50 protein-coding genes, 1 pseudogene and 1 riboswitch (1 of these 52 running past the window's edge) are annotated in these 57,671 nt (G+C 27.6%); of the genes and pseudogenes, 12 read left to right on the top strand and 39 right to left on the bottom strand.

Annotated elements, in window-relative coordinates:
- Window positions 1–486: 486 nt before the first annotated feature.
- Together AYC61_RS09140 and AYC61_RS09145 are read right to left on the bottom strand one after the other, a co-directional pair.
- Window positions 487–1,623 carry an aldo/keto reductase gene (locus AYC61_RS09140; RefSeq protein WP_066500357.1) on the bottom strand — a complete coding sequence of 379 codons (1,137 nt, stop codon included), beginning with the start codon at window positions 1,621–1,623 and terminating at the stop codon, window positions 487–489.
- Window positions 1,624–1,947: 324 nt separating this feature from the next.
- On the bottom strand, window positions 1,948–3,636 hold the full coding sequence (locus tag AYC61_RS09145; RefSeq protein WP_066500360.1) for a sensor domain-containing diguanylate cyclase: 1,689 nt from the start codon (window positions 3,634–3,636) through the stop codon (window positions 1,948–1,950).
- A 268-nt stretch (window positions 3,637–3,904) separates the two neighbouring features.
- Here AYC61_RS09145 and AYC61_RS09150 point away from each other — a divergent pair, with 268 nt between their 5' ends.
- A complete protein-coding gene (locus tag AYC61_RS09150) occupies window positions 3,905–4,150 on the top strand; it encodes a FeoA family protein (RefSeq protein ID WP_066500367.1) in 246 nt (81 codons plus the stop codon).
- Window positions 4,151–4,161: 11 nt separating this feature from the next.
- Window positions 4,162–6,306 (top strand): annotated as a pseudogene (gene feoB / locus AYC61_RS21840) (ferrous iron transport protein B).
- A gap of 64 nt (window positions 6,307–6,370) precedes the next feature.
- On the opposite strand, the gene AYC61_RS09165 reads toward feoB, so the two are convergent.
- Window positions 6,371–6,790 (bottom strand): metal-dependent transcriptional regulator, encoded by a 420-nt coding sequence (locus tag AYC61_RS09165; protein ID WP_066500387.1) that lies wholly within the window; start codon window positions 6,788–6,790, stop codon window positions 6,371–6,373.
- A gap of 328 nt (window positions 6,791–7,118) precedes the next feature.
- Between AYC61_RS09165 and AYC61_RS09170 the strand changes: the two genes are divergently transcribed.
- Entirely contained in the window at window positions 7,119–7,667 is a 549-nt protein-coding gene (locus tag AYC61_RS09170) for a manganese efflux pump (protein ID WP_066500393.1), read from the top strand.
- A gap of 162 nt (window positions 7,668–7,829) precedes the next feature.
- Complete coding sequence (locus tag AYC61_RS09175; protein WP_066500396.1) at window positions 7,830–8,045, top strand: alpha/beta-type small acid-soluble spore protein; 216 nt, start codon at window positions 7,830–7,832, stop codon at window positions 8,043–8,045.
- A 149-nt stretch (window positions 8,046–8,194) separates the two neighbouring features.
- Here AYC61_RS09175 and AYC61_RS09180 read toward each other — a convergent pair whose 3' ends face one another.
- The 9 genes from AYC61_RS09180 to AYC61_RS09220 form a co-directional block, all read right to left on the bottom strand.
- The gene (locus AYC61_RS09180; protein WP_066500399.1) at window positions 8,195–8,701 is read right to left on the bottom strand and encodes a ferritin; all 507 of its coding nucleotides are present in this window, start codon (window positions 8,699–8,701) and stop codon (window positions 8,195–8,197) included.
- Window positions 8,702–8,944: 243 nt separating this feature from the next.
- Entirely contained in the window at window positions 8,945–9,697 is a 753-nt protein-coding gene (locus AYC61_RS09185) for a L,D-transpeptidase family protein (protein ID WP_202906823.1), read from the bottom strand.
- Between the two features lie 558 nt (window positions 9,698–10,255).
- Window positions 10,256–10,756 carry a hypothetical protein gene (locus AYC61_RS09190; RefSeq protein ID WP_066500403.1) on the bottom strand — a complete coding sequence of 167 codons (501 nt, stop codon included), beginning with the start codon at window positions 10,754–10,756 and terminating at the stop codon, window positions 10,256–10,258.
- A 12-nt stretch (window positions 10,757–10,768) separates the two neighbouring features.
- Window positions 10,769–11,359 (bottom strand): DNA-3-methyladenine glycosylase, encoded by a 591-nt coding sequence (locus AYC61_RS09195; RefSeq protein ID WP_066500405.1) that lies wholly within the window; start codon window positions 11,357–11,359, stop codon window positions 10,769–10,771.
- Between the two features lie 106 nt (window positions 11,360–11,465).
- A complete protein-coding gene (locus AYC61_RS09200) occupies window positions 11,466–12,029 on the bottom strand; it encodes a TlpA family protein disulfide reductase (protein ID WP_066500407.1) in 564 nt (187 codons plus the stop codon).
- 84 nt (window positions 12,030–12,113) lie between these two features.
- Complete coding sequence (locus tag AYC61_RS09205) at window positions 12,114–13,889, bottom strand: peptidoglycan D,D-transpeptidase FtsI family protein (protein WP_066500409.1); 1,776 nt, start codon at window positions 13,887–13,889, stop codon at window positions 12,114–12,116.
- A 102-nt stretch (window positions 13,890–13,991) separates the two neighbouring features.
- A complete protein-coding gene (gene thpR, locus AYC61_RS09210; RefSeq protein ID WP_066500412.1) occupies window positions 13,992–14,528 on the bottom strand; it encodes an RNA 2',3'-cyclic phosphodiesterase in 537 nt (178 codons plus the stop codon).
- 97 nt (window positions 14,529–14,625) lie between these two features.
- Window positions 14,626–15,162, bottom strand: a complete 537-nt coding sequence (locus AYC61_RS09215) for a hypothetical protein (protein ID WP_066500415.1) — start codon at window positions 15,160–15,162, stop codon at window positions 14,626–14,628.
- Between the two features lie 38 nt (window positions 15,163–15,200).
- Window positions 15,201–15,752 carry a hypothetical protein gene (locus AYC61_RS09220; protein ID WP_066500425.1) on the bottom strand — a complete coding sequence of 184 codons (552 nt, stop codon included), beginning with the start codon at window positions 15,750–15,752 and terminating at the stop codon, window positions 15,201–15,203.
- Window positions 15,753–16,058: 306 nt separating this feature from the next.
- On the opposite strand from AYC61_RS09220, the gene AYC61_RS09225 reads away from it, so the two are divergent.
- From AYC61_RS09225 to AYC61_RS09235, 3 genes are all read left to right on the top strand, one after another.
- Complete coding sequence (locus AYC61_RS09225) at window positions 16,059–16,754, top strand: AzlC family ABC transporter permease (protein ID WP_066500431.1); 696 nt, start codon at window positions 16,059–16,061, stop codon at window positions 16,752–16,754.
- Window positions 16,747–17,067, top strand: coding sequence for an AzlD domain-containing protein (locus tag AYC61_RS09230; protein ID WP_066500436.1), 321 nt, complete (start codon window positions 16,747–16,749; stop codon window positions 17,065–17,067). Before AYC61_RS09225 ends, AYC61_RS09230 begins: the two co-directional genes overlap by 8 nt.
- Before the next feature lie 77 nt (window positions 17,068–17,144).
- Complete coding sequence (locus AYC61_RS09235) at window positions 17,145–17,978, top strand: TrmB family transcriptional regulator (RefSeq protein WP_066500439.1); 834 nt, start codon at window positions 17,145–17,147, stop codon at window positions 17,976–17,978.
- Window positions 17,979–18,192: 214 nt separating this feature from the next.
- Here the strand turns inward: AYC61_RS09235 and AYC61_RS09240 are convergent, their stop codons facing one another.
- The 10 genes from AYC61_RS09240 to AYC61_RS09285 form a co-directional block, all read right to left on the bottom strand.
- Window positions 18,193–19,026, bottom strand: coding sequence for a YjjW family glycine radical enzyme activase (locus tag AYC61_RS09240; RefSeq protein ID WP_066500445.1), 834 nt, complete (start codon window positions 19,024–19,026; stop codon window positions 18,193–18,195).
- Window positions 19,019–20,506, bottom strand: a complete 1,488-nt coding sequence (locus AYC61_RS09245; RefSeq protein ID WP_066500448.1) for a YjjI family glycine radical enzyme — start codon at window positions 20,504–20,506, stop codon at window positions 19,019–19,021. Before AYC61_RS09245 ends, AYC61_RS09240 begins: the two co-directional genes overlap by 8 nt.
- Before the next feature lie 66 nt (window positions 20,507–20,572).
- The gene (locus AYC61_RS09250) at window positions 20,573–21,802 is read right to left on the bottom strand and encodes an NAD(P)/FAD-dependent oxidoreductase (RefSeq protein ID WP_066500451.1); all 1,230 of its coding nucleotides are present in this window, start codon (window positions 21,800–21,802) and stop codon (window positions 20,573–20,575) included.
- A gap of 179 nt (window positions 21,803–21,981) precedes the next feature.
- Complete coding sequence (locus tag AYC61_RS09255) at window positions 21,982–22,719, bottom strand: TIGR03915 family putative DNA repair protein (protein WP_066500456.1); 738 nt, start codon at window positions 22,717–22,719, stop codon at window positions 21,982–21,984.
- The gene (locus AYC61_RS09260; RefSeq protein ID WP_066500460.1) at window positions 22,716–24,008 is read right to left on the bottom strand and encodes a putative DNA modification/repair radical SAM protein; all 1,293 of its coding nucleotides are present in this window, start codon (window positions 24,006–24,008) and stop codon (window positions 22,716–22,718) included. The genes AYC61_RS09255 and AYC61_RS09260 overlap by 4 nt, the downstream gene beginning before the upstream one ends.
- A 173-nt stretch (window positions 24,009–24,181) precedes the next feature.
- On the bottom strand, window positions 24,182–26,305 hold the full coding sequence (locus AYC61_RS09265; RefSeq protein WP_066500468.1) for a methyl-accepting chemotaxis protein: 2,124 nt from the start codon (window positions 26,303–26,305) through the stop codon (window positions 24,182–24,184).
- 363 nt (window positions 26,306–26,668) lie between these two features.
- On the bottom strand, window positions 26,669–28,759 hold the full coding sequence (locus AYC61_RS09270; RefSeq protein WP_066500474.1) for a methyl-accepting chemotaxis protein: 2,091 nt from the start codon (window positions 28,757–28,759) through the stop codon (window positions 26,669–26,671).
- Window positions 28,760–29,419: 660 nt separating this feature from the next.
- Complete coding sequence (locus AYC61_RS09275) at window positions 29,420–31,513, bottom strand: methyl-accepting chemotaxis protein (protein ID WP_066500480.1); 2,094 nt, start codon at window positions 31,511–31,513, stop codon at window positions 29,420–29,422.
- 387 nt (window positions 31,514–31,900) lie between these two features.
- Window positions 31,901–33,505, bottom strand: coding sequence for a putative ABC exporter domain-containing protein (locus tag AYC61_RS09280; protein WP_066500484.1), 1,605 nt, complete (start codon window positions 33,503–33,505; stop codon window positions 31,901–31,903).
- Complete coding sequence (locus AYC61_RS09285) at window positions 33,498–34,214, bottom strand: ABC transporter ATP-binding protein (RefSeq protein ID WP_066500487.1); 717 nt, start codon at window positions 34,212–34,214, stop codon at window positions 33,498–33,500. The genes AYC61_RS09280 and AYC61_RS09285 overlap by 8 nt, the downstream gene beginning before the upstream one ends.
- Before the next feature lie 200 nt (window positions 34,215–34,414).
- Between AYC61_RS09285 and AYC61_RS22005 the strand changes: the two genes are divergently transcribed.
- Entirely contained in the window at window positions 34,415–34,537 is a 123-nt protein-coding gene (locus AYC61_RS22005; protein WP_275935227.1) for a hypothetical protein, read from the top strand.
- Window positions 34,538–35,164: 627 nt separating this feature from the next.
- Here the strand turns inward: AYC61_RS22005 and mnmA are convergent.
- Window positions 35,165–36,229, bottom strand: a complete 1,065-nt coding sequence (gene mnmA / locus AYC61_RS09290) for a tRNA 2-thiouridine(34) synthase MnmA (RefSeq protein ID WP_066500494.1) — start codon at window positions 36,227–36,229, stop codon at window positions 35,165–35,167.
- A gap of 574 nt (window positions 36,230–36,803) precedes the next feature.
- A riboswitch (glycine riboswitch) is annotated at window positions 36,804–36,891 on the top strand.
- A gap of 149 nt (window positions 36,892–37,040) precedes the next feature.
- Between mnmA and AYC61_RS09295 the strand changes: the two genes are divergently transcribed.
- The 3 genes from AYC61_RS09295 (at window position 37,041) to AYC61_RS09305 (ending at window position 40,241) form a co-directional block, all read left to right on the top strand.
- The gene (locus AYC61_RS09295) at window positions 37,041–37,313 is read left to right on the top strand and encodes an ACT domain-containing protein (protein WP_066500498.1); all 273 of its coding nucleotides are present in this window, start codon (window positions 37,041–37,043) and stop codon (window positions 37,311–37,313) included.
- Window positions 37,314–37,327: 14 nt separating this feature from the next.
- Window positions 37,328–38,683 (top strand): PFL family protein, encoded by a 1,356-nt coding sequence (locus tag AYC61_RS09300; RefSeq protein WP_066500506.1) that lies wholly within the window; start codon window positions 37,328–37,330, stop codon window positions 38,681–38,683.
- 94 nt (window positions 38,684–38,777) lie between these two features.
- Complete coding sequence (locus AYC61_RS09305; RefSeq protein ID WP_066500512.1) at window positions 38,778–40,241, top strand: chitinase; 1,464 nt, start codon at window positions 38,778–38,780, stop codon at window positions 40,239–40,241.
- Window positions 40,242–40,396: 155 nt separating this feature from the next.
- Here AYC61_RS09305 and AYC61_RS09310 read toward each other — a convergent pair whose 3' ends face one another.
- The 15 genes from AYC61_RS09310 to AYC61_RS21225 form a co-directional block, all read right to left on the bottom strand.
- On the bottom strand, window positions 40,397–41,398 hold the full coding sequence (locus tag AYC61_RS09310) for an ABC transporter permease (protein ID WP_066500517.1): 1,002 nt from the start codon (window positions 41,396–41,398) through the stop codon (window positions 40,397–40,399).
- Between the two features lie 4 nt (window positions 41,399–41,402).
- Window positions 41,403–42,410, bottom strand: coding sequence for an ABC transporter permease (locus AYC61_RS09315; RefSeq protein ID WP_066500518.1), 1,008 nt, complete (start codon window positions 42,408–42,410; stop codon window positions 41,403–41,405).
- Between the two features lies 1 nt (window position 42,411).
- The gene (locus AYC61_RS09320) at window positions 42,412–43,257 is read right to left on the bottom strand and encodes an ABC transporter ATP-binding protein (protein ID WP_066500519.1); all 846 of its coding nucleotides are present in this window, start codon (window positions 43,255–43,257) and stop codon (window positions 42,412–42,414) included.
- A gap of 136 nt (window positions 43,258–43,393) precedes the next feature.
- Entirely contained in the window at window positions 43,394–43,693 is a 300-nt protein-coding gene (locus AYC61_RS09325; protein WP_066500522.1) for a PqqD family protein, read from the bottom strand.
- 12 nt (window positions 43,694–43,705) lie between these two features.
- A complete protein-coding gene (locus tag AYC61_RS09330; protein WP_066500524.1) occupies window positions 43,706–44,767 on the bottom strand; it encodes a radical SAM protein in 1,062 nt (353 codons plus the stop codon).
- 121 nt (window positions 44,768–44,888) lie between these two features.
- On the bottom strand, window positions 44,889–45,662 hold the full coding sequence (locus AYC61_RS09335; RefSeq protein ID WP_066500528.1) for an alpha/beta fold hydrolase: 774 nt from the start codon (window positions 45,660–45,662) through the stop codon (window positions 44,889–44,891).
- Window positions 45,663–45,692: 30 nt separating this feature from the next.
- Window positions 45,693–46,967, bottom strand: coding sequence for a metallopeptidase TldD-related protein (locus tag AYC61_RS09340; RefSeq protein WP_066500531.1), 1,275 nt, complete (start codon window positions 46,965–46,967; stop codon window positions 45,693–45,695).
- Window positions 46,968–48,284 carry a metallopeptidase TldD-related protein gene (locus AYC61_RS09345; RefSeq protein WP_066500534.1) on the bottom strand — a complete coding sequence of 439 codons (1,317 nt, stop codon included), beginning with the start codon at window positions 48,282–48,284 and terminating at the stop codon, window positions 46,968–46,970.
- Window positions 48,285–48,366: 82 nt separating this feature from the next.
- Complete coding sequence (locus AYC61_RS09350) at window positions 48,367–49,677, bottom strand: B12-binding domain-containing radical SAM protein (protein WP_066500537.1); 1,311 nt, start codon at window positions 49,675–49,677, stop codon at window positions 48,367–48,369.
- A 106-nt stretch (window positions 49,678–49,783) separates the two neighbouring features.
- The gene (locus AYC61_RS09355) at window positions 49,784–51,097 is read right to left on the bottom strand and encodes a B12-binding domain-containing radical SAM protein (RefSeq protein ID WP_066500540.1); all 1,314 of its coding nucleotides are present in this window, start codon (window positions 51,095–51,097) and stop codon (window positions 49,784–49,786) included.
- Between the two features lie 2 nt (window positions 51,098–51,099).
- Window positions 51,100–51,681, bottom strand: a complete 582-nt coding sequence (locus AYC61_RS09360) for a hypothetical protein (protein ID WP_066500547.1) — start codon at window positions 51,679–51,681, stop codon at window positions 51,100–51,102.
- A gap of 21 nt (window positions 51,682–51,702) precedes the next feature.
- Window positions 51,703–53,040 (bottom strand): B12-binding domain-containing radical SAM protein, encoded by a 1,338-nt coding sequence (locus AYC61_RS09365; RefSeq protein ID WP_066500554.1) that lies wholly within the window; start codon window positions 53,038–53,040, stop codon window positions 51,703–51,705.
- A complete protein-coding gene (locus AYC61_RS09370; RefSeq protein ID WP_066500556.1) occupies window positions 53,041–53,337 on the bottom strand; it encodes a PqqD family protein in 297 nt (98 codons plus the stop codon). It lies immediately after the preceding gene.
- A 45-nt stretch (window positions 53,338–53,382) separates the two neighbouring features.
- Window positions 53,383–54,681: a B12-binding domain-containing radical SAM protein gene (locus tag AYC61_RS09375; RefSeq protein ID WP_066500559.1), complete on the bottom strand. Its 1,299-nt coding sequence runs from the start codon at window positions 54,679–54,681 to the stop codon at window positions 53,383–53,385.
- Window positions 54,682–54,842: 161 nt separating this feature from the next.
- Window positions 54,843–55,010 (bottom strand): hypothetical protein, encoded by a 168-nt coding sequence (locus AYC61_RS21225; protein ID WP_156456414.1) that lies wholly within the window; start codon window positions 55,008–55,010, stop codon window positions 54,843–54,845.
- A gap of 796 nt (window positions 55,011–55,806) precedes the next feature.
- Between AYC61_RS21225 and AYC61_RS22010 the strand changes: the two genes are divergently transcribed.
- A complete protein-coding gene (locus AYC61_RS22010; RefSeq protein ID WP_275935229.1) occupies window positions 55,807–55,941 on the top strand; it encodes a hypothetical protein in 135 nt (44 codons plus the stop codon).
- Between the two features lie 238 nt (window positions 55,942–56,179).
- On the opposite strand, the gene AYC61_RS09380 is transcribed toward AYC61_RS22010, so the two are convergent.
- Window positions 56,180–57,671: the 3' portion of a sulfatase-like hydrolase/transferase gene (locus tag AYC61_RS09380; protein WP_066500562.1), read on the bottom strand. Its footprint extends 1,058 nt past the window's final position; only the last 1,492 of its 2,550 coding nucleotides appear in the window; its start codon lies off the right edge, out of view; it ends in the stop codon at window positions 56,180–56,182.

Below are 57,671 nucleotides of genomic sequence, written 5' to 3' on the forward strand. Positions count from 1 at the left end.
ACTCAGAGGAAGAATGAGTCTAGTTTTATATTATAATATTTTTGTAGTAAAAAATATGCATTTTATTTCATATCATCGACTTCCTTATTTTGTATAACTCATACTAATTATTACCATATTTTTATTATTCTTTATAACTTCAATTATAACATAAAATAAAAACCTCTTTGCTTTTTCTTTCTTACAAAAAGGTTTTCTCATATATTTATAATACTTTATTAATACAGTTCTATAAAAGTTTAACCTTCCCATTGCTTCTACTTAGTTTGAAGGAAATTATCGGAGCCTTAAAATTATATACACCTAGCACCTTTATAATAACGTAATGTATTATTTTTCCTCAACTTAATCATTCGCCTCGAGCTTTATAACTAAGAAACCCTAGTAACTTGTTTGTTTTTATTGAATTATAAGAAGCATTTTACTCCCTCATATTACATCTATGCTTCTAGAAATTTGTATTTTATCCTTTCTTTCAAGTTAATGCTAGTTAGACATATAAAACTCATGAAGTTCTTTTAATTTGTCAACTATATTTATGTTTTGTGGACACATGCTCTCACATTTTCTACATTCCACACATGAATTAGCACTACAACCCTTGTCCATTAATTTTCTATACCTTTTTTTTCCTTTATTGTCATCATATAAAAAGATATTATTATAGTCTTCAAATAAAAACGGTATAGGTATATTATTAGGACAAGGCATACAATACTCACATCCTGTACAATTTATTCTAGTTTTATTATCAAATATTCCTTTTACTTTATCTATTATTTCAAGCTCTTTTTTGGTTAATGAGTTTTGTGTTGTCTCATCAGCTGCCTCTATGTTTTCTTTTACATGTTTCAATTCACTCATTCCACTCAACACTAGTGATACCTTTTCATTATTAAAAAGCCACTTTAACGCCCACTGTGCAGGACTTCTTTTTACTGGCATATCGTTCCATAGTTTGTTTATATCTTCATTAGAATTAGAAGCTAGCTTACCGCCCTTTACAGGTTCCATTATTATCACTGGTATATCCTTAGCCGCTGCATAATTTAAACCTTCTATACCAGCTTGATAATTTTGATCCATGTAATTTAATTGTATCTGACAAAAATCCCAATTATAGCTGTCAACTATTTCTTTAAATGCCTCTAACTTATCATGGAAAGAAAACCCCATATATTTTATCTTTCCTGATTCTTTAGCTTTCTTAATAAAATCGAATACTTTTAAATTTTTAATTTTATTCCATCTTGAAATGCCTAATGCATGTAGCAAATAAAAATCAATATAATCTGTTTTTAATCTCTCCAATTGTTCGTCAAGATACATTTCGAAATCTTCGTATTTTTCTACTTTCCATACTGGAAGCTTAGTTGCTAAGTAAATTTTTTGTCTATAACCATCTTTTAGCGCTCTCCCTAAAAACTCTTCACTTTTTCCTTCGTGGTAATTATAAGCTGTATCAATATAATTGATTCCGTTATTAATTGCATAATACAGCATTTCTTTGGATTTTTCTTCATCAATTTCAGAATTATTCTCATTCAATATTGGCATTCTCATACTACCAAAACCTAGTTTAGAAATGTTAAGACCTGTTTTACCAAACTTACTGTACTGCATTAGATCACACCTTTCTAAGTCTTATTTAGTTTATCCCCAGATTATTTATAGAGAAAATATGATTGCTAAAAATCCAAAACTGCTTGTATGTGTAATTGTATTAATCAGGGAATTATAGTACTTATTCCTAATAATTGTATACCAATTTTGTATATTTGTAAATATTTAAACCTAGATTATTAATAGAAATTTAAATAATATCTATAAATAAGCCTCCTTCTTCGAATGAGTAAGCGATTCACATAAAACCATAGATTTTAGTTCTCTGCTTATATCATAGATTTTAGTTTTCTGTTTAAAGGTATAATCATGCAAATACTTTAATTACTTCTTTCTATTTATCATCTTATTCTTATACATCATTTTATCAGCTTTATCAATTGAATCTAATATGTCAATACTTCCATCATATATGTCATAACCCGTACTTATACTCATTCTATAATCAAGCACATTACTAATTTTACTCCAATCGTCAATTTTGTTATTAACTCTTTCTATAAACTTAAATGCCGCCTCTTTTTTGCCGCTATTTAAAACTATTAAGAATTCATCTCCCCCATATCTTATAACGATATCGTCCTTCCTTGCTGAGTTTTTCAATATATTTGCTAATTCAACTAATACTATATCTCCAACGTTGTGACCATAAACATCATTTATATATTTGAAGCTGTTAACATCTAACATTATAAAAACAAACTTATTAGCACAATTGGATACTTCTTTATATATTTTTTTCACGAATTTATTAAAATAATGTCTGTTATACAAATTAGTTAAAGGGTCTTTTATAACCATTTTTTCAAGTTCTGTTTTTGCATCATTCAGTTCTTTAGTTCGTTCATCTACTATAGATTCCATATTTAAATACATTTTCTGTAGTTGACACGCCATTTCTGTTATCTCTATTGACAAAGAACATAACTCATTATTTCTATCTATATCAATATTAACATTAAAATTACCATTACCTATATCATTTACCGCATTCATTATTTTATATATCGGATTAGTAAACATCTTTGAAAAAAAATGTCCAATAATTATTAATGCTACTATTGCTATAAGCAATACAATGATAAATATATTTTTGAACCTATCTAATGGTTTTCTATATATGTCAATATCTATTGTATATAACATCCCTACACGCCTATTTCCTAGAATATGTAATGTTTCTGACTGCCATAAAAACATTTTATTGCCAATATACATAGTACCCTTTGAATCATCCGACATAACTTTCGATGCAATTTTAGGAATATCTGAATAAATATTAGTATTTAGCCCTTTATTATTACTAAAAAAAATTTCTTTCTCTTTAATCGGATGTAGAAGGTAATTTCCATTATGATCAACTAGTATAAGTTCTCCTTTCCCACTTCTAAACATTGTGTTTTCCAATTCTTTTAATACAGATTTTAAATTGACAGTTATGACAACATATCCATTAATTTCTTCATCAATATACACTGGACTAATTATATCTACTACCGGTTTGAAAAATCCTAAAAAATCTTTTTCATTTTCTACATAATTATTAGTAATATATACTTCTTTATCTTTTAATTTTAATAAATCCTGCATATTCATATTACTAAAAGTATATTGTTTATCTGAAATATATGAAATAGTTGTGTCTTTGTAAATATTTATTATTTCTTTACCCTCAGTATCTATAAATTTAATTTTGTCATAATCAATATGTTGTTTTGAAAATGAGTAATAGATTCTTTTCAAATGGTCTAATACTATATCATCTTGCTTAGCATTAAATGCAACTTGATACTCTGTAATGTCAGCTAATAATTGAGTATCCTTTCGAGCCCTTATAAAGAATTTGATTAATTGTTCCCTCGTTTCTTTGAACAAATTATGAATCTTATCTTGTTCATAACTTTCTAGAGTTGCTCTATTGCTTAAATATCCGAAGCTCCCAATTATTAAAAGAGGAATTAGAGATACTATTACAATATAAATAGCCAGTCTTTTTCTTATTCCAATACTCATAAAAACCTCCGTTTTAATATAATCAACAATCAATTTATTTACCATTTAATAAACATCTTTATTACATTATTCTACAATATTTTTTGTTTTTCTCCAAGTAATTACATGATTTTTATTTAAATATTCATAAATATCATTTGTCACAAATTCGATTATGTCTCATATAATGAAATTATAGTATTAAATGTTAATTATAGTCTGGGTTTTCTTCTTTAATAAAGTGCAATTGTTAGCCTAGGCTAACAATTTATTAATAGGAGGTAAAATAATGAAATCAAAAGAAATACCGCTATATAAGCTAGCTATAGGAAAAACTGCTATGGTTAAAAAAATTATATGTGATGGCTATTCCAGAAGAAGATTATTAGATTTAGGTATTACAAAAAATTCGACTATTAAAGCTGAAAGAAAAAGTCCGTCATCAAATCCTATTGCTTACAACATTCGTGGATCTATAATAGCTTTAAGAAATGAAGAGGCTAAGAATATCATAGTCATACCATTAAATCTATAAGGAGGAATCAAATGGGACTAACAAATAAATCAAGTGGTTTATCATTACTAAAGGATAAATTTAATATTGAACTAAAATATGAAAACCAACCTGTAATAGCTTTAGCTGGCAATCCAAATACTGGCAAAAGCACTCTCTTTAATTATCTTACGGGACTTAACCAACACACTGGTAACTGGCCTGGTAAAACTGTTAACAATGCTCAAGGATATTTTAAGTATAAAGAAACTGGATATTTACTAGTAGATCTCCCCGGAACTTACTCGTTACTTGCTAATTCAGTTGAAGAAGAAATTGCTCGAGATTTTATTTGCTTTGGCAATCCATCATTAACTATAGTGATAGCTGATTCCACATGTCTAGAGAGAAATTTAAATCTTATTTTACAAATTACAGAACTAACTGACAATGTAATAGCTTGTTTAAATTTATCTGATGAAGCTAATCGTAAGGGGATACACATTGATACTAATAAGCTTGAAGAATATTTAGGAATACCAGTAGTAAAAACAGTTGCTAGTAATGGTAAAGGAGTTGATCATCTCCTTAATATTATTGATAAAATGATAAATAAAAAAATTAAGACTACTCCCTATAGATTAAAATATAATGATAAAATTGAGGCTTTGGTTAATAAAATAAATGAACCTCTGAAGTTAACATTTGGCAATAAATATAATACTAGATGGTTAGCTTTAAGGCTTATAGATGGTGATAAATCTATACTTCGCTCTATAGAAGAAATTATTTCTTCTAATTATTAGAAAGGAGGTAATGAATTGTATAAACAAAACTCAATTTTAAATAATATACAAACAGTTCTAACAAATAATAATAATATCTCCCATGGAGATGAAATTGTAGCAACCATATATAATAAAGCTGAAGATATAGCTAAAAATACCGTAACCGTGAATGATAAAAGAAGAATTAAATGGGAGCAAAAGGTTGACGATATACTTACTTCTAAAATATTTGGTTACCCTATTATGTTACTCATGTTAGGTATAATTTTTTGGATTACTATTAAAGGGGCTAATGTACCATCTGCAATGCTAGCTGATTTTTTCTTTAGTATAGAACCAAAAATCACCTCCCTATTTTCATTAATTAATGCTCCATCATGGCTTCATGGAATACTAGTATTGGGAGCATACAGAACTTTAGCATGGGTTATATCAGTAATGTTACCACCAATGGCTATATTTTTTCCGCTATTTACGCTATTAGAAGACCTTGGTTATTTACCAAGAGTTGCTTTCAACTTAGATAATGCATTTCGAAAAGCTGGTACACATGGAAAGCAAGCTTTAACTATGAGTATGGGCTTTGGTTGCAATGCAGCAGGAGTTATTGCTTGTCGTATTATTAATTCACCTAGAGAAAGATTGATTGCTACTATAACTAATAACTTTGTTCCTTGCAATGGCAGATTCCCAACATTAATTACAATATCCATGATTTTTTTAGGTATGTACTCATCAAAATATAGTTCTACATTAGCAGCTCTCTGTTTAGTAGCAATGATTTTATTCGGTATAATAATTACACTGTTAATATCCAAATTTTTATCTATAACATTTTTAAAAGGTGTTCCTTCATCTTTTACATTAGAACTTCCTCCATATAGAAAACCTCAAATTGGTAAAATAATAGTAAGATCTATATTTGATAGAACTCTATTTGTATTAGGACGTGCAATTATAATAGCTGCTCCAGCAGGTGCTATTACTTGGATGGTTGCAAATATTACTATCGGAGGAATAAGTATACTTAATCATGTCGCTGCATTTTTGAATCCTTTTGCATTATTGTTGGGTCTTGATGGTTTTATTTTGATGGCTTTTATATTAGGTATGCCAGCTAATGAGATAGTACTGCCGATACTTATAATGTCATATATGTCACAGGGTGCTATGCTTGAACTTGAAAGCTTAGAGACACTTCAAAATCTATTGTTATCAAATGGATGGACATTTATTACAGGTTTAAACTTTATGCTATTTTCTTTGCTTCATTTTCCATGTGGAACAACTTTATTAACAATAAACAAAGAAACAGGAAGTAAAAAATGGACATTTTTCACTTTTGCGTTGACAACTTTAGTTGCCATTTTTGTAACATTTATTGTTAATGCTATATATAATATTTTTTAATAAGATGTTCTTTATATAAACTATAAAATATACTTTTTCAAGGGGTGTTTCACCTCTTTTTGTTTTAATCAAATCTGCTTTTAAATTCATATTGTTTAAAATAATTATAAATTTCGGGATACGCATGAAAAAATAATAATAATTTTTCTATACATTTAATCGTATCTATCGTTAAATAATGCTCCATTGCTTCAGCTTCTTTGTTTTCATCACTATTTGATCCTATAGTCACAATAAATTTGCGCAAAAGTTTATTTCTCTCAAATAAGAACTTCCCTTCTTTATTACCTTTATCCAATAATTTAATTTTTTCATAAGGAACATATAATATGTATTTACCCTCATGAAGTTTTTTTAATCCTTTAACTACTGAAGGATTTGAGACATTTAAGCATTTAGCAATGTCTTTAATTCTAATTTCTTTTTTCGTAAAAGACAACCTATATACTTCTTCTAAATAATCTTCAAGACTAGGTGATAGCATTTCTATACTCCTTTCTAAATAAATTTATATATAATCCCAAATTATTAATAGAAAATCATGATCAATGAACTCAAATCTTAATATGGTAAATTGCTTATTTCAATAAAGTAACTGAATAAAAGATTCATTAATAAAGTACTTCTATTTGTAAGAATCCATTAAATTCGATCTGCTTTGATTCACTAAAATATTCTTATTCAGAACCATACAACATTTTATACAAAATTATATGAATAATCAGAGATAATTATATATGTTAAAATATCATATAATATTATATAATACTGTTTGTATAGTCTATTATATCTAAAAAGGGAGGCATAATATTTTGACAAATTTAGAACTTCTATCAATTTCTATAGCTCTTGCTCTTGATGCTTCTGGAGTATCATTTTCTATAGGATTTGATAAAAAAATAAATAGAACTAATGCAAAATGGTATATTTTTAGTTTTGCTTTTTTCCAATTTTTATTTTCTTTTATTGGAGGTTTTTGCGGATCTGTTATTAATAAATTCTTTTTCAGAATACCAAATTATACTGGAGGAATAATACTTATTATTCTTGGAATTTTCATGATTTTAGGACTTTTTTCTAAAAACGAAAATATAAATGTAATGAAATGGTATATGATTATCGTTCTTGGAATATCGGTAAGTATTGATGCGTTATTAGTTGGTTTTTCTGTTTTTTATTCACTATCAATTACTTATTTATTTATTTACAGCAGCTTAATAGGATTAGTTACAGCCATCTTATCTGCTATATCATTCAATATATCACGATATATGAAAAGTTTTCCTTTAATTCAAAGCAAAAGTGACTTAATCAGTGGAAGCATATTAATTATTATTGGAGCTAAAATGATTATTTTCTAAAAAATTTCAAAGCTACATAATTTGTTTAAAAATTTTATATAATGTTTTTGTTACTAGCTAAACCAAGTATAAGATAATATTACTTGGTTTATCTTTTTGCATATATCACATAATAATACCGTAACACAAACAAAAAAAAATATTTGGAAAGGAGAATGAATCATGGCATATGGTAATTCAGGTAGAAATGGTATAGTTGTTCCAGAAGCTCGTCAAGCATTAAATCAAATGAAAACTGAGATAGCAACTGAGCTTGGCTTAACAAACTATGAAGCAATGGATAAAGGAAATTTAACTGCAAGAGAAAATGGTTATGTAGGTGGATACATGACTAAAAGATTAGTTGAGCAAGCACAAAGAAATTTAAGTGGTAAATAATCTCAACTACAATTCTATAGAAATTAATTTTCTATAGATTACAAAAACAAAGATAGGTGTTAAGCACCTATCTTTGTTTTTGCTTAACAAATTTATTTTCATAATAGTTATTTACATTATGTTATAAAACAAAAACTTAAGTAAATTTTTTATTCTGTAGGCGGTGTAAAAGTTCTTTGACTCATTTCAGAATCCAACATAAATATACCGTGACTATTATCTTTAAGTCTTTGAAGTTTTTTGATTATACCTGTCATGGTAGCTTCCTCTTCAACTTGCTCGTCTATAAACCACCTTAGCACACTTCCTGTTGCATATTCTTTTTCTTCATTAGCTATATCCATTAAATTATATATTCTCTTTGTAACAGATTTTTCGTGCTTTAAAGCTGTCTCAAAAACATCTAGTAATGATTCAAAATCATTTATGGGTCCTGTAAGAGCTCTTAAAGTAACTCTACCTCCCATTTCATTAACAAAGTTATAAAATTTCATTGCATGAAATCGCTCTTCTTCTGCTTGAACTATAAAGAAATTTGCAAATCCATCTAAATCTTGATCTGCACAATATGCTGCCATAGCTAAGTAGATATGTGCAGATTCAAATTCATAATTAATTTGTTCATTTAATGCATTAAATAATTTTTCCGAAATCATATTAAATATTCTCCCTTCTCTTTTCAAACTTGGTTATAATTTATATTTACCCATTTTCCATTTCTTTAAACTTCCTTTTTTAATAAATTTAGTAATTGTTTATTGTTCCAGCCTGAAAATTTAATGAACTCGTTTAGCTTATGCTAAGGACATCTTCTACACCTGATTAGAAGCATACTTACAAAAGTGGAAATCTTTACGCTAATAATCTGTTTAAAACAGTTAACTAACTAATATTTATTATTAGTCCATTATTTCAATTTCAAGCATTTTATATATGCTATGAACTATCCAATCAGATTCTTTCAAATTATTGTCTTTTAAAAATTTATGTAATGCTCTTTTTAAACCATCCCCATATACTCCATCTAATAAACCATTATAATAACCTTTGAGTTTCAGTCTTTTTTGTACTTCTAGTACATCTGAACCTTTATCACCCGGTTTAATTATTCGAAATCCATTACCAAAAGGTCCATATTGCCCTTTAAATAGAATAACGGGAGTATTATATACAACTATATCATACAACTCTTCTATATCATTATTTTTCATCCTCACACATCCATGAGAAGAGCTGTATCCTATTGAATATGGTTTATCCGTTCCATGTATTCCATATTGTCCCCAAGGTACATTTAATTTCATCCATCTAGTACCAAATCCAGCTCCCCATTTGCATTTTTGAATTATTTTAAATGTTCCAAGTGGAGTTGGTGTATTATATTTACCTGTAGCTACTGTATATTTTTTTATTAAAATATTATTATTTATATCCATTAGATACAAAATATTATAATCAACATCAACTAAAATACCTAAATCTTTTTGATTGATTCTTTTTTTTTCTATTTCATCTAGTACAATTTCTAAAAATTCATTACTATTAGTAGATGTTTTAGTTAAAGAGATATGCAATATTTTATTACCAATTATTATAACTGTTAAACTAAATATAAAACATAATAAAATTAAGCTTCTTCTTATACAAAACACCTCCTCCTTAGTATTAGTATTAAAAAAAACCCTAAAATAAAACTTGTCATTAAAATTAGTTTTATTTAGAGTTTATTTTTAAAAATTAATTTAATTCAACAAAAAGAACCAATTACTTAGTATGAGTTAAATATTCCTGTAAAACAATATGTAATTCATTTAATAATACACATCTAATATACACAATGATAGAAATGGTATATTATTACCCAGATTATTCATAGAAAATTAAATACTTCTTTTAAACGAAGCTCATTCTTCGAATGAGTAAGCGATTCACATAAAATCATAGATTTTAGTTCTCTGTCTATGTTTATAACAAGGCGCAAGATGCCCCTCACCTCTATAGTAGCGGGTATTGATTATATTTAACAGGCAGTGCACAATCTTGCGCCTTGTTGTAACGGTGTGTTGCAATTACTACGTAATTGCTTTCGTTGTTATAAAACATCCATTAAATTCTTGACATACCAACTCGGTATGCCTTCGAATTCACTGAAATCTTCTAATTCAGAAACTTACAGCATATTATCGGGAGTTATATGAATAATCAGGGTACTATTTAGTAGTATTTTTAATTATTATACCTATTCCAATTACTATTAAACTTATAGGTAATAAATAGTCAAAAATAATGTTCATAATATTAATAGATAAATATCTATTAGAAAACATTAATAATGCCATAAAATAAAAAGGAATGCTGACAATGGCTGGCCAAAATCGATGCCTGAAATTCAAATTACTAAACGAAATAGTATGAATAAGGCATACTAATAGAAATGCAGTACCAAAAAGTAAATAGAATAAAATGTCATGATATTCATATTCTACAAAGTGCATATCAGATAATTGAACAGCTAATAATATAAATGCAGGTATAAGAAATCCTTGATTACCATATCTATTTCTAGCTCCATTAATAATGTATAGTACTAATAATCCAAATGAAATTAAAATAAGTACATAATCTTCGATATTAAACATATTAAGCTTATTGAGTATTCCAAGAACACCTAAACAGATTAAAAAAATTCCTAAAAACCCTTTATTTTTCATATAATCCCTCCTTTATTTTTTAGATATGAATTTATTATCCTTTATATAAAACCGCCAAAGTTTATCTTTATATTCTTGTGCATAATCAATATTTATTCGTTTTGTTTCTACTATATTACATTCTTTATTAGAACTTAATATAAATAATTCGCCGCCTTTTATTAAGTCATATCCATTAAATGTTTTATCGATTTTTAATGCATTACATAGTTTACCCGGTCCATTTGTAAGTAAATAATTTTTATTTGTTTTTATTTTCCTATTTTCTCTTATTATATCAATATTATCTAAGGGTTCAACTGCCCTTATAAGAACAGCCTCTGGTTTACCTTCCTTATTTGCAACAATATTTAAACAATAATACATTCCATAAATCATGTATATATACACAATACCCCCATTTTTAAACATTACCTGTGTTCTATTGGTTCTTTTATTATTATAAGCATGGCAAGCTTTATCTTCTGGACCACAGTATGCTTCAGTTTCTACAATTCTACATTTTATATATGAATTCTCTATCTTTCTTACTAAAGTTTTACCTATTAATTGTCTAGCTAAAGTAACAGCATTTTGCTGATAAAAATCAACTCCTAATCTCACTTTATCACTCCCAAAAAATAATATACCCCTTGTTACATTGTTCACTTTATAACAACTAGGACATATTATTTGCAAAAAGCTTTTCAAATTAAATTTTTCATAATACTTAATAACCTTCAGAAATATCATCTATCAAATTTTTGTAAGCTTCGTATGTACCACTGCCTATTTTAAATTCTTTTAAAATTTTGCCATTTGAATCTACAAAAATAGTAACTGGAACATATTGATAATTTACAAGTACATCATCATAAATAACTTTATCAGGTAAAATATTTGTATATTTAACACCTGTTTTTTGTACAACATCTAATGCAGGTTCTGTATCTTGTCCTAAACCAATATCTCCAACTATACCAATCAAATTTATATCTTTATCTTTAGAATACTCGTATAATTTTTGTAAATCAGGCATCTCATTAATACATGGTCCACAGTATGTTCCCCATATATTAATCATAGTTACTTTATAATTTTTAAAAATATCATTTGTTACATCATTACCTTCTAAATTCTTAGTATTAAAAGACGCTATGACTTTCCCTGCAATTGGGTTCTCTTCTTCACTAACACTATTATCATTGACATTATTATTATCTTGACTAGATGAACATGCTGATAAAACAGCTATACTTGTGATAATAAATAAAACTAATAAAATTTTCTTCATAGAATCACCTCTCATTTCATTTTAGTTTTATTTATATCCATAATATTAGATTCTAAACAAGAAAATAAGTTTTGATGATACTTTTTATTTATTTAAATAATTTAGTACTTTCTCAATTACTTGACCAGCTATTGGTGCCGCTAATGTTCCTCCATGATTTTCTTCTATTCCCGGCTCATCAATCATAACTAAAATTGCAATTTGAGGATTATCAATAGGAGCAGCCCCAGCAAAAGAAGCAATATAATAACCATCCTTGTATTTTCCATCTACTATTTTCTGTGCAGTACCTGTCTTCCCACCTATATTATATCCTCTAATATATGCTTTTTTCCCTGTTCCTTCTTCAACTGCTGCTTGTAAAAATGTTCTCATTTTTTTAGATGTATCTTTTGATATAACTTTTTTTACTACTTCAGGCGAAAACGAATATATAGTTTCACCTTGTCTATTTTCAACTCTTTCAATAACTCCCGGCTTCATAAGATTACCTCCATTAACAACTGCACAAACAGCATTTAACATTTGTATAGGGGTAACACAAATACCTTGTCCAAAAGACATTGTAGCTAATTCTACATCATTTATACCTTTCACATTTTGAATCAAACCATATTCTTCTCCAGGTAAATCTATATTTGTTTTTTTGCCAAAACCAAAAGCAGAAATATATTTACAAAACTTTTCTTTTTTAAGTCTTAATGCAAGCTCACATGAAACCTCATTACAAGAATTTTCAAAACCTTCCATTAACGTTTGTTCTCCATGTGGATTTCTATATCTCCAACATTTTATATTTCCTTTAACTTGCTTAACATAACCATCACATAAGAATTTTTCACCACTTTTTACAACATTCTCTTCAATAGCAGTTGCCCAAGTTATGATTTTAAATGTTGACCCAGGTTCATGTATACCAGATATAGAATAATTCTTCCACATTTGATAAAGAATATTTTGCTTTTTACTCCATTCCATATCATTTATCTCTTTCAACTTAGTTTCATCTAAATTCTGCCATGGATTATTAATATCGTAATAGATTTTTTGTCTATTGTTAGGATTAAAATCAGGTTTGTTAGCCATTGCTAAAATCTTACCATTGTTTGGATCCATAATTAAAATACATGTTCTTTTAGCTTTAGTTTCAACCAAGGCTTTTTGTGCTGCACTATCAGCAATATGTTGAATACGTTCATCAATTGTTAATACAATATCTTCACCTTCTACAGAGTCATATATTTTCTTATTACCATATGGTAATTCATTACCTCTATTGTCAACTATTTTGATGCTTCTACCTGGTATACCAGCTAAATATTCTTCACAAGATCTTTCAATACCATATTCACCAAAATTATCTCTATTAGTATTTCCTATAAGTTGAGCCGCAAAATTATCTCTTGGATAATACCTTTTATATTCTTCATCAATAATTATTCCATCAAGCTTTTTACTTCTAAGTAAATCAGCTTGTTCTTTTTCTACCCATCTTTTTATCTCCACCCAATTTTTATCACTTAAAAGCATCTTTAAAACTTCATCTTTATCCATTTCTAGTATTTCCGATATAATTTCAGCATGACTTTCTTTCTCCTCAGCTTTTACATCAACCATCCTGCATCTTATAGTATATAGTTTAAGACTAGTAGCAAGTATTTTTTTGTTCCTATCATAAATACGTCCTCTTTTTGGTGCTATTTTTACATCTTTAGTTTGCTGAGTAGCTGCCATTATTTTCAGTTCATCACCTTTTATTAACTGTAAATAACCAAGTCTCCCTATCATTATTAATGTAATTAACAATAAACCTATAGACATAATATATATTCTAAATTTTATACCTTTAATTCCCTTCATTAAATCTCTCCCCTTAGAAGTGTTTCTGCCATTCTTACTCTGAATATTATTCATTTCTAGAATATATTTCAAAATACCTTTATTCTAATAAGCTGTTTTATATTATTCAAGTATGTTTATATATAAAGGTTCATAAATTAACAACCCATTTTCCCTTTTGCTTTCCATTAGAGCTATAGAATTAACATCTATGACTTTATTTTCAATTTTCACATCTTCATAATCAAAATTACTATCAAAAACAACATTTCTACCAAATGTTATATGAGGTATATATGGTCTATTTTCTTTTGCATAACCAAGTGTAGATAGCTCATCTTCTAAATCTCCAACTAGTTTTTGAAGTTTTTTATAGTTCTTTACACCTATCCATGGAATATTCTTAACACCTCTTTTAAATACACCTACATTACTTAGATTCATTGTAAAATTTTCATTTTTTGATACGACAATATCTAATACATGTTTTAAATCTTCAAACTGTTTATAGTTAACATCACCTATAAATTTCATAGTAAGATGCAAATTATTCCTTCTAGTAAAATTTCCTGACATACTATTCTCACGAACAATATTAAGCTTTTCATAAATATAATCTTTAATATCTTCTGTAAAAGTAATAGCATAAAAAACTCTCATTATTATTTCTCCTTTATCTAAAAAATATTATTCTATAAAATTTCTAGCGTAAATACAATCTAGGTAATTCTAAAGATGTCTCACACACAAAATGGAATCATCGTTTATTTAATGATAAAAATACTTTTTCAATATAATCAAGGTCTAGTTTTGAATTTATTATTCTATATCTTTGAATCCCATCGCATACATCTTCATACGTAATTATTTTTTTCTTTTCATCTATCTTTTTAACAAGAACAGATTGACTTATCATTAAATATTCTTCATTTAAAACATATATCACTAAATCATTATATGTTTTGCTTTGTTTAAAACTTATTGTATATAGTTTATTTATAAACGACCCCTTAGGAATATCAGAATGTTGAATTTCCACAATTTCAAGATTCTTAAAATAATCCAATAATTTATTTGCTATACTAATATTATTCCTATTATCTCTAATATCATATCTATAATTTTCTAGATCTTTACAAATAATCAATTCATCAAAAGTTGCTTCTTTATATTTATCTAAAACAATATCACTAAAACATCCTTTTGCTTTATTCAGATCAAAATCAAAATGCTTGTAAATGAAAAAAATACAGATTATTATACATAAAATTCTCCAAATTGTCTTGTTTTTCAAGATATCACCCTCTCAATCTTAAATACAATATTTTATAACTATTCAGATTCATCCATTGAATAAAATACTTTATCTAAGTAATCAAAATCAAGCTTTGAATTAGTACTTTCGTAATAACCCATAAATACCTCATTATCATTTGTTATTCTTTTTTTCTCATCATCAATTTTTTTTACATAATTATATATACCAAAATATACTGTTTTTTCATCAATAATAAATATATCCAAATTCGAGTATGTTTTTTCTTGAGTAAAAACCATATAATATTTATAATTATCATAAGGGTATGACCATTTGTAATCTTTCTCTAATTTCTGGAATTCAAATGTATTTATATAATCTAGTAGCTCACTCACTAAGTCTGTATTATTATAAACCTTCTTACGCTCTTCTTCATCATCTGTTCCTTTTCGACGAAACTTTAAATCAACAAACTTTTTATCTTGGTCATAATTACTCATAATAACATCATTAAAATTCCCTTTTTCTTTTGCTTCAATATCTATATATTTACTACGATTATATTCATCTCTATCTAAGTCAATATCTGTATTCAAGCCTAATAAATTATATATAATTATCATCATAAACAACAACCTTTTTAAGATTATCAATTAAACACCTACTCTTTATTTTTATTAAACCTAAAGATATTCTTTGATTATATAAATTCAATTTTATATAAAGCACGTTTTTTGACATACACTATTTTAATATTCTCCATAAAAAACTATAACCCTTCATTTGTGTTATTTATGTCAATAATATTTATATCAAAATATTAAAATTTTATTGACAATTATAATAGTAACTACTATAATAACTACTATTAGTTGTTATTATAGTAGTTACTATTTATTTTATAGCATTAATTATGCAAGGGAGGTTGCAATATGAAATGTAGCTTTAAAGATGGAGTCATTGATAGTATCCCAATAGTTATTGGTTTTGTTCCTATAGCAATGACATTTGGAATTTTAGCAAAAAATGCAGATATTACAATGTTTCATTGTATTTTATTTTCTGTACTTGTATTCGCAGGTGCAAGTCAATTTATAGCATTGAATTTAATACTTTTAGGTGCTGGAATAGGTGAAATTGTTCTAACAACATTTTTGGTAAATTTTAGACATTTTTTAATGAGTGCATCACTTACAACAAAGATAACAAAAGATATGAAAAAATGGAGCCCTTTCATTGCATTTGGTATAACAGACGAGGTTTTTTCTGTTGCATCATTTAAGAAAGGGACACTAACAAAGCAATATATAATATCCCTTGAATTATTAGCTTACTCTGCTTGGGTTAGTGGAACAGTACTAGGGTATTTAGTTGGAGGAATACTCCCTAAAATTATTAAAGCTAGTATGGGAATAGCATTATATGCAATGTTTGTTGCAATTTTGATTCCAGAAGCAAAAAAGTCAATTAAACCTATAATATTAGCAGGTTTATCAGGTATTATAAATTCTATATGTATATATTTCCTAACTTTACCTCAAGGTTGGAGTATCGTCATCTCCATTGTATTAACATCATTTATAGGATTATTTTTATTTAAAGAAGAGGAGGAAGCAGTATATGAATAATCAGATATTATTAATTTTAGGTATGATGCTTGTAACTTATATACCAAGATTACTTCCTTTTATCATGGCTTCTGAAAAAAAATTGCCTGTGAAATTGAATAAATTTTTGCAATTTATTCCGTACACAGCTTTAGGTGCATTGATTATTCCAGAGGTATTTTCTGCTATCCCAGAAATGCCTCTAGCTTCATTATTAGGAATAGGATTCTCTTTTGTTTATGGATGGTATAAAGGTGGAATAATAATACCAGTATTAGGTTCAATACTAGTATCTTTTCTAACGCTTTTAATGTATAATAGCTTTGTTTTTTAATTCATAACCCTATGCAAAATGTTATAAATATGTTATTAATTAATAGAGAGTTAATTAATAATCAGAGGTGAAATCATATGAGTAATAAGTTGTTGATTATTGAAGATATGAAAAAATTAGGATTAACTGAATACGAAGTAAAAGCATACTTAACACTACTAGAAAAATATCCTGTTAATGGTTATGTTTTAAGCAAAAATTCAGCTATTCCAAGATCAAGGATCTATGAAGTTTTAGATAGCCTTAAAAAAAAGCAAATAGTATTTGAACAAAGTGATAATAACACTACTATTTATCACCCACTAGAACCAACTTTGTTAATAGATAAACTAAAAAACAACTTTGAAGATATTTTAAGTCATGTTAATGATTATACTAAAAAAATCTATTTAAAACCAAAAAACAACAATGAACTAATAGTTATTAAAGGAAGAGATAACATTATAGAATTTATTAATACATTAATTTGTGAGGCAAAAAAAAGAATTGCAGTTTCAATATGGGAGGAAGAAATAAATGATATTTCTAAAGCATTGAATGATGCAGTAAATAGAGGTGTTATTTTAAGAGGGATATTTTTTGGTAAGAATAACCCATACAAAGATATAGTTACTCATAGGAGAATTGAAAGGTATTTGTCTGAAAAAAATGAAAGATATATGTCAATAATTATTGATGGAATTCATGTTGTCTCAGGTATCATATCGCGGGGCAATGAAAGTCAAGTAACATGGACAAAAGATATTGGTTTTGTCGAAATGAGTGAAGATTATATTGCTCATGATTTAATGGTAAACCTTTATTCTCAAAATTTAGAAGAAGATGAAAGAGAAAAATTCGAAAATTATATGGATAATATTAGAAGAAATTATTTTGGATTTACTAAACAAGAATTTGAAAATTTCAAATAAGTAGATGTCATTATACGTAAGTAAACTTTAAATAAATTTTTATTTATAATTAAAAAAGCCTATGTCTGTGAGCTACTCAAATTGAGTCATTCTTAAACCGTAGGCTTATTTTAATAATTATACATTTATAAAATTTGTTATATAACTCTATTTAAAAATCTTAAATGACTAGAAGCTATATAAATTCAATGAACTAATCAATACTTAAAATGAACTATGTTATTATCACATCTTTACACCCATTATTTTCAGCCAGTTTTCTCAATTCATTCATAATTTTCATAGATGGTGTATAGCTATTTAACTTATCTTCTCTTACACCCATCTGTCTAAACTTTATTAGTTTATATTTACTACCATCATATTTTCCAATAATCTTACTAACTTCATCTACTGTATGTCTATTACCTAAAACATTAGGTACTATTACTGTTCTCACCTCATAAAGCTTGTTTGATTTGATTAAAAAGTCTAGGTTTTTTAGTACATTGTCGTTATCCGTTCCTGTTAACATGATATGTTCATCTCTATCATATGCTTTAACATCAAGCATCGCACTATCTATAACACCTATGAGGTCTTTTTTATTCCATAAAGGTACAGAACCATTTGTATCTATAAAAAAAGTCAACCCTAAATCTCTAATTTTTTTCCCTAATTCCATTAAAAAATCTATATACAAAGTACATTCTCCACCAGATACAGTTACTCCAGATATAAATGCTTGTACTTTTTTTATTTCTTTTAATATATCATCAACCGATAGATATCTAACTCTGGGATCGCTATTATTTTGACAAGCTCTAATACATTCTCCACACTGAATACAATTGACTTCATAGAATTTTATTTTATAATTTTCTATAGACAATGCGTTATTTTTACAAACATTCACACAACATCCACAATTAATACATTTATTTATTGTTTCAGGGTTATGACAATACAAGCAATCAAAACTACATCCCTGTAAAAACAACGCTAATCTATTCCCAGGTCCATCAACACTACTAAAAGGTATTATTTTGTTTACAGGTGCTTTAATCATTTTTTCTAATCTTCCTATCTAAAACTTTTAAATTTTCCACAGCTCCTTTACCTAGTACTACTGTATCTCTTAATACCTGCTCACCATGAGTAAGCTTTTCTATCTCAGATCTTTTTACTAAATATCCTGTTATTCTAACCACGTCAGAATCTGAACTGTATAATGAAAAATATCTCATACCTTTTGCAAAAGCTCCTCTTATTATGTCCAAAACATATTTAGGATTATTTTTAGCTGTACTTTCAAATGCATAAACATTACCTATTCCTGACGGAAAATATTTATGAAATGGTGCTTCTACGCAAATATGTTCAAAAAGTGCAGGTTCTTCTCCTATAGGGACTCTACATCCAGGTGAAATACCATGATCACTATCTATTCCAACTTGAGCATGTAATAAAAATTTACCATCTTTACAATACTTATTATGATGAGCACTTACCTTTTGCTCTAAGTTTTCTATAATTTTTAATCCAAGCTCTGATGCTTCTTGGCTATATCCAAATCTATCTTTTTTATCTTTTGCATCAAGTAGTGTATTTACACATTCAGCTAATCCAAACATTCCAAACATAGCTGTATACTTATCTTGATCTATTAACCCTTCTCTTACTAAAAAGCTTGATTGAAAATATCCACTTTCTTCAATCAGATATCTAATTCTTTCATCCATAAATCTACACATACAATCTACTACTTCTGGTAAATAAATATTGAAAAATTTATCTTTGTTTTTAGCTTTTTGTGCTATTGCTGCTAAATTTAATCTTACTAGTGTATAACTTCCTCCACCTATTAATAATCCATTGTAACAACTTGCTATACCATATTGCTGACCTAATTCACTAACAAACATTTCATGATTAGCAAAGCTGGGTTTTGCAGTAATTAAGCTTGTTTTAATACCATCAATTATAAAATCTTCGTTAGTGTCTTTACTAACCTTCATAGAAATATTCGGTATGGAATCTTGAAGCTCTCTTTCTGCTTTTAATATTAATCTTCCTGCCATTAAATCTCTAGGTCCAATATTGGCATGACAAAAAGAATCTGTTAAAGTTCTATCTATATGTTTTAAAAACATTTTTATTGCTTCATAAGCTTCTTTTTCATCATCTATATAAGGATTCAACAGCTCGTCAATATTACCAATATAAACAGGAAAAGAAGTGATAGATGGCACATGCTTATAAAGTATCAATAGATTATTAACTGCTTCCCATATTGTTTTTGGTTTATCTAGCTTTAAAAATTCAGAGCCTTTCTCCATAAATTTCTGATAATCAGGAAGTATATACCTTGGTCTATAAGGTGCATTACCTTCAAATAAACTGCAAATTATGCCTTCATTTATATATTCTGTAGTTTTATTATCAATATTTAATACTTGTAAGGTATTCTCTGCTTCTTTGGCTAAAGCTAATACTTTCTGTTCATATGTCAGTATATTATCTTTGATAGTCTTTTCTATATTATTCATGTAATCCTGTTCCCCCTTACTATTGTCTTCAAATATATTTTATAACCCAATACATTATATAGCAAGTCACCTGTCAAAACTAAAAAGTTTTAAGTCTTCTGTATTTTCTTTACAATATAATTTCTTTAACATATCTGCTCCCATGGCAGAATATAAAATTCCATTTGAACCATAGCCTAAATTAAAATAACAATTAGGATATTCTTCATATTCACCTACATAAGGCAGCCCATCTGAAGTTTCTCCAAATATTCCACTAAATTTATATTCTATTTCAATATCTGTTATTTCAGGGAACATAGATTTCAGTATAGTCTCAAGTTTATTATACTTATCAGTTGATAATTGATGAGTTTGTGATAGTACTGCAGCTGTACTTCTATCTCCACCAATATCGATATCTTCTCCGCCAGCAATAATTCTATCATCTTCAGTAGTTCTAAGATACATATATGGAGTATTTGAATCTCTAATAATACACCTATTATGCCATCCTTTAAAAGAAGTAACAGGCTTTGTAACTAATGTAAATGATCTGGTTAGTATTGTTGTCCTTTTTTTGATCAATTTTCTCGCTTCATATCCTGTAGCTATAATAAGTTTTTTACACTTTATCTTAAATCCGTTCTTTGTAATAGCCTCTACTCCATTTTCATCACAAATAAAATCTTTTAATTCTGTATTCTCATAAACCTCTGTACCTAAACTTACTGCTTTATTTATCAAAGCTTTTGCAAATTTATATGGATTAATTTCAGCAGATGCACCTTTAGTATATATGCCTCCTTTTACAGGAAAAGAAAACATTTTTTTTGCAGCATTCTTGTCTATATACTCAACATTAAAACCGTGTTTATTTCTTAATTCATACTCATTTTCTATATTTTTTAAATCTCCATTCTTATTTGTATAGTAAAAGCAATCTCTCAAAGAAAACTCACAATCTTCATCTAAATTATCCACAATATTTTTTATACTATGTACAGTTTGCTGACATAATTTAAAAGCTTTTAAGGCCTGTTTTTCTCCTCTTATTCCTTTTAATCCTACAAAATCTGTATCAATCTCGTATTGTAATATAGAAGTAGATATACATGTGCTTTGATACCCTATTATATTCTTATCAATAACTACTACTTTTGCATCAATATCTGAAAAATAATAGGAACATAATGCACCAGTAACACCTGCTCCCACAATCAACACGTCACATTCCAAATCTTTGCTTAAATATTCGAACTTGTTTTTAATCTCATCTGTTCCTGCCCAATATCTATCACCAGTAACGTATTTCATAAATTAACCTCCTAATTAATAAATTATAATTATTAATATAAAATTCTTATAATACTATTTTAGCTATATAAATAATCTGCATTATATTATACACTTATTATTTTTCATTTATATTAATACTTATACTCATTTATTTAAGAAATCAATAAATATGAAACAACTACATAAAATAAATTTATTTATTTTTCTATTAGATTACTCCAATACTTTTTAGGCATATAATTCATCTGCAACTTTGGATTTAGTCTTCCCTTTATTGCTGTTGATTTAAAATATTGCTTCCATAATTCTTGATATCTATACTCCTCTTCATTATAAAGTGTTTCTTTAAGCTGTTTATCTACATGTACAATATTAAATATACCATCAGCATAAAAAGATGCAATTGACCTATTCAAATCATGAATAATCCACCTTTCACCTGACAATCTTTCAGCAAAATGAGATGATAGTATTGTTAAAATATTATACTGTATATTAACAGGAGCATATAATACATTGCCTGTAATCTCTCTAAACCTTGTAATACCAAGCATAAGATGAACTTCTCTTGCAACCTTTTTATAGATATTACAAATATCTAAAACAGTATCCTCTGATAGATTTTGGTCAACATTTTTACCTATCTTAAATGCAAGCTTTATGTATTTATATGCTATTGTATATGAATCTTCTATTTCTGATAAGTATGCATAAAACACATTTTTTAAAGCTTGTTCAGATACCTTCTTTCTTAAAGCATCTGTTACTTTCTTAGCTTTATCTTCACTCGTCTTTATTTTTATTTTTTTTATAAATAAGCTTAATTGATTATCATCACATGGTAGAATCTTGTTTGGTTTTTCCTTATTGTAATATGCTTCATAAACCGCTGTCATAAATCCATCAAAGCTACCATCAAATATATAATAAATCATATTTTATCACTCTTTTGAACAATATTAGTGCCAAAAATTTCTGGATATAAGGACATGAATGTTACTTGATTAGAATTATCTTTCTTATTTTTATCAAATAATAGGTGCTGCTTAATAATATTTGAATCTAAGCTCTTATCACCATAAAATTTCCCTTTGCATGTAATAAAAAATTTTGCTCTTTTTAATACTACACCTAATTTTTTTAAATTATCGTAGCTTAATTGGCAATATTTCCTTGCTCCAACAATTCTTCTAGCTGATTTTACTCCTATTCCAGGTATTCTAAGTAATTCATCATAACTAGCTCTGTTAATTTCCATTGGAAACATATTAATATTACTTAAAGCCCAATCACATTTAGGATCTAAATCAATATCAAAATTAGGTTTATTTACATTTAATAATTCATCTGCTTGGTACCCATAAAATCTCAATAACCAATCAGCTTGATATATACGATGTTCTCTTAATAATGGGGGCGTATTGATATCAGGTAGTGTAGGGTGATTTAGTACAGGAACATAAGCAGAATAGTATACTCTCTTTAAATCGAATTTTTTATATAAATTCTCGGAAAGTTTTAATATCTTTAGATCATTGTCACTTGTAGCTCCAACCATTAATTGAGTTGTTTGTCCAGCAGGTATAAACTTGGGTGTTGACCTGAATTTCTTTTTTTCTTCTTTGTATTGAATTATCCCATTTTTCATGTTACTCATTGGCTTTAATATTTCATTCTTTTTCTTTTGTGGGGCTAAAAGCTTCAAGCTTTCATCTGAAGGTAATTCAATATTCACACTCATTCTATCCGCATAAGCACCTGCTTTTCTTATAAGCTTAATATCTGCTCCAGGAATACCTTTTAAATGAATGTATCCATTAAAATTATATTCATTCCTTAAAATTTCAACGGTTCTAATTAATAGCTCCATTGTATGGTTGGGATTAATCATAACTGCTGAACTCAAAAACAAACCTTCTATATAATTACGTTTATAAAAATTTATTGTTAAATCTGCAACTTCTCTAGGAGTAAAAGAAGTTCTTTTTACATCATTGCTTCTTCTATTAATACAATATGTACAATCATATACACAATTGTTTGTAAACAATATCTTTAACAAAGATATACATCTACCATCATCTGCCCAACTATGGCAAATACCACTTGGACTAGCATTTCCTATACCACCTGATTTGTTTTTTCTTCTACTACCACTAGATGAACATGAAACGTCATATTTAGCAGCATCAGACAAAATTTTAAGTTTTTCTAATGTATCCATAAAAATCACTCTCCAAAATATATACTTGGATATCTTCCATTTTAAAAAACTCACTCATCCATAAACTGAAAAAAAGGGTAAAGTTAATATCAATATGATATTACTCTACCCTTTTATTTTACCATAATTATACGAAACAATGCAAACATTTGTTCGAATGTAGCTGTTAATTTTTATTCATTTAATTTAAAATCTACTACTATATCCATAAGGTCATTTGCTAAATTAGCTAGCTCTTCACTTGAATTAGAAATTTCTTCAATTGATGCAGATTGTTCCTTACTACTATCACTAACTTTATGTGTCAATGAAGCAAATTGCTGTGTTATAGCTGATATATTTTGTATTGACTCAAAAGTCTTATCTTTATTATTATTCAATTTATTCATCATTGATACCAAACTATTTATATATACGATTACAGATTGTGCAGAATTCTCTACATTTTTAAAAGCATTTTCAGTATCTTCTAAAGACCTTGTTGATTTGCCAAGTATTGTATTTACTTCTTCCATATTATTGTTTACAGTTAAAATTTGATTTTTCATATCTGATAATATTTTAGAAATATTATTAGTTGCCCCTTCTGTTTCTTCAGCTAATTTTCTTATTTCATCCGCTACAACCGCAAATCCTCTGCCTGCCTCACCAGCTCTTGCAGCTTCTATAGATGCATTTAATGCTAACAAGTTAGTTTGACTTGCAATAGAATTAATTGTTTCTAATATTCCCATTATAGAATGTGATTTTTCTTCTAGCTTCATAACATCTTTTAATAAACTTTCTTCTATGTCAATATTATGAGTAAAATCATCTTTTAATTTATAAATAGAAACAGTACCGTTTTTACTAGTATCTATAACATTATTAAATTTATCATTTACTATTTTAGCACTATCATAAGCCTCTTCAATAAATGTACCTAGTTCATCAAGCTGTTCTACTGCTACTTGTGTTTCCGTTGCTTGTGTAGATGAACCTGTTGATATTTCTTCCATACTTGAAGCAATCTCCATAGATGATGCTACTGCCTGTTGAGTAATTGCGGTTAATTCTTCGGAAGAAGCTGCAACATATTCTGAAGATTTTATTATTTTGTGTATAACAGTACTTATATTTTGAGACATACCATTAAATGCTCTTGTTAACTGGCCTACCTCATCCTTACGATTAAGTATCTTATCTGGTATTATGCTTGTAAAATCCTTATTCGCTAATTCATTTGCATGTTTAGCCGAATCTTTTATAAATGTTGTTACCTTATTAATATTAATTATAATTACTATCCCGATAAATAATATCCCAATACCACAGCCTATAATAATTGTTAATAATAAACCCTTTACTTCAGTTTTCATTTCACTCATTGGTACAACTGCTGTAAAATACCAAGTATTTTCGCTTTCTCCAAACTTAATTGGATTATAACTCTTAAATAATTCACTATTTGCATCATTAAAATATGAAATATTATGAAATTTCTTACCCTCTTCTATATTTTTTAATAGTTCTTCTCGACTTTTTTTAGCTACTTCACTTTCTTCTTCATTAACTACAAATTCCGCTGCTTTTTTACCTATAAGCTTTTCATTAGGATGAGCTAAAATAATACCTCTGCTAGATATTATTGTACCATAACCATTTTCAAGTAATTTCACATTTGAATTTACTGCTTGTATATTATCAATTGCCATGTCTACACCAGCAGCTCCTACAAATTTCCCATTTATTATAACAGGACAACATATATTAACTATTCTTATTTTTTTGCCATCTACTTCTGAATACTTTGGATCAGATACGTAAACTTCCTTATGAGCTCTCATCTTGTGGTAGAAATCTTCATTAGTATATGGTGTACAGTCCTTATATACAATCTTATCCCCTACTCTTGTCCATCCAGCTGTAAATCTTCTCAATATATTATATGCTTTTGAATTTGGATCTTCTTTATCAACACCTCTAAAAGCTTCAACATCTAAGGATAACCAAATATTAAAAAATTCTTCATTTTTTTCTAAAGAATTTTTCATTATTCTCATAAGTTGTTCTTCATGTACATAACCTGATTTATTAATACCTTCAAATATATCTCTAAGGTTATAAGAAGCATCAAGTCCCTTGTTAATATATTCTTCAATTGTTTTAGCATAATACTCACAAGTTAAATCTGCTTCAACCATTGCTTCATCTATTTCAGCATTATAAACATTATATACGACAAATATTGCTATTGACGAAAAAACAAGTAGCACACTTCCTAGAATAGTAAGCATCATTCTAGTCCTTATTTTCATATTTACACCCCCCAATACTATCAATCTTGTCTCTTTCAATATATCAAATATCGTGATTTATTTCAACCATATATTAACTTAACAACATATTTATAGATAGATAATGGAATTTTAACATTGCTTGAATCTATGAATTTTTGTAATTTTTTTGTATTTTTATTCTCGATATTTTGTTATTTTAAATAATAAACATTAAATCTCAATAATTTTCTTAATTATTTTAATGATTTAATAAAATGTAATATTATTATTGTATTTAAAAATAGTAATAAAGTCCTAAAAATTAAATGTTAAATTTTTTTATATAATAAAAAAGCAGACACATTTTTCTGGTGTCTACTTTTTGACTATTAGTTTTAATATCTATTTAAGTTTAAACTCAGTTGTAACTATGTGAAGATTTTTAGCTAATTCATTTAATTCTTGGGTTGATTTTGCTATCTCTTCTATAGTAGCAATATGCTCTTGTACACTTGCACTTACCTCTTCTGTTGAAGAAGCAAATTCTTGTGCAAGAGATGAAATATTCTCTATTGAAGTTACTGTATTATCTTTAAGCTCTGTTGTTTTTTTCATACTGTTAAACAGCTTTTCAATAAAAGAAATCATGTCGTTTGTTGAATTTTCCACTTCTTTAAAAGCATATTGTGTATCACTTAATGATTTATCAACTTCTTTTAAAACTTTATCTGCTTCATCCATATTATTAGTAGTTGACTGCATTTGATTTTTCATTTCTACAACTATATTGACAATTGTATTGGTAGCATTTTCTGTATCCTCTGCTAATTTTCTTATTTCATCTGCTACTACTGCAAATCCTTTACCTGCATCTCCAGCCCTAGCTGCCTCTATCGAAGCATTTAATGCTAATAGATTCGTTTGACTAGCTATATTAGTAATAGCTTCTAATATTTCTTCGATTGATTGTGACTTAATAGATAACGTTTTTACATCTTGTAATGCAACAATCATGATCTCAGTATTCTTTTTAAATGCCTCTTTTAATTCATTCATGGAACTAAAACCATCTTGGCTTGTAAATATTAAATGATCAAAGCCTTGTCTTACTAAATCAGTATTATTCATGGCATTATCTATTTCATCTTTCAATTCATTCAACTTAGTAACAGAATTATCTACTTCACCCGCTTGTTGTACAGATCCTTGAGCTATATCATCTACTGCTAAGGCTACCTCCTCAGAAACTCTTGATACTTGGTCTGAAGCATCTGATAACTGCTCTGAAGATAAAGCAACATGTTCAGCTGATACTTCTATATTTCCTAGAAGATCTTTCATATTTAACGAAAGTTTATTAAATGCAATAGCTAATTCTCCTATTTCATCTTTTCTTTTTATTAGCGTTTCATCAATTTCCTCTGTAAAATCTTTATTAGCCATTTTATTTGCATATACTGCGCATCTCTTAATAAACTTTGAAATTGAATTAATGTTTCTATATATTATTATAGCAATTAATAGAATACCGCCAACACATATCCCTATTAATGTTTTAAATAAATATTCACTATCTTTAACAATTTCATCTTGTGGTATTATCGCACTGAACGACCACATTGATGTATTTCCAATTCTTATAGGGTAATAGTTAACTAATACATATGAATCCAATTCCTCAGAAAAACTATATTCATAAAATTCTTCACCTTTTTTTATGTAATCTAAAAGTTCTACTCCTTCTTTGGTCAAAAATTCTGAACCTATGGAACCAACTTTGGTATCGTCTTTATGAGTTAATACTCTTCCTGAGTTTGAAATAATTCTACCGAACCCTGATTCATATAAATCTAATTTTGAAGTTATTGCTTGAAGTGAATCTAAGCTTAAATCTACACCTACTGCTCCTAAAAATTTATTATTTACTATGATTGGAGCACTAAAATTAACTACGTATTTTACTGAACCATTTATATTTTTTAAAGATGGTTCTGTTATATAGCTTTCTTTTCTTACTTTAGGCATATTATAATAATCACTGACTATATAATTTTCGCAAGGTTTCAATTTAATAGTCCCATCTTCTCTACTATAGCACGATATAAATCTACCAGTTTTATCATGTCCAGCTTTATTAACAAATTCGGTATCCTTGTTATCAAAAGCATTTGGTTCAAAAACTACCCATGTATTTACGAACTCGGGATTTTCTTGTGCAACTCTTTTTAATACACTTAACATTGCGTCACGATTTGCATTGTTTGATAGTACAGTTGATTCAAAAATTAAAGATAGGTTATTAGAGAGTGATACTCCCTTTTGAATATAATTTTCAATTATGTAAGAATACCCTTTACAAGTTAACTCTACTTTTTCTAGAGTGGCTTCTTCTTGAACAGTATATGTCTGGTACAATGTAAAACCTATTATTAACCCAAATACAACTATTACACTTCCTAAAATAAATACGAGTAACCTTGTTTTCATTTTCATTTGTAAACTTCCCTTCATTATGTACTTTTTTAAATATTGGTTTTAGATGATTTAATATTATAAAACTATGTAAACTTAATTATGTCTTTTCGCTTTTTCATTTTATCATATAAAAGCCACATAATATTATAATTTACCACAATTTTCTTCAATTTTCAACTATTGTTCTAAAACATAGTTATTTTGTCCTATGATTTTATTTATCAGATTTGCTCTTTTTTGTATTGTACCTCCTACTCACTTCGTTCCTAGAATCAAGCGATTCACACAAAATCATAGATTTGGGTTCTCTTCTTAAACAACAAAAGCGGCATACGCCGCTTAATATTGGTTGCTTCATTTTAGATATAATTTGCTAGTTAATTTTTTCCAATGCTTAGTATAACTTTATTTAGTAATTAAAAATAAGCAAATGCTCTATACAAGAAATTTTGTCGCCATTGAGATAGTTGTCTCAATATAAAGTACAATTTGCTACTGTTATTAAATATTGAAAAAGTTATTAATTGCGATAAACCATAGATGTTAAATATACACATGTTAAATAATTTCATCTATATTGATTTTCATATTTGTTGTACATTATTTTAGTATAAACATTATAAAAAAAGTAGACACATTTTTTTTCAATCGTCTACTTTTTAGGTATCAGTTCAATATTTATTTAAGTTTAAACTCAGTTGTAACTGTATGAAGCTTCTTAGCTAATTCATTTAATTCTTGAGTTGATTTTGCTATCTCTTCTATAGTAGCAATATGCTCTTGTACACTTGCACTTACCTCTTCTGTTGAAGAAGCAAATTCTTGTGCAAGAGATGATATATTCTCTATTGATTCTATTGTATTATCTTTATGCTCTGTTGTTTTTTCCATACTACTAAACAGTTTATCGACAAAAGAAATCATATCATTTGTTGAATTTTCTACATCTTTAAAAGCATATTGTGTATCACTTAATGATTTGTCAACTTCTTTTAAAACTTTATCTGCTTCATCCATGTTATTAGTAGTCGACTGCATTTGTTTTTTCATTTCTGTAACTATATTAACAATTGTATTGGTAGCATTTTCTGTATCCTCTGCTAATTTTCTTATTTCGTCTGCCACTACTGCAAATCCTTTACCTGCTTCTCCAGCTCTTGCTGCCTCTATAGAAGCATTTAATGCTAATAGATTCGTTTGACTAGCTATATTAGTGATAGCTTCTAATATTTCCTGGATTGATTGTGACTTAATAGATAACGCTTTAACATCTTCTAATGCAACAATCATAATCTCAGTATTCTTTTTAAATGCCTCTTTTAATTCATTCATGGAGCTAAAACCATCTTGGCTTGTAAATATTAGATGATCAAAGCCTTGTCTTACTAAATCAGTATTATTCATGGCATTATCTATTTCATCTTTCAATTCATTCAACTTAGTAACAGAATTATCTACTTCACCCGCTTGTTTTACTGATCCTTGAGCTATATCATCTACTGCTAAGGCTACCTCCTCAGAAACTCTTGATACTTGGTCTGAAGCATCTGATAACTGCTCTGAAGATAAAGCAACATGTTCAGCTGATTCTTCTATGTTTCCTAAAAGCTCTTTCATATTTAACGAAAGTTTATTAAATGCATTAAATAATTCTCCTATTTCATCTTTTCTTTTTATTAGCTTTGCATCAACTTCCTCTGTAAAATCCTTATTAGCCATTTTATTGGCATATGCTGCACATTTTTTAGTATATTTTGATACAGATGAAATGTTTATATATATGATTATAGCTATTAGAAGTATACCTGCTATACTAATAATCATTAACATTTTTAATAAATATTTAACATCTTTGGTTATTTCAGTTCTTGGTATTACTGTACTGAACGACCACTTACTAGATGTATCTCCTATGCTAATTGGATAATATTTTATTAGTACGTCTGTATTTAAATCTTCTGAAAAACTATATCTATTAAATTCTTCACCTTTTTTAAGTCGTTTTAAGTATTCTATTCCTTCTTCATCTATGAATTCCGAACCTTTAGAACCAATCTTGGTTTCATCTTTATGGGTCAATATTACACCAGCGTTTGAAATAATCCTTCCATATCCTAATTCATATAAATCTAAATTGGAAGTTATAGCTTGAAATGAATCTAAACTCAAATCTACACCTACTGCTCCTATAAATTCCCTATTTACAATGATTGGAGCGCTAAAGCTAACTATGTATTTATTTTCACCATTTATAGTTTCTAGTAATGGTTCTGTTATGTAATTTTCTTTTAATATTTTTGGTACATTATAATAATCGTCACTTTTGTAATTTTGGCAAGCTTTCAATTTAATATTTCCATCTACTCTACTAAAGCATGGTACAAATCTACCAGTGTTATCATGTCCTGTTTTACCAACAAACTCAGAATCTTTGTTATCAAAGGCATTTGGTTCAAAAACTACCCAAGTTTTTATAAAGTCTGGATTTTCTTGTGCAACTTTTTTTAATACACTTAACATTTCATCACGATTTGCATTATTAGATAATACAGTTGATTCAAAAATTAAAGAAAGGTTATTTGAAAGTGATACTCCCTTTTCAATATAATTTTCAATTATATTAGAATACCCTTTACAAGTTAACTCTACTTTTTCTAGAGTAGCTTCTTCTTGAACAGTATATGTCTCGTACAATGTAAAACCTATTATTAACCCAAATACAACTATTACACTTCCTAAAATAAATACGAGTAACCTTGTTTTCATCTTCATTTCGAAAACTTCCCTTCATTAAATAATATTATAGAATATTAATTCTTAGATAATATAACCCTGGTTATTCATATAAGCCTAATAACATGCTTTATATTATTAAATTAGAAGGTGTGTAGTGAATTCAAAGGCATATCTAGGTGGTACGTCAAGAATTTAATATATGCCTAATAATTAGAAGTATGCGATATAGTATTTAATTTTCTATGAATAATCTGGGGTTAATATTATTAAACTATATTACCCTTTAAAGCTTTTCACTTTTTCGTATTCTCTTATAATTTACCACAATTTTCTTAGGTTTTCAACTATTGTTCTTGTCGTAATATTTTGTTTATGCTCATAAATTTAGCTCTTTACTAAAAAAAAAAGCTGATAAACTCAGCTTTATTGCTTCCATTCTATTCTATTGAAAATTAAACTACTAAAAGAAAGAAGTAAAACGCATATTAATAAGTTAGTTGCTGTAGAAGCTATAAAAAATGCTAATTTATTATTGAATATAACAGTCATAATTATTCCTGCAATTACGCTCGGTAACACTAATAATACTATCTGAAGCATCAAAAATAGAGGAAATAGTGCTTTTTGATCAACTGAATTTGGGAAAGTTACTCTAATAATAAAATTCGACATAAGATTTAAGATATAAAAGCTCAATACAAATAAAACCATGACTATAGAAATAACAATATTTGTTTTTATAAATAAAAGCGGACATAAGTTATATAGTATGACGTTTATTGTCATTCTTATTATATCTGTTACATTCATTGCTATGATTTTTTGTGCATACGTACCTGGTATTAAGTAAACATATGGTTTTGAAAGCTCATGATTGTTTGCAGTTGCAATGTTAAGTAAAAATAACATATATGCTAAACCTCCATTAGAAATATAAATCACTAGAGAATTCAACTCTAACTTCCTAGCTATAAATCCCGTTATTATACCTCCTATCAGAGCTATTATTGTTAATAAGCTTATATATGGATGAATACCCGTTCTATCATATTCAACTTTATTTTTCCAAATTAATGCCCAAGGACCTCTGCCTGATGCTTTGACATTAACTCTTTTATTCCTAAGTATAAACGAAGTTTTTTTACTATTAACCTGACCTCTTTTTATTTTTTTTCTTAATTCTTTGCTTTCTGTAGCTCCAAGTACATCCTCATAATAATCATCCGCTGTCATATAAGTGCATATTATTATTCCAAACAATGCTAGTATCTGTAATACTAAATATATCAAACTAGTAGTCGTATATCCAATAATAGGTGTCATGAAAACTACCTTTGCCCATCCTATAACTGGTATGTGATTTATAAAATCAGCATTTAAAGATTTTAATACTCCTATATAGAATTTTTCCGAACTCAATAAACTTACTAAAATATATATGATAAATATTCCAAGAAAAATATATACTATTATTTTTACAGCGTTCTTAATGTTATATTTTGTAGATAATGTAAATATCAAAAAATTTATTGGTTCAAACATAAGAACTATACTTATATAGCCAAAATAAAGAAAACTAATATACCTAATATCAACTGTAGTTACATTCCCTATAGTTGGACTTAAAGCTAAAATAAAAATTCCATACAGAAAAAAATTTGCCAAAGTCTTTTTCAAAATATTATAAAGCAGAATTTTCTTTGATGAAATAGGTGCTGGAAATAAAATATGCACATCACCCATCGAAAAAAAAGTTGTTGATGATTTCATTCCTTTAAGAATATAATAAGCTAGCCCAATTATTGATATTAATAAAAATACTGAACCTACTATTTGTGGCCCAAATAACCTCTTCAAATTAGACATATTTTTAGCATTGCTATTTGTAATAAAATTAAAAATAATAGAACCTATCCAAAGTATATACAAAGAATATATTATTAATTTTTTTGGATTCCTTTTAATTTCTAAAATATAATTCTTAAAGACCTTTATATCCTTCATAAATAACAACCTATAACTATTCATCTTTTGTCACCTCTAAGAATATTTCTTCTAGTGAAGTACTGCTTTCTTCTCCTAATTTGGTCTTTAACTCTTCTACTGTTCCATCCGCTATTATATTACCCGTCTTCATAACCAGTACTCTATCACATAAATTTTCTATAGTATCCAATAAATGCGTACTTATGAAAACAGTTTTACCTTGCTGTTTTAACTCCTGAAAAATTAGTTTTGTTTCTCTAATTGCTTTAGGATCTAACCCTATCATAGGTTCGTCAAACAAATATAAATCCGGGTTTGGCAATAACCCGCAACATATAGACACCTTCTGTTTCATGCCTTTTGATAATTCATTTGCTAGTTTATCTTGCTTATCTATCAGATCATATCTTTCAAATAAAATTTGAGCTTTTGTTTCCCAATCTTTTACATCATATGCATAAGCGATAAATTGCAAATGTTCTTTAACTGTTAGCATATCATATAATTCAGGTAATTCAGGTATATATGAAAATAATCGTTTTGCTTTTAAGCTTTTATTAGAAATTCCATCTATTTCAATGGTTCCTTCGTTTGCTCTTAATAAACCTGCTATTGTTTTAATAGTAGTACTCTTACCTGCACCATTTGGTCCCAATAATCCTACAATATTACCTTTTTTTAAAACAAAACTAATATTATCAACAGCTATACTTTTTTTAAATCTTTTTGTTAAATTTTTAATTATTAACATTATTCTCACTCCAAACAACTAAAATTAATTTAATTCAGCTAACATAAAAATAGTTTAATTCATATATTGAAATAATCCGATTCATTATATCATGATATATTATTGAAAGCTAGAGTTATACAACAAAATTATTAACAATAATATTTTTTTTTCATATTATATATTGACGGTAAAATAAATTTATTTAGGAGGTAATACTCGTGGCAAATGGTCTCTTTGATAGTTTATTCTGCGGTGATGGAAGTAGTTTATTATTCTTTTTCTTGTTGCTAGTAATAATTTTCTGCGGATGTTGTGGCGGCGGACATGGTTGTGCTGAATAATAGCATAACTAGTTAGTTTATTTAAACCTAGATTATTCATAAAAAGTTTGATCAGTGAACCCAATTTTGATTTAGAGTGAATCGCTAACTCCTATAAAGAAACTATATAGCGATTCATTATAGCAACTATCTGATTATAAGTTATTCATTGAATGGCGGGCATTCCAAATCGGTATGCCTTCTAATTCAAAGTATATTATTGGGCGCTACATGAATAATCAGAGTTAAATTATATTTAAATAGGGGTGAAAAAAATGACTAGTGGTAAATGTTATGATGGAGGAAGTGAATTATTATTTTTCTTCCTATTACTAGTAATCTTATTCTGTAGCTATTGCTAGAATAAGTCTTTATTTGATTAAGCTATAACTTTATACTATAGTTTAAACTGTACAATTATTGTGAACTCATATAACTAGGCTTAGGTGGAGATTTTACTCCACCTCCCAAAAAAGTTCACTTTTCTTTCTCATATAAATCAAAATTACATCTTTATGCTATCTAAAAATACCATATAAACCTTTCGTATATATAACGAGCTGTCTCAAATAAAAAAATTTTATAATGAGACAGTTCTTATATTTTGAAGCAAAAAAACAATTCACTTTTCCTAAGTATTGTAATAGTTTATTTTATTACAGATATTATTTTACCTCCTCCAATAAGTTCAGAGTTCTTATACAAAACGACTGATTGCCCTATTGCAGGTGCTCTTTGCTTTTCATTGAATGTTACTGTTATTTGATTTTCTGTATCTTTAGTAACTATAGCTGGTATAGAATACCCCCATTGACAAAGTTTAGCCTCTATTTCAATAGCATGATCAATTTTTTTATTAGATATAAAATTTACATCTGTAGCAACAACCCCCTTTGCATAGGTTAATTCATTGGCACCTAATACTATTTGATTTTTATTATAATCTATGTCTACCACATAAATAGGTTTATTAAATGTATATCCTAATCCACGCCTTTGTCCAATAGTATAATTAAATATACCTTTATGTTCTCCAATTACATTACCTTGTACATCTACAAATTTGCCTTTTTTAACATTATCTTTATAATGTCTTTGAATATACAAGCCATGTTTTTTATCTTTTATAAAGCATATACCAACGCTATCTTTCTTTTTGTATATATTAAAATCTACATTTTTCACTAAGTCTCTTACCTGCTGTTTAGATGAAAATTCGCCTAATGGATATATTAGATGCTTTAGTTTTTGTTGTGTTATAGAATACATTAAGTATGTCTGGTCTTTAGTATTAATCTTATGCTTATATATTTTGTATTCATTACTCACATCATCATAACTTAGATCAATATAGTGACCAGTAGCTATATAATACGCACCAAAATTATGTGCTGCTTCAATAAATTTGCCATACTTTATATATTTATTGCATAAGACGCATGGATTTGGTGTTTTGCCACTTAGATAATCACTAACAAAGTTATCTATTACACTAGATTTAAAATCCTTTCTTAAATCAACAATATAATGAGGTATATCTAAGGCATTAGCAACTTTTTGAGCATCCTCTATAGTTGAATCAGTATTATCATCATAAAGCTTCATCGTTAACCCAATGACTTCAAATCCTTTTTGTTTTAATAAATATGCTGCGGCACTACTATCTACACCACCACTTAGTCCAACAACAACTTTATTCTTGTCCAGCTTCATCCTATCATCCTTTAAATTAACCCTGATTATTCATATAACTCCCGATAATATTCTGTAAGTTTCTGAATTAGAAAATTTCAGTGAATTCGAAGGCATACCGAGTTGGTATGTCAAGAATTTAATGGATATCTTATAACAACGAAAGCAATTACGTAGTAATTGCAACACACCGTTTCAACAAGGCGCAAGATTGTGCACTGCCTGTTAAATATAATCGATACCCGCTACCTATAGAGGTGAGGGACATCTTGCGCCTTGTTATAAACAGAATAACTTTATTAATGAAACTCATTCAAAGAATGAGTAAGCGATTCACATAAAATCATAGATTTTAGTTCTCTGCTCATAGTATTTAATTTTCTATGAATAATCTGGGTTTAATATAATATAATTTATTTCTTTTCTATTATACAGCATCTTTTGATTTTTTATAATCTATTTTAAACTGTAAATAAGTTGCAATTTCCTTTATGTTTAGAAAAAATATTGAATATCATATGCTTATATGTTAGAATTACTACAAAATGAATATTTCGGATGAAAATATTGGGAAAATTTTTATTTAACCGATATTAGACGAACCTCTGGAGAGACTCAAATGAGCACCGAAGGGGAAAACCATTTATGGTGAAACTCTCAGGTAAAAGGACAGGGGAAATATAAGGCATTAAGTACATATACTTATGTTTTATTTCCTATTTTCCAGAGACTATCATGTATAGTCTTTTTTTTCTTCAAAGGATTAATATCATTAATTATACCTAGTTTATTAAAGACAAAGGTTCAAACTTATACTTAGGAGGAATTAAATATGAAAGCAATTGTAACTGTTATAGGAAAGGACAATGTAGGTATTATATCAAAAACATCTAAATTATTAGCGGAGCATAATATTAATATTTTAGATATAAGTCAGACAATACTGAAAGATTATTTTACTATGATTATGATTGTAGACTTAGAAAAAATGGATGTTGACTTTCAAGAAATATCTGAAATATTAAAGAATAATCAAAGTTCTATTGGCGTTACTATTAAAATTCAAAGAGAAGATTTGTTCAATTCTATGCATAAAATATCGTAGTTAGGAGTGTTAACATGAATACTAGAAATATATTAGAAACCATTAATATGATTGAAAAAGAAAAATTGGATATAAGAACAATTACAATGGGAATATCACTATTAGACTGCTGCCATCATAATGGTGAAATTGCTAGAGCTAATATATATGACAAGATTACTAAATACGCTCAAAATCTTGTTAAAATAGGTAATGACATAGAAAAAGAATATGGAGTACCTATAATAAATAAAAGAATATCTGTAACACCTATATCACTGATTGCCCAAGCATCATCAGATACTGATTATGTTGCATTTGCAAAAACCTTAGATAAAGCAGCTATAGAAACTGGTATAGACTTTATAGGGGGTTTTTCAGCATTGGTACACAAAGGTTACTCAAAGGGAGACACGATACTTATTGATTCAATTGCACAGTCTTTATATGAAACAAAAAAAGTATGTTCATCAGTAAACGTTGGAAACTCAAAAGTAGGAATAAATATGGATGCTGTTAAACAAATGGGTCAAGTTATAAAAGATACAGCTTACCTAACAAGAGATAATGGCAGTATAGGATGTGCAAAACTCGTAGTTTTTGCTAATGCTGTTGAAGATAATCCATTTATGGCTGGAGCCTTTCATGGAGTTGGTGAAGGCGATAGTGTTATAAATGTTGGAATCAGCGGACCTGGTGTAATAAAATCAGCTCTAGAAAAAGTTAAAGGTGAAAGCTTTGAGGTTGTTGCAGAAACTATTAAGCAAACAGCATTTAAGATTACAAGAATGGGACAATTAGTCGGTAGAGAAGCTTCTAAACGTCTTAATGTACCATTTGGTATTGTAGATTTGTCCTTAGCCCCTACTCCTGCTGTCGGTGATAGCGTAGCACGAATATTAGAAGAAATAGGTCTAGAGCATTGTGGAGCTCATGGAACAACTGCTGCATTGGCTATGTTAAATGATGCTGTTAAAAAAGGTGGTGTAATGTCTTCATCGAATGTAGGCGGATTGAGCGGTGCTTTTATACCTGTAAGCGAAGATGAAGGTATGATAGAAGCTGTAACTAAGGGAGCATTAAACATAGAAAAACTTGAAGCTATGACATGTGTTTGCTCAGTTGGTCTAGATATGATTGCTATCCCTGGTGATACTAAGGCGTCAACTATATCTGCTATCATAGCTGATGAAGCTGCTATAGGAGTTATTAACAATAAAACAACTGCTGTTAGAATTATTCCAGTATACGGTAAATCCTTAGGTGATAGCGTTAATTTTGGTGGACTTCTAGGTAATGCTCCTATTATGTCAGTAAGTAAGTTTTCTAGCGATGCTTTTGTAAACAGAGGTGGCAGAATACCTGCTCCTATACACAGCTTTAAAAATTAAATTATGCTCCTAAGCAATTTAACTATTTGTAACCTTTACATTTTATAAAGGATATATTGATAGTATAAGATATTTTGCTTAGGAGGTTTTTTTATTGTATTACTATTGTTGTATAATTCCATATATGCCTTATAGTAGATATTTAATGTGCCCAATGTATAACCCTTATTTCACATATATTCCTTTAAACTTTAATCCAATGCTTAATTTTATGACATATAACCAAAGAAATGAGTGGAATCAAAATGGATTTTATTTAGAGGGGAATCAAGCAGCATATGATGAAAAAACAAAATTGACTAATGAAAATGAAATAGATGAAGCTGTACGTACTAAACCATCTTTGAATGATAATATTTCATCAAACAAGGTAGTTTATCCTGACTATTCAAATATAGAAGTCGGAAGAGGAAAAAGATGGCCTAAAAAATGCTTTGCTCCTTCTGTTGATGAAACATTACCAATAAAATTCGCTAATGATGCTAAAATAACTAATATACCATATTACAATCTAGGCTATATTGTATCTGAAAGTGATACTGTATTTAAACCTACTTGGGGAATAATTTATCCTGTTGATGACAATCCTATAATAGGCCAAATTAAAAAAATCAGAGAAATGGGTGGAGATGTTTTAGTGTCCTTTGGTGGACCTGCTAATACACCTTTACATGTTACCGCTCCAGATGTTAAATCACTCAAAAAACAATATGAAAACTTTGTTAAAGCATATAGACTTAGTAGAATAAATATAGACTTACAAGGAAAATGGTTAAAAGACACTGCATCAATAAAAAGGAATATTAGAGCTTTAAAATTATTGCAGAACTCTTTATTTTCCGAAAGATATAACCTTCAAATTTGGTTTACTCTTCCTATACTTCCTACAGGATTAACAGATGATGGATTAAAAATAATTCAATACACACTAGATGAAGATTTGATGATTAGAGGTATTAATGTCAAGACAATGAACTTTGGTGCTTCTGCTGCACCTAATCCTGAGAATAAAATGGGGCAATATTCAATACAGGCAATAAATAGTTTGTTCAATCAACTTAAACAGATTTATTCAGATAACAATTTGAGTAAATCAGATAAGCAAATTTGGAATATGGTAGGTATGACACCTATGATTGGAGAAAATGATGTAACAACTGAGGTATTTAATTTAGAAGATGCTAAACAAACTCTAGATTTTGCTAATCAAAAGGAAATAGGAATGATATCTATGTGGTCACTTAATAGAGATAAACCTTGTCCAAATGGTCCAAGTAACAAAATTTCTAATTCTTGTAGTGGTATCGAGCAAAAGGATTATGAATTTAGCGAAACATTTAATGCTTATAATGATACTAGTGAATTTCTAGCTCGTGAAGACTCTAATAAACAACCTAGTGAAGCTATCAATAGATGGAATCCTAATAGAGCTTATGTAGCTGGAGAAAAGGTAGTATATAGAGGTGTTTTATATGAAGCAAAATGGTATACTAAGGGTGATATACCTGATAAAAAAACAGACTATCCTTGGGAAAAACCTTGGAAGATAATAGGATAAAATAGCTGGTAGAAAATAAAAATGCACTTTTTCTAGTCAATATAAAATAAATTGACGTAAGAAAAAGTGCATTTTATCATATTTTTATGGCAAGTATTTATACTTCTAATATGTTAAAAACAAATTTTAAAATTAAATATTTCTATGGTACAAATTTAGTTTAATATTTTATTCCTTCTAATACGCCAATAAATAACTGATGCAAAAACACTGTACAATAAAACAAAAAGACTGTTAATCATCATAATTCCTGTATCTTGGCTTTCCACTAAAGCCCATATACCATTAAATACTGCGTAACTTGGTACAATATAAAAAAGATTTTTTACCCAACCTAAATCATTTGGTATAAAGAAACCTATAAAAGGTACAAAAGTAAATATTAAAAGTACAACCTTTGTCATGATAATGACAACCATTTGATCACTAGAGTAATGACCTAAATACAGACCTACAAGCGTTGACATAACACTTCCCAACAACAATAAAATTATCGTTTGTACTATTGGTATATTTACACCTATTACAATAATAAGGGTAATAAAACCAAGTATAAAAGAACCAATAAACCCAATAATGCTTTTTTGAATGATGTAAGTTATATGGGACATTGGAAGAATTTGATTAACAATGTCAATACCATCTTCTTTCTCATCAACAATATTAAATGCATTGAATACTGATCCTAAAAATAATCCCATTAATACTGTAATTGTTACTAACAATGTAGTTAAGTAATCTTTATCATTAGTCATCGCTTCTAAATATAATGCATCAAATGAACTACTGTCTTTTAAATAATTGTGAAGTGAAGCAAGTTGTTCAGATTCTACTGCCAACTCATTGCCCTGTAGTAAAAAATCATAATTATCAGTTTGTTTATTGTATAAAATTCCAATATTATCACTATTCGGACTCAATATATACATTTCTAAAGTATCCCTATCTTTAAAAGACTGCAGTACACAAAACTGATTAAGAGACATAATTTGTTGTGATGACAGCTGACCTTCAACATAACCTATAGATTGTTCAATAACCACATCTCCTGCAAACAAGCGAATACAAATAGCTAGTATAATAGGAAAAAGCGCAGATACCCATACCATTTTATCCTTAGATAAAATTTTAAATTGTATATTTAATCCAGTAAGCATAGTTTTAACCCCTTTCAATTTCCCTTTTCATTAATCTATAATTAATGATTGTCAGCCCCAAGATTACTATCATACAAATAAGAGCATATGATAAGATTGAATCTGGCTTTTTCATAAAAACATTATACAAAGCTGAAAAAGCATAATAGGTTGGTAAAATATAAATCCCTTTCCAATCTAATGATGATGTTACAAATAAGAATACCGGTGACGTTACCAATACAACAATTACAGTATAGGCAAAAATAAATTGTTTAAAATTGTTATATATCACAGAAAATAGAAAGCCTAACATTACCATTATTGGTGACAGTAATATAACTTGTAATATTATTTCAGGTAAAATGCTTAGAGAATATTCTACTCCAATATTAATAAAACACATTGTTACTACAAAAATTATCTCAAGGAAAAGAAATAGTAATACCTTTGAAGCAATATATAATAATTTAGATCCGGGTAAAATACCATAAACTTTAATTACACCCATGGATTTTTCTTTAAAGAATAAGGAAGCAACACCTAGAAAACTAATAGCAGTTATCTCAAAAAATACTATTACACTTGTCATGGTAGAACGCTGCTTCAGTTCTAAATTTCCCTTCTCTAGGTATGTAATAGGAACTTCACTATCATAATTAGCCATTAATTTATTTAAACTATACAAAGCTTTATTTTTATCAGATTTGTCACTTACATGATATAAAAGTATACTATACGGATTGCCTGACTCATTTACCCTTATGCCAACTCCATCTGTATCTGTCTTTAGCGCATCATACAAAGCTTCTTCACTTTTAACAATAGTCAATTTCTCATTTTCTGATACAACCATCTGATACTGATTTTCAAGTAAAACATATGTGTTAGTAGTATCTCCTCCTTTACTTATATAAACAAAATTAATGTAGAGAGAGTAAACAATAATGGATGCAATCATAATCAATATGAACTTATGCCGTATAACTAGCTGGACATCTTTTTTAAGCAGTACAGTAAACTGTTTTAACATGTTACTTCAGCCCCCTACCTGTAACTTTAATAAACACATCCTCCATAGATAGTTCTTTTGTATGTATTCCTTTAATAATATCATATTTAAATGGAAAGCCATTTAATATTTCTTTTGTATTCAGTGTTATTTGCTTACTAATACCATTTAATTCATATTCTACATCCACGAGGTTTTGACCTTCGCTGTTTTTTAATATTTTAGGTGCATCCATTGCTTTAATGTCTCCATCAATAATAAATGCAACTTTATCACATAATTCATCTGCAACATACATATTATGTGTTGTAATAAATATAGTTGTGCCTTTTTCCCGTTCTTCTTTAATTATCTTTTTAATAAGTATTGCACCCGCAGGATCTAATCCACTGATAGGTTCGTCTAAAAATAAAATTTTAGGATTACTCATCAACACACGAGCAAAGCTAGCTCTTTGACGCATTCCCTTTGAATACCTTTTAACGGCTTTTCTTCGGTATTCTTTCTTTAAATTAACCAATTCAAGCACTTCATCAATATCTCTTAGCTGCTCTTTAGGATAAAAGCTTCCAAAGTATTTTAAATTATCAACTGCACTTAAAGAATTATATAAATAAGGTAATTCAAACAGAACTCCTATATCATTATAAATTTCTACACCATGATTCTTTATCTCTTTTCCTGCTATTTTTACTTCTCCCTTATGATGATTTAACAACCCAGTTAAAATTTTTTGTGTAGTAGATTTACCAGAGCCATTTGGTCCTAAAAAACCAAAAATTTCTCCCTTTTCAACAGAAAAATTAATATCTTTTAGTATAGGTATACCTTTTTTGTAACTAAAGTTTAAACCTTTGACTTTTATCATTTTAACCCTCCTTTTTTTAAACTTAATAGACATTTAGTTTCTTATGTTTTTTAAACAAAATATTATCTATCCATTAATAAGTAACACTATCTATAATATTGTATATTCTATTTGTGAATATTTTATCAGTATAAATTTATATATTTGTAAAATTTATTAAGTGATTTATTTCTAATTCTCTTAGACTAACAAAAACATCCATGTTTATTTTTTCTTCATCTACTCCTTTATACTTATTATTTACTTTGCGTAATATAGTAGCAGTTGTAGTTCGACCATCAATCTTCATTAAAATATATGCAGCAAGCTCATTTAACGATATGATACAACTTTTTCTTAAAGGCTTTACAAGATAATATTGTCCTTCTTTTCTAATCTTAAACCGTAATGGTTCAGGAATTCTATTGGATAGAATATCATATATTTTTTTATCCATATTATCCTCCTTTTAAAATACACAAATTCTTTTATCTTCAACTATTGATTGGTTCGAATTTCCTGTAATAAATTCATCTATCCGTTCTTCAACATATCGTTTTATTTCACCATTGTACCATATGTTCTTTCCATTTTTATTCCAATAATATTTTATTGCATTCTCTCTAATGTTTCCTATTACATATGGAGTAAAACAATTAAATTTGATATTGCCATCCGGTCTTATAACTAATATATCATTAACCTTACCTAGTTGTAGCTTTTGAGCTAGTATACTTTCTGGAAGTACTTGAACTTCCATTTTACCCCTATATTCGATGTATTTATGTTTTAGTATAGAATATATTTCACGACATTGTTCATCTGATAATTGTAGGTCAACAATTCTATCTTTAGCTCGTCCAGCTAGTTCAAACACTGATAATACTATCTTTTTTGCACCTAAAATGTAGCTTAAATCTATTATTTCTTCTAATTCTAAATAGTTAATATGATTTATTACATGTGAAATTACTAAAGGTATACCTGAACGTTTAATAATATCTGCTGCTCTTAACGCGTGTTCCCAACAATCTACCCCTCGTATCTTATTATGAACTTCTTCACTTGCACCATCAATGCTTACTTGCACCCATTCAAAATTATAATTTTTGAATTTTTTTACTAACTGTTCGTTAATCAAATAACCATTAGTATTCATACCTAACGCTATATCATATTTATCAAGTACATCTAAAATATCAAATAAAGCATCTCCTAAGAGAGTTGGCTCTCCTCCTGATAACACGCAACTAAATACATTCATTTCCCCTATCTGCCTGCAAACATTTTTCCATTCTTCAATAGTAAGCTCATTTATATTTGATTGTCTGCCTGAATTATTATAGCAGTGGATACATTTTTGATTACAACGAGCTAATAACTCTAAAGTTACATTGATTGGAGCATTATATTCATGGAAACTACCTAAATTATATTTTTCATTAATTTGAATTAATTTTTCAGTTTCTATAATCCCTTTTGTTGTATAAATAAAAGGAATTCTTTTTGTTAAAAATTCTATATAATCCATCAAATTCCTCCTTTTAGTTTTTATCTATGTTCTTATTTTTTATTACTTTTATATTTTTTACATCGCTCTAACGCATCAACTAACTTTTGTAAAATAGCTGGATTTCATGTATTTATTTTTTTTAACTGCCTTCTAAAATTTTTTTTATATAATCATTAAAATATTCTGCATTCTCTTGCATTACAAAAGAACCTTCATTATTAAACATTTTTATATGAGAAGAATCTAATACATTGTATCCATATTTTTCTAATATTTTATTAATCTTTCTTCTTCGCTTTGCAAAAATTTTACCTGATAAGACCACATAAACATTTTTCTTATTTATATAAGTAACAAAATCACTATAATCATCATTGATGATATCTAAAACATAATTTTTATATGCTTCTTCATTTATTATTAATTTGTTAAAGTATTCTTTATACAAAGTTCTATTTATAAACATTTTTTTTAAATGACTTTTAATAAAAGCTTCTGGTTGTTTTTCAATAACTCTAGTCAATTTTAATTTATAACTTTCTTTAACTGCTTTCTGTTTAGTTGCTACATTTACAAGTATCATTTTGCTAACAAAATCAGTTGTTTTAGCAAGCTGCAATCCTATTAAACCTCCTAGGCTATGACCAATTACATTTACTTCATCTATATTATGATCTTCTAAGTATGTTTTAAGAATTTTCGCATACTCTTTTATAAGCATACTATTTTTATCTATTATTTCATAGTTACCTTCATGCCCAAATAATCTGCAATTTATTATAGTATATTTATCTTCTAGGTGTTTACTTAATGCATCCCAGCATTTATATGATCCTAATAATCCATGTAATAAAATAACATAGGGAGCTCCTTCCCTATATTTTTCATGTTTAATAAACATATTTTCTACCATATTAACCCCTTTTCTTCTTAATTAACACCACTACAATTTACCTCTATTTACTATCTTTATATTTTTAAAAATAATACTTGGAAAATACATACCATCAACCATATTTTCATCTTTTAAAGCAGCTATATCACTGAATAGTTCATTAAAATTTATTTTAAAATAAAATGGCTTAAGAGGTATTCTTTCACCATTCCTTATCAATATATTAAATGTCGATAAAAAGGTATTCGTATATTCACCAGTACCAGACGTATTTATATAAACATAGTTATTGTAACTATTCAATTTATCTTCTATATTAAATATTAAATTGTTAAAACTTAGTTTTGGTTTGCCCCAATAATTTTTTTTTATCATATTTCCCGTAGGTATTAATTCGTATTTTACAGCTTGTATCATTGGTACTAAGCTACCAACCTTAGCACCATTTTTAACTAAAATAGTTGACTTTGTAGTATTTCCCTCAGCATCAAATAGTTTAGATCTAAATCCACCATCCATTTTACCATCATCAATCAAATTAATCTTATTGCTCATATGATATGTAACTTCTTTATTATGATAAAAGCTATTAATATAGTATTTATTAAATATGTAATAAAAAAAGAGTGGTGAAAAAACTACATCACATTTTTCTTCTTTTAATATCACAGACTTCAACTTAATGTATGGTTCAACATAATAATAAATTTTATTATATACTTTATTTGGATCTAATTCTGATATATCCATATAATGATCCTGAAAAATAAATATACTCTCTTCATTTGATTTATAGCCTTTTATACCTAAAACCATATTTAATGAAATACCATTACTTTTATAACTTTTTAATTGACATATGGGATTAAAGTACCATATCTGCTGAAAAGAATAAATATAACTTGCATTTTTGATTATTACCGATGTTTTAGATATTTTATCTGTTATTTCATTAAATATATTTATATGAGTATTTTTTGTTACATGTTCTAATCCTTTATTGTATATACCCCTAACGCTCTCGATTATTTTATTATTACAATACAATTGCTTATGTTCGTATTTTGATGCTTGGATTAATGCTCTATTTAATAGCTGAGGTAAGTTTTCAATGTCAGATTCTCTAGACAAGCTTACTTGTGCGTATCTATTATTTTTATCTAATACTCTAATACTAAAACCGCTTTCTTGACAATTACAACTATTAATGCTATTCATTTTTTTATCTATCTTAATGTATTTGCTGATACTATAAGTTATATCAAACTGAACAAACAATTTTGTATCTATTTTTGCAATTATTTCTTCAAAATATTTTTGCATTTATAATATCACCCCATAATCAAAATATATTCTTGGACCTCCTGCACCGACTACAACTTCCTGCCCATTTTTACTACACCATAATAACTTTATCTTAACTTCATTTCCTAATTTCGCCATAGATAAAGGTTTTTCTGTTATTTTCATCATAGTATCTTTAATATATTTCTCTTCACCGTTATTCATTATCTTTTTAGCTAATCTTATAGGCAAGTATAAGTTATTATTATAAAGCCTAATATTGTTATATAGTTTTTCAATTATTATACATTCACCTATATTTTTATCTAAATCATACTCTTTATAATGACCAGCTTTAATATATGTATTACTCATACGAGTAATAGGAGGATAACGGTAATCTTGCGCTCTACTATTACTCGTTATAAAACCTTTCTCTATATTTGTATTTAAATAATTTTTCTCATTACCATTCTCAATGATAACTGTTTGACTGCTTTTTATTCCACTATCATCATAATAATAAAGAACATTCCCGCTTAAATATGGATCATCAACAACGTTAAGCCATTCTAGTTTATTCAAATTATTATTTACTGCGACACCATTACCCCAATCTTTTTCATAATTATGTCCGAAAATTTCGTGAGCAATCATTCCAGTAGCAGTACTTGACATTAGAATGGGATATTTTTTTTTCTTCAATCCAAGAAACTTGCTATTATATAATTTTATAACCATTGCTAACCATAATCTTATTTCATGAATAAGCGATAGATTCTGTTTACTTAGCAATAATGTATCATTAATGTTTTGTCTGCCACCTTTAATAGCTAACTCAATATATATAAGTTCATCATCATCAAGTGCAATACAACACCCTAAATTATTAAAATAATATTTTTTTGTTCTTTTTACTAATAAATCTATCCATATTTTAATTTTAAAATCCTCTTTTAACAATTTTTCTAAACCTTTATTAATTTCATTTATTATAATTTTTGATTGTTCTATAGAATCCTCCATTTCACTCTTATCACTAAAAAGACTTGATACTTGAGGGTTATATATATGATTTATTGGCTTTTTTTCGAAACTTAATAATCTTTCTTTGTATTCTTCAAGACTTTGTTTTTCATTAAATATGGTAGAAGAATAATAGTGTTCTCCATTCATATCCCCTAGATACCATCCCGAATAACAATGATGGAAAACTTGCCTTATATCCTCTTTCCCACCATTTCCTATTTGTTGATTTACATTTACTTCTATAGTTGATTCAATTCTAGATTCAATGTTAATATCTTTATTATAATTAGCTAATATATTATAATACTTATCGTAATTAATATTCATACTATCCCCCCCTTGTTGAAAATTATATATGGATAGTTAACTCTATAACATTGAATTTAATCCTTTCTGAAGGTTATACTGCTTATATATATTCTTTATATGATGTAACATAAAACTCATTATATGCTTTATAATAAATTTCTCTTATAATTTTTGCAGATAATTCATTTGTTTCGCATACAACATCCATCCCATTGTACCGTTTCCAATCTTTTGTTAGTATGTTAACACCAATATCTTCTGCATGATTATAAACATATGTGCCTGGATAAGGAGTTAAAACAGATACTGATAAATGCACTCTTTTACTCGCTTTAAATTTCCTCATATATTCAAATGTTTCTTCAAGGGTTTGTACTGTGTCTCCTGGTAAACCAATAATAAAATTACAACATATATGTTCAATACCTACTTCTAATGCTAATTCAATAGAAGAATTTATTGTTTTAATATTAGTACCCTTACGTATATTAGCTAATGTTTTATCATTTGCACTTTCAACACCATATTGAATTGAGTAACAGCCCGCTTTTTTCATCAAAGTTAATAATTCTTTATCAACACCTTCAACTCTAGTTTCACAGTTCCAACGAATAGGAAGATTATTGTTAATAATTAGATTACACACATCGTGTGTTCTTTTCTTATTTACCGTAAAGGAATTATCTAAAATATTTATTTGAGAAATACCATATTTATGATAAAGCTCGTACATATCTTGGAAAACATTCTGGGTACTACGTTCTCTAAATCTACCAAATACACCTGAAGCAGCTGCACAAAATATACATCTACCTACACACCCTCTGCTTGTTATTAGCACTCCTTGCTGCTTATACCTATTTCTATTAATTTCACTATAATCAATTAATGGTATTTCATCTAAATCCATATACTCTCTATTTGGAGTTACAACAACTTTATCATTTTTCCTAAAAGCTATACCTTTAATATTCTCAAGATTTGTAAATTCACCATTGGAATAATTCTCTAATAATTCCTTCAATGTTTCTTCACCTTCATACCTTGAAACAATGTCAATCTCCTTATATTTTAATGCTTCTTCATAATTTATTGACACATGAGGTCCGCCTATTATTATAGGAATTTTGGGGTTTATACTTTTACATAGTTTAGCCATATTAATTGCCTGTATAAATTCATAAGTAGTTGCCGAAAGTCCAATGAATTTAGGTGATTTTAATTTAATAGTTTCTTTCAAATCTAATAAATCTTTATTATTTATAACATGACAAGCTTTAATATCATAACCATATTTCTTTAGATATGCTTTAAGAGTATAAATTCCTAACGGAGGTGTGTCTTGATCAAAACCACTAACAACTGGTTTATCTGAAACTCTGTATGGCACCTTAACCAAAAGTGAATCCATTAAAATTCCTCCCTTAATATATATATTTATTCAATTGAGCATTTCATTTTTAACTTGATATCGAAATTTTAAAAAGTTCTAATTTTCAACTTTATTTTAAAGTTAATTATCCTAAAGAAAACTGTTTACTCTGCATTAAAGTCGTTAATTCTTCAACTTGACGTGTGTATAATTTATGTAGTTCCCTTGATGAAATGTTAGGTGTTTCATATATTGGCTGATTTAAATTATAGTGAGACCAATTATTCGTTTTCATTTTAATTTTTTTCTTTATAATTTCTTTTTCTAATTGTGTACCAGGAAATGGGGTAGATATTTTTACTCCTACAAATGCACCAGCCATCACTAATTTTTTAGCAAGTGTAAAAGTGTTCATAATACTTTCCTTTGTATCTGTTGGATGACCAACAATAAATCCACAAAAAACTGTTTTTATTCCGCTGTCTAGTGTTAATTTTACAACTTTAAATACTTGTTCTACAGTTAATAGTTTTTTTATATCTTTTAATACCCTATCGTCTCCAGATTCTATTCCGTACTGTATTCCCTGACAACCTGATTCTACCATTTTATTTAATAAATCTTTATTAATACAATCAATACGAGATTCACAATCCCATTTTATATTTAGTTTTTTTAATAGTGAACATATTTTTTCTGTCCTTTTTCTATATACAGTAAATGTATTATCTATAAATGACAATTCTTTTACTCCAAATTCTTTATTTAACATTTCGATTTCTTCACAAACACTTTCAGATGATCTTATTCTATACTTACCACCCGACATAGCCTCAGCAGAACAAAAAATACATTTCCCTATACATCCACGACTAGTGAGTATTGTACCAAAAATTTTATACTTATCAGGTTTTAAAATACTCCTATCTGGAATTGGAATTTCATCTAATTCTTTAATGAGAGGTCTCTCTTTTGTTATAATAATTTCATCTCCTTTTCTATATGCAATTCCCTTTATATCATTCAATTGTCCCTCATTATTTATAAAATATTTTAATAGTTCTATTATTGTTTCTTCTCCTTCTCTTTTTATAACAACGTCAGCTAATGTTTCTTTCATTGATTGATTTATTGTAAAGCTAGCATGACAACCTCCATAAAAAATTATAAGCTGTGGGAATATTTTTTTTATTTTATTGCAAAAATACTTAAAAGAATAATAATTAAGTGTAAATGAAGAAAATCCTATTATTTTAGGCTTATTTTTTTTAATTATTTGAATAAGCATCTCTAGATGACTCTTAATATTACCAATACATGTATTTAGATCTAGTACTTCACTTTTGTAACCATGTTTTTTTATATTTGTATATAAATATAATAATCCCAGTGGAGGCATCTCAGCTTTATTTTTTACTACGATCTGTTCATTTGAAACTTGAACTAGTAAAATATCCATAGTCAACCACTCCATTTATAATTAATATTTTTTATTATCAAATCAAATAGCTTATAAACCCCTTTTTCATTTACATATTGATATATAATAAATCCATCTGAACCTTCTGATAATATGAAATAGTTTGCAAAATTAAAAATTGTTATCATAATAAATAAACCACTTAAAACTTTTAATGGGCTAACAATATATAACACTATTCCTATAATTACTGATAAAATGTCATAAAATATCGCATTGAATCTAACAAGTACTACAGCATCATCAATATTCTCTTGTATATCAATAGTATAAGTTATATAATATTTTTTTTTCATTATCACTAATTTAACATTTTGATTACTTATCTTTAGCTTTTTAACCATTCTATAATGTCCATACTCGTGATTTGCAGCCATTATACAATATAATAAGAAAATTAATACTATTAGTAATACTTTTTTCAAAACAACTATAAAAACAATATCCATTAGTAATAAAATTAGTATAATAAAACCTTTATCAATAACCATATGTTCTATTATGTTTTTAAATATAAAAAGCCATCCCAGTCCTTCACGAATATCATATTTTTTAATATTCACTTAGACACCTTCTCAAACTCATTAAATTCTATTTTTTGAAGACTGTTCGTCATATATAATCTCTCCTGCTCTTACATGCAGTTTTTTTATTTCTCTACGATTTAAGTTTTTCGTTTCAAATATACATTGATCAAGTGTATAATTACTCCATTCATTAGTAATTAATTTACAACCTAATCGTTGTAAATTTTTATATAAATAGGTTCCAGGAAAAGGAGTTGTAATAGATACACCTAATGCTACTCCTTTCGCTTTTAATTCCATCATAAAATCAATAGTTCTCTCGATGGATTCTTTTGTATCTTCAGGATGACCAATCATAAAACCACAGAATATATGTTCAATTCCTACTTTATTAGCTAACTTAACTGCCTTTCTTACTTGTTCTAAATCAATACCTTTATTTATTTTATTTAAAACAAATTGGTCACCTGATTCAACACCAAATTGAATACCTACACAGCCAGCTGCTTTCATTTCTTTAAGAAGTTCTTCGTCAACGCAATCTACCCTCGATTCACAATCAAAAGTAATTCCTAAATTAAGTTCTTTTAATCTTCTGCAAAATTCTATATTTCTCTCTTTATAAACAGTAAATGTATCATCTACAAAATTCAAATGTTTAATCTTATATTTATAATACATCTCTAAGACTTCACCTATTATATTTTCTACACTCCTAACACGTTGTGTACTACCTGACATCGCTGCTGCAGTGCAAAAAATACATCTACCAATACAACCACGACTAGACAGCATTATACCTGATGATAGATATCTATCTAAGTCAATTAAGTCTCTTGCTGGATAAGGCAGTATGTCCAAATTTTGTATGAATTTTTTCTTTTTTGTAACTTTAACATCTCCATCCTCAATGTAAGCAATGCCTTCAATTTGACTTAAATCTCCCTTTGATCTTAGATAGTAATCTAATACTTCTATTAATATTATTTCACCTTCAAACCTTATAACTATATCAATAGGATTAGTTTCTAAAGATTCCTTATAGGTAAATGTTGCATGAGGTCCTCCAAATAGAACAGGAGTAGAAGGACTTGTATTCTTACATACTCTTGATATATATCGAAATTCATTATAATCTGCAGTATAAGATGAAATACCTATAACTTTTGGATTGTTTTCTTTGATAAATTTTATAACAGCTTCTTTTCTTTTCTCTCTATTAGGATAAATTCCTAAATCTATAATATATGGATTATATCCTTTTTCACGACAATATGATGCCAAATACAATAAGCCCAAAGGGCACATCCTCAGCTTCATTTTTCTATCTCGATTTTTATTTGAAAATTTATATGTATTTGTGTCTGGAATCTGTAAAAATAATATATCTATCATTTATATCACCTCCTCAAATTCGTCAACATAAATTAAATCTTTTTCTAATAAATTTTGACAAAACCGTAGGACATCATCTATCACTTCTACTCTATTTTTATTAACTTTAAATTCTTCGCAAACTAACTCTCCAAGTTGTTCAATAGACATATCACCGTTTGAATATTCCCATATTAGACTTCCAACTAAATTTAAGGATATACAATTGGGTTTATAAACAATATATACTCTGTCATCTTCTGTATATTTCCATAATAATTGACAACGTATTGGCTTTGATTTTATTGTTAACTTCACAATTTCACAACCTTTCATTTAATAGAATCATTAACAATCTTATTTTTATGTAGTTAACTGAGCAGCTTTTACAAAATATTTTCTTAAAGTTTTCTCATTTAAATTTTGGGGAAATGAAGTTATTTCATTAAAAAAATACCTGCTCCATTTTTTGTGTTTTATTAAAATATTCAATTCCTCAGCATGATTACATAAGTAGGTTCCTGGAAAAGGTGTAGACAAAGATGTATATACATTAACACCTATATGTTTTAAATCTGTCATTAGTTTTACTGTTTCTTTTAAAGTCTTCTCAGTTTCGCCTGGTAAACCTAAAACAAACGTACAAAATACTGATTGCATTCCTTGATCAAATAAATGTTTAAGACGAATTGCTATATTGGTAATATCAATCCTTTTCTTTATAGTGTCCAATATCTCTTGATTGGATGATTCAATACCAATTTGAAGTCCTATACATCCGCCCTTTATCATTTCCTGCACTAATTCATCATCGAGCGCATCAATTCTAGATTCACAGTACCATGTTATTTCAAAGGGTAATTCTCTAAATCTTTTACATAACTTGATCACATTTTCTCTTTGTACTGTAAACGTATTATCTGCGAATAAAAAACTATCTATTTTATATTTTTGATATAAACATTTTATTTCCTCAATAATATTATCATTACTTCTTCTTCTATATTGTCCGTTAGACATAGCCCCTGCTGAACAAAAAATACATCTGCCTGGACAACCTCTACTTGTAATAATGGGGAAAAATTCCTTTGTATAATAGTTCATGTTGACTTTATTCCATAGTGGAAAAGGTATGGAATCAAGATTCTTTATCACAACCGTCTTTCCTGTATCAAATATATTATTATTAAGTTTATATACTATTCCACTAATTTGATCAAGGCATCCTTGTCCTTTTATAAGGTAATCTAATACTTTAATAAATGCTATTTCACCTTCACCTTTTATAACAATATCTACATCCATATTACTTAATATATCTTGTCCTATAAAAGTAGCATGAGGTCCACCAGCAATAATAGTACATGATTCATTGTATTTTTTGAAAATGGATGCAATCTGTTTAATGTTTTCATGAGTTGGTGTGGTACCACTTATACCTATAATCTGATATTTATTACTACTAGCTTTACTTCTTAAAATGTCCACCCAATTTTTATATATGCTTAAATCTAACACTTCTACTTCATAATCATATTTTTGAGCATATGAAGCCAAATAAAGCATTCCAAGTGGTAAATATTTGTAGAAATTATCCGTTTGACTGCTGCTAATCATTCTTGGATTAACAATCAATATGCAATTTTTATCTTTGTCCTTCATCCAAACCACCTTTATATAAATTTTATTTTTAATGTTATTTAAATCAATATTTTTTTATTTTTAATCGTTTATTTATATTTTCATGCATGTTCCACCTAAATATATTAGGTGAAACATGCTCTCTTGATTAGATTAAACTTTTGCTGATTATGCAGTTACAACTATTCTTCAATAACTTCTTTGTACTCATCAACCATTTCTGATATTAATCTCTTGTCAGAGGCTGTAGGTATAATAATTGCTGCTATAATACCTATAACTGCACCTGCTGCACCTGCTGCATCAGTTTTGCCTTCAATATGCATTTGTGGTTTCTCATAAGTAACCATATTTTATTCTCCTTTCTTTTAAATTTATTGAACAAAATTTATCATCATTCAATTTGTTCTAACTAATCTGCTAGATAGAACAATATTTCATTTACAGCGCTTAAGAACCACTAATTATAAATAAGCAAATTTTAGAAATAATAGCATATATCGAATCTCAAAACAAACTTAATTAAACATTTATAATATCTTTGAAATAATATAATTGAATTGTATATAATTGATTTATTTTGATTTTTTTGACTATAGTTAAATTTATATTTTTTGATAAAACAAAAATAGTATAGTTGTTAAAACTAGAAGCAGTATTATAAGGATAGGATATATTATGTATGAATTTTGATTTTTTTATTATTTTTTACATATTTGTATTTTAATATGTTTGTCTAAATTGTACTATCTTCCGTAATATAAGTCAAGCATATTTTACTGTTTTTTATAATAATTTCCATGTTATGCTAGCCCTATTATTATTTATTGATTAATGAATATATGTTATTAAAGCAATTTACAGTAATCATAAATTATTCTTTAACTTTCTCTTCCACCATTTATTTAAAAATATTTTCTATAAAATAAACACTTTCATTAAAATTATTAATTGTTATTGTTAATTTTTGACTAGTAAGCTATATTATGCTATTATAGAGTTATAGTTTTAATTCTTTGGTTTATAAATTCAAAATATTCTGACCCTATGCAGATCATACACGATTATCATATTCTTTATTTGAAAAAAGTACATAAACAACAAAAGATGCCCTATCTATCAACATATAACGAAAGGAGGGGTTCTGTGTTTTTAGGTCTTGCTTGGTATTGGTGGATAATTTTCTTGGTAATTTTTATTATAGCTCTACCACTGAAGATTAAGATGATGAAAAAGCTTACTAAAAAAAATAAAAATGATGACTATTACAATAATAATTAACTACTAATAATTATTTACCGTAAAATGAGTAGATGGTAATTGATTAATTCAATTACCATCTATTATTTTCTTAAGTACTTTGTATGAACTATGAATATATATTTATCATAGTAAATTTTATTTTTCCATAATTTGGTTTAATATAAAAAACAGAATTAAACATCATAAGTTTAATCCTGTTTTTTATATTAAACTATATATATCACTTCTTTAAATAAGTTACAATCTTTAAATGTTATTATTTAATCTGATTAGGCAATATATCATCTGTATAAAACCCATCTATACCATACTTATAAAACTCCTCAAGCTCACTAACCTCATTAACTGTATGTGTATAAGAAAATACATTTACTTCATCTAGCTTTTTAGGAAGCTGTGTCTTAGCTTTGTCTATAGGCATTGTAATCGCATAAACATCATGTCTTGTTACAAAATCTATTATCTGTTCATCACTATAATTAGACATGTATAGTGTAAGAATGATATCTTTATAACCTAATTCCTGTACTTTTATATATTCTTCTATATGATATATCTGAGGTATAATATTATCCAATACATCAGGATATTGTTCTTTAATTATTTTTAAGGCTTTAATATTATCTGCTTTTACATCAGTCACAATACGAGCATCTTTATGTTCTCTTAGCCACTTGGCTATATCCTCAATAGTAAGCTGATGCCATCCGTTCATCATTTTAAAGTTTTTGAATTCATCATAGCTGTATTTTTTTGACGTTTTCCCAAAAAACTTCTTAACAAACCCGTCCCAACTATGAAGACATACTAATTTTCCATCTGTTGTCCATTCAAAATCAACCTCTATTAGTCTATGTTGATTATCATAGCTTTTATTTAAGGCTTCCAAACAATTTGTATATGTATTACCATCTAACCTTCCACCTGCATGTGCTATTAATTTTTCTTTTTTTGCATTGCAATTTTCATAGTCTTTGTCATTTAGATTTAAATCTGATATTATTAAATTATTTTTTAGTATATAGTTTGATAAGTTTATCTGTTTTATAGCTTTTTCGTAGTCTTCTCTACAATTATTGGTATCTACTATACTCTTATCATTATAATTCCAAGCATAGCTGTGAGAAAATATACCATCTCTGGACATATTAAAAATAATATTATCTTTTATAAAAGATCCTTTAAGCATATATGTTTGCTGAGCTACAAAACCCTTGTTAGTATTAATTAAATCTTGCCCTAACATTATTCCTTTGCTATTATCTAAACCAAATAAATTTAACATAGTAGGATAGAAATCTAATTGACTTCCAACTGTATCTATTTTATCCTTTATGTCTGAATTTGGTATATGTATAATAAGTGGTATTCTCATCATTTCATCAAAATTATAATCAAACCCTAAATATTTTGTAAGATTAAGTTTATTTTCTTCGTCCATAGAAGATAATCCAAAATGATCTCCATATATTACAATGACAGAATCCTCATACAACCCTTGTTTCTTTAAAGCTTCAATAAAATCCCCAATAGCTTCATCTACAAAATTTATAGATTGAAGATATCTACCAAACAGTGTATTTTTATGTTCTTCATTTAGCTTTATTTTTATAAGCTCCTTTGGCATATCATATGGATGATGACTGGAAAGCGTTATCAAGAAAGCGTAATATGGATTTTTTAATTCTTTAAGATACTGTATAGATTGAGTCAAAAATTCTTTATCATTTACTCCAAAGCCTATTGGT

Source organism: Abyssisolibacter fermentans (assembly GCF_001559865.1).
GTDB lineage: Bacteria > Bacillota > Clostridia > Tissierellales > MCWD3 > Abyssisolibacter > Abyssisolibacter fermentans.

What these genes read in the sequence shown, in the direction of transcription:
- AYC61_RS09140 (WP_066500357.1), bottom strand. Translation starts at nt 1,623, where the DNA reads ATGCAGTACAGTAAGTTTGGTAAAACAGGTCTTAACATTTCTAAACTA.
- AYC61_RS09145 (WP_066500360.1), bottom strand. Translation starts at nt 3,636, where the DNA reads ATGAGTATTGGAATAAGAAAAAGACTGGCTATTTATATTGTAATAGTA.
- AYC61_RS09150 (WP_066500367.1), top strand. Translation starts at nt 3,905, where the DNA reads ATGAAATCAAAAGAAATACCGCTATATAAGCTAGCTATAGGAAAAACT.
- AYC61_RS09165 (WP_066500387.1), bottom strand. Translation starts at nt 6,790, where the DNA reads ATGCTATCACCTAGTCTTGAAGATTATTTAGAAGAAGTATATAGGTTG.
- AYC61_RS09175 (WP_066500396.1), top strand. Translation starts at nt 7,830, where the DNA reads ATGGCATATGGTAATTCAGGTAGAAATGGTATAGTTGTTCCAGAAGCT.
- AYC61_RS09180 (WP_066500399.1), bottom strand. Translation starts at nt 8,701, where the DNA reads ATGATTTCGGAAAAATTATTTAATGCATTAAATGAACAAATTAATTAT.
- AYC61_RS09190 (WP_066500403.1), bottom strand. Translation starts at nt 10,756, where the DNA reads ATGAAAAATAAAGGGTTTTTAGGAATTTTTTTAATCTGTTTAGGTGTT.
- AYC61_RS09200 (WP_066500407.1), bottom strand. Translation starts at nt 12,029, where the DNA reads ATGAAGAAAATTTTATTAGTTTTATTTATTATCACAAGTATAGCTGTT.
- AYC61_RS09205 (WP_066500409.1), bottom strand. Translation starts at nt 13,889, where the DNA reads ATGAAGGGAATTAAAGGTATAAAATTTAGAATATATATTATGTCTATA.
- thpR (WP_066500412.1), bottom strand. Translation starts at nt 14,528, where the DNA reads ATGAGAGTTTTTTATGCTATTACTTTTACAGAAGATATTAAAGATTAT.
- AYC61_RS09220 (WP_066500425.1), bottom strand. Translation starts at nt 15,752, where the DNA reads ATGATGATAATTATATATAATTTATTAGGCTTGAATACAGATATTGAC.
- AYC61_RS09225 (WP_066500431.1), top strand. Translation starts at nt 16,059, where the DNA reads ATGAAATGTAGCTTTAAAGATGGAGTCATTGATAGTATCCCAATAGTT.
- AYC61_RS09230 (WP_066500436.1), top strand. Translation starts at nt 16,747, where the DNA reads ATGAATAATCAGATATTATTAATTTTAGGTATGATGCTTGTAACTTAT.
- AYC61_RS09235 (WP_066500439.1), top strand. Translation starts at nt 17,145, where the DNA reads ATGAGTAATAAGTTGTTGATTATTGAAGATATGAAAAAATTAGGATTA.
- AYC61_RS09240 (WP_066500445.1), bottom strand. Translation starts at nt 19,026, where the DNA reads ATGATTAAAGCACCTGTAAACAAAATAATACCTTTTAGTAGTGTTGAT.
- AYC61_RS09245 (WP_066500448.1), bottom strand. Translation starts at nt 20,506, where the DNA reads ATGAATAATATAGAAAAGACTATCAAAGATAATATACTGACATATGAA.
- AYC61_RS09250 (WP_066500451.1), bottom strand. Translation starts at nt 21,802, where the DNA reads ATGAAATACGTTACTGGTGATAGATATTGGGCAGGAACAGATGAGATT.
- AYC61_RS09255 (WP_066500456.1), bottom strand. Translation starts at nt 22,719, where the DNA reads ATGATTTATTATATATTTGATGGTAGCTTTGATGGATTTATGACAGCG.
- AYC61_RS09260 (WP_066500460.1), bottom strand. Translation starts at nt 24,008, where the DNA reads ATGGATACATTAGAAAAACTTAAAATTTTGTCTGATGCTGCTAAATAT.
- AYC61_RS09265 (WP_066500468.1), bottom strand. Translation starts at nt 26,305, where the DNA reads ATGAAAATAAGGACTAGAATGATGCTTACTATTCTAGGAAGTGTGCTA.
- AYC61_RS09270 (WP_066500474.1), bottom strand. Translation starts at nt 28,759, where the DNA reads ATGAAAATGAAAACAAGGTTACTCGTATTTATTTTAGGAAGTGTAATA.
- AYC61_RS09275 (WP_066500480.1), bottom strand. Translation starts at nt 31,513, where the DNA reads ATGAAGATGAAAACAAGGTTACTCGTATTTATTTTAGGAAGTGTAATA.
- AYC61_RS09280 (WP_066500484.1), bottom strand. Translation starts at nt 33,505, where the DNA reads ATGAATAGTTATAGGTTGTTATTTATGAAGGATATAAAGGTCTTTAAG.
- AYC61_RS09285 (WP_066500487.1), bottom strand. Translation starts at nt 34,214, where the DNA reads ATGTTAATAATTAAAAATTTAACAAAAAGATTTAAAAAAAGTATAGCT.
- mnmA (WP_066500494.1), bottom strand. Translation starts at nt 36,229, where the DNA reads ATGAAGCTGGACAAGAATAAAGTTGTTGTTGGACTAAGTGGTGGTGTA.
- AYC61_RS09295 (WP_066500498.1), top strand. Translation starts at nt 37,041, where the DNA reads ATGAAAGCAATTGTAACTGTTATAGGAAAGGACAATGTAGGTATTATA.
- AYC61_RS09300 (WP_066500506.1), top strand. Translation starts at nt 37,328, where the DNA reads ATGAATACTAGAAATATATTAGAAACCATTAATATGATTGAAAAAGAA.
- AYC61_RS09310 (WP_066500517.1), bottom strand. Translation starts at nt 41,398, where the DNA reads ATGCTTACTGGATTAAATATACAATTTAAAATTTTATCTAAGGATAAA.
- AYC61_RS09315 (WP_066500518.1), bottom strand. Translation starts at nt 42,410, where the DNA reads ATGTTAAAACAGTTTACTGTACTGCTTAAAAAAGATGTCCAGCTAGTT.
- AYC61_RS09320 (WP_066500519.1), bottom strand. Translation starts at nt 43,257, where the DNA reads ATGATAAAAGTCAAAGGTTTAAACTTTAGTTACAAAAAAGGTATACCT.
- AYC61_RS09325 (WP_066500522.1), bottom strand. Translation starts at nt 43,693, where the DNA reads ATGGATAAAAAAATATATGATATTCTATCCAATAGAATTCCTGAACCA.
- AYC61_RS09330 (WP_066500524.1), bottom strand. Translation starts at nt 44,767, where the DNA reads ATGGATTATATAGAATTTTTAACAAAAAGAATTCCTTTTATTTATACA.
- AYC61_RS09335 (WP_066500528.1), bottom strand. Translation starts at nt 45,662, where the DNA reads ATGGTAGAAAATATGTTTATTAAACATGAAAAATATAGGGAAGGAGCT.
- AYC61_RS09340 (WP_066500531.1), bottom strand. Translation starts at nt 46,967, where the DNA reads ATGCAAAAATATTTTGAAGAAATAATTGCAAAAATAGATACAAAATTG.
- AYC61_RS09345 (WP_066500534.1), bottom strand. Translation starts at nt 48,284, where the DNA reads ATGAATATTAATTACGATAAGTATTATAATATATTAGCTAATTATAAT.
- AYC61_RS09350 (WP_066500537.1), bottom strand. Translation starts at nt 49,677, where the DNA reads ATGGATTCACTTTTGGTTAAGGTGCCATACAGAGTTTCAGATAAACCA.
- AYC61_RS09355 (WP_066500540.1), bottom strand. Translation starts at nt 51,097, where the DNA reads ATGGATATTTTACTAGTTCAAGTTTCAAATGAACAGATCGTAGTAAAA.
- AYC61_RS09365 (WP_066500554.1), bottom strand. Translation starts at nt 53,040, where the DNA reads ATGATAGATATATTATTTTTACAGATTCCAGACACAAATACATATAAA.
- AYC61_RS09375 (WP_066500559.1), bottom strand. Translation starts at nt 54,681, where the DNA reads ATGAAGGACAAAGATAAAAATTGCATATTGATTGTTAATCCAAGAATG.
- AYC61_RS21225 (WP_156456414.1), bottom strand. Translation starts at nt 55,010, where the DNA reads ATGGTTACTTATGAGAAACCACAAATGCATATTGAAGGCAAAACTGAT.